Source organism: Roseobacter denitrificans OCh 114, from assembly GCF_000014045.1.
Taxonomy (GTDB): domain Bacteria; phylum Pseudomonadota; class Alphaproteobacteria; order Rhodobacterales; family Rhodobacteraceae; genus Roseobacter; species Roseobacter denitrificans.
The window spans coordinates 2,137,763-2,195,056 of the sequence record NC_008209.1 but is presented as its reverse complement, the minus strand read 5'-3'; the positions used below and the strand labels follow the sequence as shown (position 1 = coordinate 2,195,056).

Genomic DNA, 57,294 nt, shown 5'->3' with positions numbered 1-57,294 from the left:
GTCAGGCGTGAAGCCTTCAAGGTTCCTCGTGATCCGGATTTGCCCGATACCTTCGTTGATCGAGGACCCTTCACTCATCTCCAGCACACCGCGCGTGTAGTAATTGTACAGCGACGCGCCGTCCGGATCGACCAGACCGATCTTGACCCCTTTGGGCTTGAGCGCTTCGGACACGCCCGCAAGCGTTCCCCCTGAGCCCACGGCGCAGATGAAACCATCGACCTTGCCGCCTGTCTGTTCCCAGATTTCCGGCCCCGTCCCTTCGATATGCGCCTGCCTGTTGGCGGTATTGTCAAACTGGTTGGCCCAGATCACCCCTTCGTTTGTCGTGCGCGCCAGTTCCTGCGCTAGACGCTCCGAGTACCGCACAAAGTTGTTGGGGTTGCGATAAGGGGCTGCGGGCACCTGCACCAGTTCCGCACCGGCCAGCCGCAACATGTCCTTTTTTTCCTGACTTTGCGTTTCGGGAATGACGATCACGGTCTTGAAGCCCATCGACGCCCCCACAAGCGCAAGACCGATGCCGGTATTGCCCGCGGTCCCTTCGACAATTGTGCCGCCGGGTTTGAGCGTCCCCTTAGCGATGGCATCCTTGATGATGAACAGCGCGGCGCGGTCCTTGACCGATTGCCCCGGGTTCATGAATTCGGCCTTGCCGAGGATGTCACACCCTGTTGCCTCACTTGCGGCTTTCAGCCGGATCAGCGGGGTGTTTCCGATTGCCTGCTCAAGATCGCGCGCGACACGCATCAGCCTGTCCTCTTTTTAGCCGAATTTCACCTACCTCTATCGGGGCACCCGTCCGACCTCAAGGCTTAGCGGTATGCCAGTGCCACGCGGGCTGAACAAAAAGCCGCTGACTCACGCCGCCCGTATCCGTTCGCGGTGGCGGGCCAGCCAATAGGCGGCCATGACCAAAGGCGCATTTGCCACCAACAGGTCATCACACATCGTCATCAACTGCTCAAACGGCAGGATATGCGAGCGGATGTCTTCATCCTCCGCCTCTTCCCCACCCAGACCGGCCGCACGCTCCGGCAGATCGGCAAGCCCCACGTATACATAGTAAAACTCCGATGAATTGCCCGGCGAGCAATAGGTTTCCGCCACGGCAATCAAGTCGCCCATCTCAAGACCGGCCTCTTCCACCGCTTCGCGCCTTGCCGCCGCCTCGGGGGCCTCACCGGGGTCCAGACGGCCCGCAATGGGTTCAAGTTGCCACAGCGCCCGATCCCCCCGCGCAAGGGGGCCCATGCGCATCTGTTCCACCAGCATCACGCAATCCCGGACGGGATCATAAGGCAGCACCAATGCGGCATCGGGCGCACGAAACACCGCGCGTTCCACCTGCGGCGTCATGGTTCCGTCAAAGCGTTGGTGCCTGAGGTCATATTCCTCAAGCGCAAAGTAATGCGCATAAGGCCGCCGCACCGCGTCAACCGCCACATCCCCCATCAGCGTCAAGGCACCGTGCCGAGACTGCTTGGCATTCATCTGTGACCACGCCCGCGCGCGGATCATCGGGAACATGCCAGCAACCTCATCAGGCCGCTTCGAGTGCCGGTACTGCATCACTTCGCGGGCGGCACGCAGGCTGAGTTCGCCCCACGCACTGACCCAGGCATCGAGCGACCACGCACCTTGGAGAGTCCACATATCCGGCTGGGGGAAATATGCCTCGGCCAGAACGCCGTCTTCAAGGGTGACGGGCGCAAGCCCATAGCCGAATATCGCTTCATAAAACGCAAGCCGCGCGTGATCTTCTGAGGTCAGACCGCTGATCACCATCCCCTCGGCCCGCGCACCATCTTGCGCCGTGATCGTCGGGAAAGGGCCCTCAGCCACGGCCTGCACTGCAAACCCCGGCAGCACTGCAGCAGCCATCGCCACATCATTGTTGCGCCCCAATACTGCATCCAGCAGCGGTCGATATTGCAGTGTTCCGAACAGGAAAAGTGGTCTCATGCCCGACTGTTAACGGCTATCGCCACATGCGCCAAGCGTATTCCGTTGCAAGCCCCGCCAGAACCCCGCCCGCCATCAGGGAGAACATCACCAGCGGGTTCACCATCACCAGCGCGTATTCCGCCATGAACTGGAAGATCGCTGCCATCGCCGCGAAGAAACCGTTGTACCAATTGTCCATCGCGCGGTCGAACATCTGATAACTGGCGTGCAGCAGCAGGCCCCAGATGACCAGCACCAACGCGCCGCTCAAGCCGTTGTTGATCGCTGCTGCCACACCCCGGCCAGCGCGTTTGCCCATCACTGTCCAGCCGCAGACGATACCCAGTATCGCGTTGATATAGGCGAATGATCCAAAGGCCGTGCTTTCCGGCATCAGCGGCTTGATCTGCAGCGATACAACATAGGCAAGCGCGCCGATGCAGAGGGCGGCGATCAATCTGGCGGCGTCGGGCATTGCGAACCTCGGATACTGGCAAACGAACCTCTCCCCCGACTGTTCATGAAGCCGAGGGTGGTTCGGGTCTATCACTGAGGCGTGTAAAAACTAAGGCACAAGCGTGGCAACTTTTGCGCGCGGGGTCAGGCCGGACGTGTGATCGTGATCTGCGTCACATCGCAATTGGCGGTTTCGAAGGCCGCCGCACAGGACGTCAGATAATAGTTCCACATGCGCCGGAACCGTTCATCAAAGCCCATCGCGCTGACCTGATCCCATTTCTCATTGAATGTCTCATGCCAGCGCTTAAGCGTGATCGCATAGCTTTGACCGAATTCGACGGAGCGTTCGACCCCCATGCCCGCACGCACCACCTGATCCTTCAGCGCGGTTGGACTGGGCAGCATGCCGCCGGGAAAGATATATTTCTGGATGAAATCGACGTCGTTACGATAGGCTTCCCAGCGATCATCAGCGACCGTGATGATCTGCAGTGTGGCGGATTTGCCCGGTTTGAGCCTGTCGCGGACCTTGCTGAAATAGGTCGGCCAGTATTTTTCGCCCACCGCTTCGAACATCTCGATGCTCGCAATACCGTCATAGGACCCGCTTTCATCCCGATAGTCTTGCAACTTGAATTCCACCAGATCAGAAAGCCCAGCCTTTTCAATCCGTTCCTTGGCGTATTTAAACTGTTCTTCGCTGATCGTGAGGCAGGTCACCCGCAGGCCGCGCTCCTTTGCGGCGTATTCGGCAAAGCCGCCCCACCCGCAGCCAATCTCCAGGATATGGTCGCCGGGTTTTGCACCCATTTCGTCGACCATCAGCTTGTATTTCGCGGTTTGCGCCGCTTCGAGGCTCTCCTGCCCGGTTTCAAACAGGGCCGAGGAATAGGTCATGCTGTCATCCAGCCACAAACCGTAAAAATCATTGCCCAGATCATAGTGATAGCTGATGTTCTTGCGCGCCTGCGCCTTGTGATTGCGTTGCAGCCAGAACCGAAGCTTTTCGAACAGTTGCACCAGCTTCTGGCCGGGATACCCGTTGTACATGTCATCATTGTCGCTGTTCACAAGGTCCATGAAGGCTTGCAGATCGGGCGTCGACCACCAATCGTCCATATAGGCTTCGGAAAACCCGACATATCCATCGCGCACAAGACGCGCGAAAAGATCCGTGTTTTTGACTTCGAGCACGGCAATCGGGCCGGGCTCTGAGCCGCTGGCCGAGAAGGTCCGCCCGTCCGGCAAGATGATATCGAGACGCCCCGACTTGATCTTCTGGGCCACTTGAAAGCTCTGCGCAAAGTAGCGCGGCAAGTCGGTCTGCCCGTCTGTCGATGTCAGGATCATAAATGAAATGCTCGTTTCTTGCCGTTAGTTAACAGTTTATTAGGACAGAGTTAGGGCTGTGATCAAGCCTTTCAAAGTTTTAAAACCCTCTATTTTCATAGGCTTCCAAAGCACGCTTGCGCCCCTCATCCGCCGCCACAACCGGAGCGGGATAATCCTGATCCGCACTCAGGCCCCAGGCCCGCGGGATCGCGTCGAAATAGGACAGCGCGGTTTGCGTCGGCGCACGCCGCTCCTCGGCAACCCAGCGCTTTACATACTGGCGGTTCTTGTCGAACTTATCCAACTGGGTGACGGGGTTGAACACTCTGAAATACGGGGTGGCGTCGGGTCCGGACCCCGCCGACCACTGCCAGCCCATGGCGTTGCTGGCCGGGTCCCAGTCGATGAGACAGTCCTCAAACCACTTCAACCCGATCTTCCAATCGCTGAGAAGGTGTTTGGTCAGGTAACTCGCCACGATCATGCGGCCCCGGTTGTGCATCCGCCCCGTCACATACATCTCGCGCATGGCGGCATCGACAAACTGGATACCGGTGCGGCCCTGTTGCCAGCGCCGGACGGCCTGCGTCGTTTCATCCCGGTTCCACGGGAAGCTGTCCCAGTCTTCTTTCCAGTTGCCCGTCAGGATGCGCGGCGTGTGGTGCATCAGGTGATAGGCAAATTCGCGCCAGACCAGTTCCTTGAGGAACGTCTCGGCCCCCGGTTTCTCCTCCTCGCGCGCGCGCAGCCCGGCATACCAGCATTGATGCGGGCTGATCTCGCCAAGGGCGAGGTTTTCCGACAGCCCCGATGTGCCATCGATTGCGGGCTGATCGCGGGTGGTGTCATAACCTGCGACGATTTTGTCGATGAACGTGTTCAGGCGCGTCTGTGCGGCGGCCTCCCCCAAGCGAACGTAGGGTGCAACAACCGCAGCGCCACGATCCATCGCAGCGCCCATGTTCCAATCGCTGAGCGTATCGCTACCCGGCCATGCCGCAGGTGCGTCAATTCTGGACGGGGCCGAAAGGGGCGCGTCAACATCACGGTTTTTGACCATGTTCCAAAATGGCGTGTAGACTTTGTAGAACCCGCCCGTCTTGGTCTCCACGGTCCAGGGTTCAAACATCAGATGCCCCCCGAAAGAGCGCGCGTCGATGCCGTCCTGCTTGAGCGCCGCCTTCACCTCCGTGTCGCGTTCGACCGCCGCCGGATCATAGAGGCGCGACCAGAACACAGCCCCTGCCCCGGTTTCAAGGATGAGCGTGCGAAGCGTTTCAAGCGCCGGACCGCGCCGCAGGATCAAGCGGCTGTTGAGCCCCTCCAGCGTTTCTGACAGATGTCCGATCCCCAGACCCAGACGCCATCTGGGCGCCGCGCCCAGCGTCTCAACCTGATCATCGTGGATGAATACGGGAATGACGGGATTGCCGGATTTGACGGCAGCGTCCAATGCGGGGTGATCGCTCAGGCGCAGATCACGCCGGAACCAGACCAAAACGGGAGATGTGCTCAAACCGTAACCCTTCTGAATTTATTGCAGGTTTTACGCGCGGGCCTCAGAGTTAGATCAGTCGCGCCGCTCACAATACCTTGTCCAAAGCGTCAATCAACTGTGCGACATCCTCAGCGGTCGTGTAGTGCGTGAAACTCAAACGCAGCACGCCAAGCCTGTCATCGACCCCCATGGCCGACAGTGCGCGGCCCGCATAGAAATCACCACCGCCCGCCATGATCCCATGGCGCGACAGCTCCGCCGCTACTTCCTCGCCCGGACGCTCAAGAGCCAGCGCCACCGTGGGCGCGCGGCCAGCCGCCGTGCCAGGGCCGATCAGACGCACCGCGTTGCGCCCGCTGACCGCGTCAAGCAGGGGCGCAAGCAGCGCTTCCTCATGGTCGCGCATCAGGTCATGCACCGCACGCCCCCGCTCTGTCGGGCTGGCAGGTCCGCCAATGTGATGATCAAACAGTGCGTCAACGTAATCGGCCATGCCCGCGCAGGCAGCAACCTGTGCGTGATCTGGCCCGGCGGGTGTGAACCGCTTGTACAAAGCGTCACCGTTGAATTCATGGCCCTGATTGGGCAACAGCCCCCCAAGAACGCGACGGATCACCATCAGACCCTGATGGGGACCATAGGTTTTATAGGCCGAAAACAGATAGATGTCCGGCCCGAGCGAGCCGACATCCACAAACCCATGCGGCGCATAAGACACCCCATCGACACAGACAAAGGCCCCGGCGGCATGGGCCAGTGCCGTGATCTCGATCACCGGGTTGACCTCTCCCACCACGTTGGAACAATGGGGAAAACACACAAGGCGCACGTTTTCATCCAGCAGCGCTTCGAGGTCCTCCGGGTCAAGGTGGCCGGTGACCGGGTCCACACGCCATTCGCGGATCTCGATGCCGCGCTTGGCCAGACGCCGCCATGGCCCGGTGTTGGCCTCATGGTCCTGATTGGTGACGACAATCGCCTCGCCCGGTTGCAGGAATTCGGCAAAGGCCTGCGCCAGCACATAGGTGTTTTGTGTCGTCGAAGGCCCAAAGCTCAGCTCATCCGCATCCACACCAAGGAGTGCTGCCATGCGCGTGCGCGCCTCGTCCATCTCCGCGCCCGCCAGGGTGCTGGCGTCATAAGGCGCATAGGGTTGCACCTTGCGTTCGGTGTAAAACCGGGTCAGCCGGTCAATCACCTGTTTGCAGGTATAGGACCCGCCCGCGTTTTCGAAAAACGCCTGCCCCTGCAGGGCGGGCACCTGAAACGCAGGAAACTGCGCGCGTATAAAATCTGTATCCAGTCTCATGAGTGGCAAACTTGTCCGCCCCGGGCAAAGCGTCAAGCGCATTTACGGCTTTCATTGCGTCACATCCATAAAAAAGGGCCATGGGGTGAACCATGGCCCTTTCTTAAAATGACGTCAGCGCATTACTCAGCTGCGGTTGCGTCCGGCTCCATGGTCGCCGGAATGCCCGCAGCTTCACGGCGGCCATCGTTGTAAATCGCCTTGATCAGGGAAATACACATCAGCACCATCACGATCGAAAACGGCAGGGCACCGATGACCATGGCGGTTTGAATGGCGGATGTTCCGCCCGACAAGAGCAGCCCTGCAACCACGAGCCCCAAAGCGGCCCCCCAGAACAGGATATGCGGGCGTGCTTTCGGGCCCTCGTCCCCGGCAGCATTGATCGTGTTCACGATCAGCACCGCAGAGTCCGCAGATGTCACGAGGAACGTCATCAGCAGAACAACGATCAGAAAGGCCATGCCCCATGCCAGTATATCCGCAATCGGTGCCAGCATGAATTCGGTCATCGCAAAGATCTTGTCACCATTGGCGGCATCGAAGATTACACCATTCGCGCCCCCGTTCAATTCAAGATCAATCGCCGTACCACCAGCCCAGGCGAACCAGACAAAGCACATCAGCGATGGCACGATCATCGCACCCAGCACGAATTCACGGATGGAGCGACCGCGCGAGATCCGCGCAAGGAACAAGCCCACGAAAGGTGCAAATGCGATCCACCAGGCCCAGTAGAACACCGGCCACCACCCTTGCCACTGTGCCAGCAGGAAGGCTTCTGATCCCTCGACACCGTCAGATTTCCAGACGTTGAAGCTCATCTGCGGCAAGGCCAGCAGATAGTCGATCAGCCCAAGGAACATCGCAGATGCGCCAAACCAAGTCGCCCCGAAGAGGATGAAGAAGCCGAGAAGGAAAATCGACAGCACCATGTTGATGTTGGAGAGCCATTTGATGCCCTTGCCCACACCGGAAAGCGCCGAGAGCGTCGATGCTCCCATGATGACCAGCAGCGCGACGATGATACCGACGAAGGTGGCGCCGCCATCCTCATAGACCAGACCGCCGATGCCGATCCGGGTCAGACCCGCCACGAATTGTTCGACACCAAAGCCAAGCGTTTGCGCCACGCCCAGGATGGTTGCAACCACCGCGACGATGTCGATCACATGGCCCAGCTTACCCGACAAGGCCTTGCCAAAGAGTGGGGTCAGTGCCGAGCGGATCGTCAGCGGCAATCCGCGCCGATAGCTGAAAAACGCAAGTGACAGACCGCAGACCGCATAACAGGCCCACGCGCCAAGGCCCCAGTGCAGGAAGGACCACTTATAGGCCATACGCACGTTGTCCGCAGCGCCGCCCGTGGTAAGGCCCTGAATTGTCTCAGGGTTACTGCCGAAATGCGCAACCGGTTCGGCCACGGCCCAGGTCAGCATGCCAACGCCGATACCCGCACCAAACATCATCGAAAACCACGAAAAATTGGAGAATTCGGGCTTTTCACCTTCCACGCCAAGGTTCATTCGACCCGCTGTCGGCCATATCGCCAACCCGAGACATATGATGATAAAGAATGCGACGGTCCAGATGTACCAGCCTGCCGCATTGGCAAGGATCACGCTGTTGAGATCACTGAGGACCCGGCCGGACTGCGTCGGCCAGAAGATACACCAGACGACCAATACGCTGATGATGATTTTACTGGCCACCGTCACATCGACGCTGAAGCCGCGGTAAAATCCCGCATTTGCCGTTTTGATCGGCAGATCGGATAATGGGGGTTTTAGTGCCATTTTTTACTGTTCCCTGTTCGTTATTATTTCTTCAAGCTACTTGAACGGCACGAAAGACAATGCAGAGAAACGTCAGTTTTGCCCCTCAAAACGCCGCATTCCGCAGTGAACACACACAAACGGTGCCCCAGACTTTCGGGATCAGCGTCATGCGCCTGCCCACAGGTAGGGGGTCAGCGTTGCACAAACAGGAAGCGGATGTCACCCGTTTAAGTCCAAAAAACACGCATGGCGCGAAAAATGGACTCATTTATGCTAAACTCAGACTGAGATCAAAAAACGACGCGAAACGCGGTTTTCGAAAACAGGGAAACAAAAATGACAGTCAAACCTCCATTTACGGATCTTGAGATCAACACTCAGGACTCCGGCTTTTACGAAGGCTACAGCCTACCCATCGCGCTGGTCTCAAAGATCGGCATGGTGCTTCTGGTCCTCTGGGCCCTCGTCTTTCCTGCCGGTGCAGGGGCGATCTTGGCAGAGGTCAATGGCACCTTGCTGAACTCATTCAATACTTTCTACATCCTCTCGGTGGGTGCCTTTGCCTTTTTCCTCTTTTTAGTGGCCATCATCCCCGCAACCGGGAAACGTGTTCTCGGCATGTCCGGTCAAAAGCCCGAGTTTTCCAATTTCAGCTGGTTTTCCATGATGTTCGGCGCAGGTCTCGGCGTGGGGTTGATGACATTTGCCACCGCCGAACCGCTCGGCCTTTGGGGATCAAACCCGTCGGTGGTCTCGCGTGAGGTGGCCGGCAACACGCCCGAAGCGCTGCAATCCACGTTCCGCTATACCTTCCTGCATTACGGGTTTCATGCCTGGGCCATTTATGTGGTGACGGGGCTGAGCCTTGCCTATTACGCCTATACAAGGGGCATGCCGCTGACGATCCGTTCGGCCCTGACCCCGCTGATCGGGCGCTTTGCGAATGGTGCCTTTGGTCATTTGATCGACGTTCTGGGTGTTGTTGCGACCATCCTTGGCGTATCGGTCACAATCGGTTTTGGCGTCAGCCAGCTGGTGGATGGTGTGTTTTCCATCACCGGTGCCGAATGGATGATGGACACCACTGGCGATACGCCGGTTGCGACCAAGACGGGCCTGATCGCCGCCCTTGTGGTCATCATGGGCATGTCGATCATCTCGGCTGTGTCGGGTGTGGGGCGCGGTGTGAAATACCTGTCGAACCTCAACCTTGTCCTGTCGCTGATCCTGTTGATGACATTCGTGATTTTCGGGTCGTTCTTTTTCGCCATGACGACCTATGCGACCGCGCTGATCGACTATCTGCTGCATTTTGTGAACCTCAGCTTTGAGGCCTACGCACCGCTGGCGCAAGACGCTTTTGCGACCGCAGCGCCCGCGTCTGTGCAGGCCCTGCCCGCCGAAGAACTCGCCGCCGTTTATGCGGGTGCCACAAACCAGTGGGGCAGCTATGCAGGCTTTACTGCGGGGCTTGAAGGGGCCGCTGCCGCCCTGCCCGCCGCCGATCTGGACGCCGCCTATGCGGCTGGCGAACAGGGCCGTCTATTCGGGTGGCAGGCCGGATGGACGACATTCTACTGGGCGTGGTGGATTGCATTCTCGCCCTTTGTCGGATTGTTCCTTGCCCGTATCTCGCGGGGACGCACGGTGCGTGAATTTGTGCTGGGTGCGGTCTTTGCACCGGCACTGGTGTGTTTTGCGTGGATGACGATCCTCGGCGGTACGGCCATTGATCTTGAAATCAGCGGTGCTGCTGAGGGCGCAATCATTGCGGCGTCAAATTCGGCCAAGCTCTTCGTCACGCTGGAGCAGATGCTGTCGGGCGCGGTGCTTCAGGCGCTGATCATCATGTGCGTTGTGCTGATCATGACCTTTCTCGTGACCTCGGCGGATTCCGGTATTCTGGTCATGAATACGATCATGTCCGGCGGGGCCGAGGAAACCGGCGTCAAGCACCGGATCATCTGGGGTATCATCCTGACGCTGGTGATCGGCACCTTGCTTCTGGCGGGGGGTGGCGGGCTGTCCGCCCTGCAAAACGCCATGATCATCGGGGCGCTGCCCTTCACCATGATTATGGTGCTGATGGTCTTGTCGCTGATCAAGGCGCTGTTCAACGATGGTCGCCGTGAAAGAGCGGGCGTGCGCCCGGCAGCCGCGCAGCCAGCCGAATAGGTTCGGCCTGCACACGTAAAAAGCGCGCCACACCGTGACGCGCTTTTTCATCGGATGTGTACGCTTTGCCCGCGCGTAGGCCTTGTCCTTGGCTACCGGGCCATACGTTCACACTGGATTTCAGGCGTTGACGTCTACGACCACGCGGCCCTTGACCTGACCTTTGAGGATATCACTGCCGAGCTTGGGCAGATCGGCAAGTGTTGCGGGCTGCACCATCGCTTCGAGCTTGTCCATCGGCAGATCACGCGCGATCCGCTCCCAGGCGCGGACCCGGTTGTCATAGGGCTGCATGACGGAATCAATGCCCAGCAGGTTCACACCGCGCAACAGGAACGGGATCACCGTGGCAGGCAGCCCCGCCCCCCCGGCCAATCCGACCGCAGAGACCGACGCCCCGTATTTCATCTGCCCCAGCACCCGCGCAAGCATGGCACCGCCTACCGCATCGACGCAGCCAGCCCATGTTTCGGCCTCGAGCGGGCGTTTGACGGTTTCGTTGATCTCGTCACGCGCGACGATCTGCGCCGCACCCAGCGATTTGATGTAATCTGCGGTTTCGGGCCGTCCGGTCACGCCAGCGACCTCGTAACCGAGGTTTGCGAGGATCGCGACCGCGACCGACCCGACGCCGCCCGCAGCACCGGTGACCAGCACCGGCCCGTTGCCCGGTGTCAGACCGTGATCTTCCAGCGCCATGACTGCCAACATCGAGGTAAACCCGGCGGTCCCTACCGCCATGGCTTGCCGCGTGTCCAGACCGGCGGGCAATGGCACCAGCCAATCGGCCTTGACGCGCGCCTTTTGGCCGTAGCCGCCCCAATGCGCCTCTCCCACGCGCCAGCCTGTCAGCACGACCTTGTCGCCGGGCGCATAACGGGCATCCTCGGACGTCTCGACAGTGCCGGCGAAATCGATCCCCGGCACATGCGGATAGTTGCGCACAAGCCCGCCACCGGGCCCGATGCACAGCCCGTCCTTATAGTTCACTGTCGAGTATTCGACCGCAACCGTGACATCGCCCGCGGGCAGTTGGTCGAGGGTCATCTCTTCGACCGCAGCGGAGGTCTTGCCGCTCTCTTCGTCCTTGTTGACCACAAGCGCCTTAAACATGTCTCTCTCCTATCCGGGGACTTGCCCCTGTCGTTGGTGTTGAACGCCCCTGCCGGAAAGCCCGGCAAAAGCAAAAACCATCAGTGCCAGAAACCGGCCTGCACGGTCGCATCGCGCGCGCCATCCGGCGTTTCAACGCGCAGCCTTGTGCCGGTATCCCAATGCGTCATGCGCACCATGCCGATGGCGACATTGGTGTGGTGATCCGGGCTCCAGGCAGCGGAAGTGACCTGCCCAACGCGCGTATCCCCGGCGTAAAGCCCCCAGGCCCGGTCACAGAGCGGCAGCCGGTCGCCCTCGATCGCAATCGCCCTGATCTGTTGCACCGGTCCTTCCTTGGCCACGCGCAGCAAGGCATCCCGACCGATGCAGCCAATAGCGGTCTGCGTATCACAAAACCGCCCAAGCCCGCATTCATGCGGCGTGTTGTCGTCAGTCATGTCGTTGCCATAAGACAGCAGACCGCCCTCGATCCGCTCAATGCCATTGGGGCACCCTGCGCGCACGTTCAGGTCCTCGCCCGCCTTGAACAGCGCATCCCAGAGCGGCATCGCGATATCCGACCCCTCGACATAGACCTCAAAACCGCCTTGTTTGGAATACCCCGACCGCGCCACGACCATCTCACGCCCCTCGAATTCAAAGAGACCAAAGCGGAAAAACTTGATGTCGCGGATGCTGTCGCCAAAGATACGGGCGGCCAGTTCGTCCGCCTTTGGCCCCTGAATGGCCAGCGGGCTGACATCCGGTTCATCAATCAGCACATCCAGTCGATAGCCATTGGAAATCCCCTTGACCCACAACAGCAGATCACTGTCCGCAATGGAAATCCACCAGCGGTCTTCGGCCAGCTTGACCGCCACGGGGTCGTTCAGCATGCCACCCGTCTCATCCACGATGGGCACGTAAAAGCACCGCCCCGGCAGCATGCCGCGCAGATCGCGCGGGGTCAGCATCTGCATCAGGCGGGCGGCATCCGGGCCACGCAGTTCGACCTGACGCTCGACCGAAACATCCCAGACCTGCACATGTTCCTTGAGGTGACGGTAGTCAGCCTCCACACTTTCAAAGACGGTGGGCAGCAACATGCGGTTGTAGACCGTGTAGGCCTTGACCCCTGCGGCCTCCACACCATCGGAAAAAGGGGTGCGGCGCAGCCTGCGCGACGGAGAGATAAGCGCCATATCAAGCATCCTGTGGCATGAAGACCAGATCACTTACCGGAGCTTTGCGCCCCGAAGCGGTCAGCATCGCATGGATCTGACCACGGTGATGGGTCTGGTGGTTGAAAAAATGAACAATGGCTGTTGCAAGCGGCGTAGTTATGTCGCGCTCCTGACTGCCCGAGTACCACGTTATGTCGCCGATCAGATCGACAGCGCGCAAGCCATCGGCCCAGAACCGGATCTTGCCATCCATACGGAAGCGATCCGCCGCCCATGACATGATCTTGGGATGCAGTTTCGTGCTGTCCGCCCCGCCCACCTGCGGTGGCTGCACGGACGGGTCAAAACGGCTCATCCACAGGATGTCGCCCCACAGCAGATGGTTCGCGGTCGCCATAAGGCTGCCAAAGAACGCCCCGCGATCCTTGGTCAGCTCTGCATGCGACATGGCCTCCAACACCGGCATCAGTTGGTTGTTCTGCCAGCTGTTGTAGCGCGCCATGGTTTGCACATAGCGCGAGTCGATCACGGCTTGGGGCCTTTCCAGTCGATCGGACAGATTTCCGCCGATTTACCGCCAAAGTCCCAGACGCGGCCATAATCCCGCACCCGGCTTTTGAGCCCCGTGGCCGCGATGATATCCGGACCCATCCAGTATTTGGAATTGCTGACCATCACCGGATGCTCCGGATCCTTGCCCGCCAGCATCTCGATCTCGCCCTGTATCTTGCGCCCGATCATGATGGAGCGGCGGTTGCCCTCGCGCACGATCTCAACCGGCGCACGTTCCGCGCCGATGATCTCGCTGACCAGCATGGTGAACAGCCCCGTGGTGCCGCCCGCAGCACCCGAAAAGATCTGCAGGATACCGTTATAGGCCTTGCCACTGGCGCGTTCATCCACATAGGCGGCAACCTTCCAGTTGCCCTCCCCCATGCGACCGGGGATGTCCACGAGCAGACCGATATTGAGGCCGGCGAGGTCTTCGCCCTCAAAGTGCCCTTCGTCGATGGCGATGGCCATCCACGCATGACAATGCCCCTCGGTGGGCGGGTGTGCGCCAAGGCTGACGACACAGGGACAAAATACCGTGCAGGAGCAGTTGAGAAACAACTCGCCCTTGATCGCCCATTCGGTCGGGCTGCTTTGCCGACGCTTCGGGTTCGGCATTCGTTGATCAATGCGCTGACTGATCGGCAACCGATCCGCATCCGCCCTTCTGTTCTTCGCCATGCCTTATCCTCCCGAAAAGACGGGCCAGCCCAACACCGCGATCCCCGCGATGATCAGGACAAACCCCATTGGTTTTGTGACGTAATGCCCGATCTGGGGCAGTTTTTCGATGACCATGAACAGTGTCGCAAGACCCATCCATGCAAGGTTCATCACGCCGCCGACAAAGCCAAGCGCCATGAACCCCCAACAACATCCCACGCAAAAGGCACCAAGTCCCAGCCCCATGCGCAAGCCCCCCGCGAAACCCGTCCGCCAATGGCCCAGAAAATACATCATCGGGGAATGACATACGCCATGGCAAACCTCCTTGGTGCGGGTGAACTGGAAAGCTCCCACAAGGATCAGCAAGCCCCCTGCCACCCAAGGGCTTTTCGCGATGCCCAGCATGTCAATCACGCCGCCAAACAGCAGCGCCAGCTGCACCCCCGTGATCAGCGCGGCAAAGGCAACCCAGACGATGAAATATCCCAGCAGCACGCCGGACCACCCGGCCCGCGTGCCCGTGGCACTGGTCATCAGGTCCTCATAGGCGCGCAGCGTCGGCACCAGCGTCGGCAGCATCATCGCCGCCATCATCACGGCCCACATCCAGAACAGCGGCCCGAAGTTCGCCATCGGCATATACATCGGCATGCGCGGATCCATCGCGGCCATACGCGCGCCCATTTCACCCGGACGCCCCAGCATATCCACATCCATGTCAATCGCCATCGCATACATCACCCACCACGCCGCCAGAATGGCACCGAAAAAACCAAGCCAGAGGGTGGAGCGCATAATACCGTGCACGGGGGATTCCTTTTCCTTGCACTTCAAATGCCAGACAATTAGAAAACGGGCAAACACTAAATGTAAGACATATGAAAATTGATCCTGAAAACCCAGCCGATCTATCCGCCCAGATTGCAGCCGCGATCCGGGATGCCATCGTGGCTGGCACCTTGCTGGTGGATGCACGCCTGCCGTCGGAGGCGGAACTGGCGGAACACTTCGACGTCTCGCGCCCGACCGTGCGCGAGGCACTCAAACGACTGGCGGCGCAATCGCTGATCCGCACGCAGCGCGGTGCCACCGGCGGGGCCTTTGTGAACCGGATTTCGTTTCAGGACGCCTATCCGCAGCAAATCACCACCTCGACCCTATTGTTGTCGATGAATGCCGTCAGCTTCAGCACCGCCTGCGAGGCGCGCTATGCGCTGGAACGCGCCTGTTCGCCCCTATCGGCAGAGCGGCGCACGGCGGATCACCTCGCGACCATGCGGGCCGAAATTCACCGCCAGAATCAACCGGGGCTTACAGACGAAGCCTTTTGCGCCTCCGATGTCGCGTTCCACCGCGCGCTTGTCGATGGCGCAGGCAACCCGGTGCTAAGCTATCAACTCGCCGGGGCGGTTGAGGCCATGCAGCCCTTGATGAACATGATCACCTTCACCGCCCGTGACCGCGCGCGTATCGTGGCACTGCATACGGCAATTGCCGATGCCATCGACGCGAGGGATGCGGCGGCCACCTTCGACGGGCTGACTGCGTTGGAAAACGAAACGCAAACCCTCGCGCGCAGCGTTCTTGCCGCGCGTGCTGCAGCCTCCGGGCGGTCCGCGAGCGCAACCTCCGCTTGATCGGTGCGCGATTGTTGGTAGGCTTTCCGTCATGGGAGCTTCGCGCGCCCGCGAAGGAGGCCAGATGCACGCCAACCGCAGCCCAAAGCCCCGCAGCACCGGCAGGTCACTGCGCACCAACCCCAAAAGCCCGTTGCAAAAACGCGCCGATCACAGCCCCGTGGTTGCGCACCTCGCCCGAATACAACAGATGGCCCTTGCAGGCGCCACAGACGTTGCGCAGCTTTATGCAACGGAGACCGTCAAAGGTCAGGATGGCTTTTTCGTACCTCGCATGAAAGCCGCGATTCATTGTCATGTGGGCAACAAGATGCGCAATCCGCACATCAAAATTCGCGGTGACGTGTATAATTTTGGCAACCCTCAGAAGGAGTCGCGCATACAGGACGCCTATGAAGCCCTCGTCGGGGATCAGCGAAACGCAGCACTGGAGGGCTATGAAGACTGCCGCGAATATCTTTGTGAATTGCTCGACATAAAATATGAACCACACGAAACGGCGGATGCCGGTGCCGGAGCTGCCGCCGCGGGAGGCGGCAGCAAAAGCAAGGGTGGCGGGAAGAAAAGGAAGTGACACGCACAGCAACCGTCACTGGCTGCTTGTCAAAGCGCGACATGCACCTAGCTGTCTCCCATGATTGACACTCTCAACATAATCGGCGCGCTTTTGACCATTGGCTTTGGCCTGTTTGGCTTTCTTGCGCCGCGCTACACCGCCAGCGTGCTGGACCTTGCGCCAACGGAGTCGACCATGGGGCTGTCGGAAATGCGGGCCTCGGTCGGCGGGCTGTTCGTCGCGGCGGGGCTGGCAGCCCTGTTGCTTGGCGACCCGCTGGCCTATGCGATGATCGGCTTTGCCTTCGCGGGGGCGGCGTCGGGTCGGGTGCTGTCGCTGATTTTTGACAAACCACCCGTCAAGAAGGTGCTGCTCTTCGGCGGGATCGAAGCCGTGCTCGCTGCATGGTTTCTGGCGGGGAACCTCGGCTGAGGCACGGGGTCGTCCTGTTGGTACAGGCTGCGCCCCCTTTTCCACCTGCCGCGCGCCCCCCAACTGCGCGCCCTGTCACCATGATAAACCAGCGCGACAAACCGTTCGGACCCCTTGAGGTTCGGGCGCGATTGGCCTATATTCATAGCGTCCTTCGGGACTATGAACATAAACGCGCTCGTAATAAGCGGATCGGACCCGGGGGCGGTACCCGGCGACTCCACCAAACATCCTTCATTTGGGGATCATGGGGTCGAAACAGGATCGACGAACGTCTAAAGGGGTTTGCTTTGTTTCGGCTGTCTGCCACCGTTATCGGCGAAACTTGTACAATTGCAAATGACAATCGTGCTCCAGTTGCGATGGCCGCGTAAGCGGTTTCAGCGACTGAAACTTAACTCCTTGGGTTTAGCGACCTAAGGCGGGGTTCGCAGGCACCTGGCAACAGAAGCCTGCACTTTACCTCTCCAAAACAAATCTGAACAAAACAACCATAAGTTGCTTTTGTTTACCCTTTCTACGCCACTGAATGGTATCCTGCGTGGAAAGGCGGGGAGAACCTATGTTGCGCAAAACTGAAATCATCCAACGCTGGTATGAAGAGGTCTGGGTCAAGGGAAACTCGGATATGATCGACGAGATCTACCGCCCCGCACCTGAAAATGAATCGCTGATACCCGGTGGGCTCATCAACACGACCGAAGCACGCGAATTGGCCACTGTTTTCAACAGCCTGATCACGGATCAGAAAATCCGGGTGGTTCATTGCGTGGAACAGGGTGAGTGGCTCTCTGCGCTGGTTGAGATGTATGGGTTCAAGGCCGGCACGGATAAACCCGTCAACATGCGGTGGTTGACGATGGTGCGCCTTGACGGGGATGTCATCGTTGAAAGCTATCCAGCCGTTGATTTCCTGTCCCTTTTCGAACAACTGGACCAACTGCCGCCTGACAGCTTCGAACTGATGCTCAGTGGCACGGTTTTTAAGTAAACCTTCGCAATTGACCCGGTGTGGGGCGATGTGCCACTTCTTGCACCAGGGACAAAGCGGTTAGCGATACAACCCGTCGCATGACATCTCGCACGCCCCCGGCAGGCCGCGAAAGGTACGGAAATGACCGCGCCAACACTCATCGAATTGTGCCGGGTCTTTGCCCGCATCGGTGTTTTGTCCTTTGGCGGACCGGCCGCGCAGATCGCCCTGATGCATCAAACGCTGGTGGAAGAGAAAAAATGGCTGTCCGAAGACAGTTTTCTGCGCGCGCTGTCATTGTGCATGTTGCTGCCCGGACCCGAAGCGATGCAACTGGCGACTTATGCCGGCTGGCGTCTGGACGGTGTGCGCGGCGGGCTGGTCGCGGGGTTGTTGTTTGTCCTGCCCGGTGCGGCTGTGATCCTTGCCCTTGCCCTGATCTATGCCCATTTTGGACAGGTGCCGTTGGTTCAGGCAGCCTTTACCGGGATCAAGGCCGCCGTGATCATCATCGTCCTGCAGGCGCTGCTGAAACTGTCGCGCAAGACGCTCACCGGCAAAGGCGCATGGGCCCTCGCCGCTGGCGCGTTTATGTCCCTGTATTTCCTGAATATTCCCTATCCGCTCATCATCGCCACGGCCGCTGCCGTCGGTGCATTGACCATGGCGCCCGCCACACCGGCGGCTTCGGCGTCGCATGAGACAGCCACAAACCCGGTTTTGACGCTCACCCTCTGGGGCACGCTATGGGGCTGCCCGATTGTTGTGCTCGCCCTGATGGACCACATGTTTTTGATGCAAATCGCGTTGTTCTTTTCGAAACTGGCCGTGGTGAGCTTTGGCGGGGCCTATGCCGTGCTGGCCTATATGACGCAGACCGTGGTGGCAGAGCATGGCTGGATCACCACCGGGCAAATGATGGATGCTTTGGGCCTTGCGGAAACGACGCCCGGACCGCTCATTCTGGTCACGCAATTCGTCGCCATGATCGCCGGGTTCAATGAAAGCGGCCCGCTTTTGGCGCTGGCTGCGGGGGCGGTTGCGCTTTGGGTGACATTTACACCCTGTTTTTTATGGATTTTCCTCGCCGGTCCCTATCTGGATGCGATCGCGACACGCCCGCGCCTCTCCGGCGCGCTCAGCGGTATTACCGCGGCAGTTGTGGGGGTGATCCTCAATCTTGCGGTGTGGTTTTCAATCCATGTGCTGTTTGGGCAGGTGACCACCCTACCCGGTTTGCCCGCCCCGGCCCCTGTCCCGACGTCGCTTGACATCAATGCGCTCGCTCTGACGCTGCTGGCCGCTGTCGTTGTGCTGCTGCTTAAACGTGGTATCGCGGAAACACTGGGTATTCTGGCGGTCGCGGGCCTTGCGCTGACGCTTCTGTAAAACGACGCCGGTTAAGACGCAGAGACCTCTTTTATCCCCAGAGGAATCGGCTATGCTCGCGTTAGACGAACTCTTTGCACCCAGGTATGAGATGACCCGCACTATTGACTACGGCAACTTGATGCACGAGGCCATGCGCGGCCTGATCCGCAAGGTGCTGCTGGATGTATGCGATCACGGCCTTCCGGGGGAGCACCATTTTTTCATCACATTCGACACCGGCCACCCCGATGCGGAGCTGGCCGATTGGCTGTTTGACCGCTACCCCGGTGAAATGACGGTGGTGATGCAACACTGGTACGACAACCTGGAAGTGACCGACGAAGGGTTCTCCGTCACGCTGAACTTTGGCGATGCGCCTGAGCCGCTTTATATCCCCTATGACGCGATCAAGACATTCGTTGATCCGTCCGTGGAATTCGGGCTGCGCTTTGAAACCCAGCATGACGAGGACGAAGAGGCAGCGCCCGCGCAGTTGCCCCCCCACAACGCAGGTTGAAAAACCCAAAGCGGAGGCAGCACCGGCAAAAGACGGTGCAAAGGACGCCGAGATCGTCTCACTGGACAGTTTCCGCAAGTAAACGCGCGTTATTCCCGTTTCAACAGCGTTGACACCGTCCGCTGGATTTCACCGTCCCTAATGGTTTGGAAGTCGAGCATCAGGCCGCGTGATGCCAGTGAACGGTCAAACTGCTGGATTTCATAGCCGCCATCTTCGGTGACATACATCGAATAAACGCTCAGCGTCTCCCCGTCGATGCGCCCCCAGACGTAGGGTTCGCCCTTCATCGGATCAAGCTGTGCGGCATGACCGAAAACGTTGCGCTTCATCGCGGAAGCGTAAACACCCGGGCGCGCGCTTGGCACGAAATCAATGGTATAGGCCTTTTCCTTGGCGGTGCCATCCTTGCGGTAGGTCGTCGATTTCCAATAGACGCGAAACCCCTCCTTGGTTTGCGATATCTTGACGCTCATGTCGCGGGGGCGGCTGGTTCCATCCGCAGACTGCACGTCCGCTGCACCAACGTAGCTGCCGACAAAACGGGAAATATCGGCATGCACGGCAGTGGCCGTCAGCAACAGGCCCATGATCAATGCACCACAGGCCAACACCAAGTGACGTGGCAAGAACTGACGGTTCATTCAAAATCCTCCGAGGCTTTGGCGTTTTGACCGCACGACCACAAGCCGGACGGTTTCACAACCCTATCAGATAATTCCTTTGGTTTGGCAAACAATGCCCGTGACGCGCCGTCGCCCTGTTGCACGAGCCCCCCCGCAGCGCTAAACCGCTGTACAAAGCCAGTGTAACGGAGCGCAGAATGACCCAGACCCGCACAGAAACCGACAGTTTTGGCCCCCTCGAGGTCCCTGCCGATAAATACTGGGGTGCACAGACGCAGCGCTCGATCATGAATTTTCCCATAGGTTGGGAAAAACAACCCGTTGCGATTGTCCGTGCCTTGGGGGTGATCAAACAGGCTTGTGCCCAGGCAAATGTTGAACTGGGAAAACTTGACGCTGCGCGCGGGGAGGCGATCATTCAGGCCGCCAGCGAGGTGGTCGCAGGCAAGTTTGACGACAATTTCCCACTGGTTGTGTGGCAGACAGGGTCCGGGACCCAGTCGAACATGAACGCCAATGAGGTCATCGCCAACCGCGCGATTGAGATCATGGGTGGGGTGATCGGCACCAAGGATCCGGTGCATCCGAATGATCACTGCAACATGGGGCAATCGTCCAACGATACCTTTCCCACGGCGATGCACATTTCGACCGCCATGACGGCCCGCGATGTGCTGTTGCCGGGGTTGGAAAAACTGCATGCCGCGCTTGAGGTCAAGATCGCCCAGTTCGACGGTATCATCAAAATCGGACGCACCCATACGCAGGACGCGACCCCTCTGACCCTCAGTCAGGAATTCTCCGGCTATGCGCATCAGGTGGCCATGGGCATCCAGCGCGTCAAGGACGCCTTGGGTCGGATTTACGAGCTGGCACAGGGCGGCACCGCCGTGGGCACCGGTCTCAATACGCCTGTCGGCTGGGACGTGATGGTTGCAAAAAACATGGCTGATATCACCGGCCTGCCCTTTGTCACCGCGCCCAACAAGTTCGAGGCCCTCGCCGCGCATGACGCCATGGTTGAGATGTCCGGCGCGCTGAAGGTCGTTGCCGCCAGCCTGTTCAAGATCGCCAATGACATTCGCCTGCTCGGCTCCGGGCCGCGCTGCGGCTTGGGCGAGTTGGTGCTGCCTGAAAACGAACCCGGATCGTCGATCATGCCGGGCAAGGTCAATCCGACACAATGCGAAGCGCTGACACAGGTGTGTGCGCATGTCTTCGGCAATGACGCTGCGGTCGGTTTCGCCGGGTCGCAAGGGCATTTCGAACTGAACGTGTACAAACCGATGATGTCGTACAACGTATTGCAATCCATGCAGCTTTTGGGCGATGCGGCATCGACCTTTACGGATAATCTCGTGGACGGGCTGACGGCGGATGCGGATCGCATCGAACGCCTGATGCGCGAGAGCCTGATGCTGGTCACAGCGCTGGCCCCGGAAATCGGCTATGACAACGCCACCAAAGTCGCCAAGACGGCGCATAAAAACGGCACGACCCTCAAGGAAGAGGCGATCGCGCTGGGGTTTGTCGATGCCGAGACGTTTGAACGGGTCGTGCGCCCCGAAAACATGATCGGGCCCAAATGAGCACGCCCATCAACCTCAACAAGGTCCGCAAAGAGCGGGCCCGGGCGTCACGCAAGGCGCAGGCTGATGAAAACGCCGCGCGATTTGGCCAGAGCAAATCGCAAAAAGACGCGTCAAAGGCAAAGGCCGACAGGATCGCGCGCCATCTGGACGCCCATAAGCGCGAGACATGAGTGCCCGGCCCGTCAAACATTCGGTGACCCTGAAAGGTCACCGCACATCCATATCGCTTGAGGATGAGTTCTGGCAAGAACTCCGGCGCATCTCACAGGAAAACGGCAAGCCGATCAACGGGTTGGTCGCCGACATTGATGTGAAACGCGGGACCAGCACAGGGCTGGCCTCCGCGATCCGGGTCTTTGTGCTGGAAGACCTGAAAGCGCAGCTTGCGCGCGCTCAGATGGATGCCTGATAGATCTTGTCGATGTTGCTGCCCAGGGCGGCACCGAATTCGGCATCCGTCATCTTCACGTTCAAACCTTCGGTCAGCGCACGGCTGAAGCTTGCGATCATATGCGCGTTCTGCGCCAGTTTGGCAGAGGCAACATCCGTCGAATAGCCGCCCGACAAGGCAACGACCCGCAGCACGCGCGGGTGTTGCGCAAGCCCGTCATAAAGGCCCGGTTGATCCGGCAAGGTCAGTTTCAGCATCACATCAACGCCCTCGTCCAGCGTGTCGAGATGCTTTGCGATCTCCGCCTCCAACAGCGTTTCGGCTTCAGCCTTGGTTTCCGAGTGGATGTTCACTTCCGGCTCAAGGATCGGCACAAGGCCCGCCGCCAGAACGGTTCTTGCCACATCAAACTGCTGGGCGACGATCGCCGCAATTCCTTCGGGGTTTGCGTGGTTGATGACAGAGCGTTCCTTGGTCCCGAACACGCCTTTGCCCTTGGCCGTGGCCAAGACATCCTCAAGACCCGGCATGGGCTTGAGCATCTGAACGCCGTTTGCCTCATCCTCCAGCCCTTTGTCGATCTTCAGAAACGGCACAACACCCCGACGGTTCCAAAGCAGTTCAGCGACCGGTGTGCCGTCAATCTCATCATGCATCGTACGTTCGAACAGGATGGCGCCGATGATTTTGGCATTGGTGAAGTCATCCGCCAGAATGATCCGTGCGCGCATGTCATGCATCGCTTTGAACATCGCCTCTTCGCCCTCGTAATCCGTTGGCTCAACGCCATAAAGGCTAAGCGCTTTTGGCGTGGACCCGCCAGACTGATCCAGCGCGGCAACAAAGCCCGCACCTGATTTCATTTGTTCACGCATCTTACTGTAGTCTGACATTCTTACCTCTTCTCATGATTCCGAACGATCACCCGTCCTTAAATCAAGCTGTCAAAAGATGATATATGTTAGCGCCGGACATCCAGCGTGGCCCCGCAGATGATACGGCGGGCAATCACCCCAGAGTGGCCAAGGCCGGGAAGCGTTCAAGAAGCCACCAGGAAAACGTCGTGAACGCACCGGTGACCATTGCAACACCGACCACAAGGAGCAGCCCGCCCATCACGCGTTCTATGGTTTTCATATGCCGCTTGAGCCGATCCATGACCCCCATCGCGCGCGTGATGAACATCGCCGCCAGCAGAAAGGGGATGCCCAGACCCGCCGCATAAACGCCCAACAGGACAGTGCCGCGCGTCACAGAGGCCTCGGAAGCCGCCAGCGACAGGATCGCGCCCAGTTGCGGACCAATGCAGGGCGTCCAGCCAAAGGCGAAGGCCAACCCCAGCACATAGGCCCCAAAGCTCGACCCACCCTTGTCACCCGCGTCCATGCGCGCCTCGCGATCAAGAAAGGGAATGCGCAGGATACCCAGAAAATGCAATCCGAAGACAATGATGACAACACCTGAAATACGCGCGAAAAGAATCTGATTTTGCAGGAAAAAAGCACCGAATGCCGAGGCCGTGAAACCAAGGATCAGAAACACCGTGCTCAGCCCCATCACAAAGAACAAGGCGGCGATAATGGCACGGCGCCGTGCCGCCCCCTCACTGCTCATTTCATTCAGGCTGACACCGCTCATATACGCCAGATAGGGCGGGACGATCGGCAAGACGCAGGGGCTGAGAAAGCTGATGATTCCCGCAAAAAGCGCCACCGTCATGGCAGGCAACAGACCCGCATCAATGATTTCAATTCCGAACATAAACCTCCCTTAGCCTATCCGCGCCACAGCGTCACCCCGCCAAGGGTCACAAGATTGTGGACAGGACGAAACATCGCGCCTATCTGAACGGTATGACAAAAGAAATACACCTGCTGGACGCCACTGGTCTGCTGTGCCCCCTGCCTGTTCTGAAGGCGCGCAAACGACTGCAATCCCTTGCTTCGGGTGAGGTGCTGACGATGCACGCGGATGATCCCGCGGCGATTGTCGATGTCCCGCACTTTTGCAGCGAGACAGGGCACCACCTTGTGTCAAGCGAACTGGATGGGCCGGTGCAGGTCTATGTCATCCGCAAAAAATGAGGTGACATGAAAAAGCGCGCCCGATTTGGACGCGCTTTTTGGGTTTTTGGTGTTGGAAAGCCCTTAGCCTCCGATGGACCACCACCCGCGCCGCTTTGGTTTGGCTGGCTCTGGCGCGGCCTCAGCGACCACCGGTTCGGGCTCGGCACCTGCAGGTTCCGGTTCAGGCGCTGCTGGCGCTGGCTCTTCTGCCACCGGTGCCGCCGCAGCTTCCTGTGATGAAGGTGCCGGCTCGGCGTCCTGCGCCACGGGGGCTGGTTCGGCGTCTGGTGCCGCCTCAACCGGAGCGGCCTTCTTGGCCCGGCTGGCCCGTTTACGCTTTGGTTTTGCAGGGGTTTCTTCGGTCGCTTCGGCGGGTGCGGTTTCTTCCACTGGCGCGGCGGTTTCGGCTTTCGCCTCTGCTTCTGGCGCATCCTGTGTGTCGGCTTCCACTTTCGGTTTGCGCGTGCGCGACCGTGTCCGTTTGGGTTTTGCCGGTGCCTCTTCCTGCTCTGCCGCAGGGGCTGGCGCATCATCGGTTTGCGCAGCAGGCGCCTCTACCGGGCTGTCGGCTGCAGGCTCCGCTTTCTTCGGAGTCTTAGCGCCCTGGGCCTCGGATGCCTCGGCATTTGTCTCATCGGATGCGGTCTGCGTCTCGCCATTGCCGTTCTTGTTGCGACGCCGACGACGCCGGCGACGGCGCTTGGGCCGATCCTCGCCATCATTCTCGACGTTGTTTTCCTTGTTTGCCGTCTCTGCGCCGTTATCGGCCGTTTCCGCTGGCGCCTCATCGTCGTCCGCATCCACCTGATCCATCAATGAGGTATCAACAGAAACAACATGTTGTGCTGCAACCGACACGACCCGTGTGGCCGTCTTGAACTTCTCAAGACTGAAATCGGGGCTGACCAGCATGGGGTCGCCTTCGATCCGCACAGACAGCCCGTAGCGCGCTTCGATATGCGCAATATGTTCGCGCTTCTGGTTCATGAGGAAATTGGCAATACCAACCGGCGCCTTGATCAACACCTCTCGGGACCGCTTGCGCGTGCCCTCTTCCTCGATCTGGCGCAGGATGGACAATGCGAGGCTATCATCGGACCGGATCAGGCCCGTACCATGGCAGGCCTGACACGGCTGTGTCGTTGCCTCGATCATGCCGGGGCGCAGGCGCTGGCGCGACATTTCCATGAGACCAAAGCCGGAGATACGCCCCACTTGAATGCGCGCGCGGTCCGTCTTGAGCTTGTCTTTCATGCGCTTTTCGACGGAGGTGTTGTTCTTGCGCTCATCCATGTCGATGAAGTCGATCACGATCAGGCCCGCGAGGTCCCGCAGGCGCAACTGCCGCGCCACTTCGTCGGCGGCCTCAAGGTTGGTCTTGAGCGCGGTCTGCTCGATCGAGCCCTCCTTGGTGGCCCGCCCGGAGTTCACATCAATCGCCACCAGAGCCTCGGTCACGCCGATCACGATATACCCCCCCGACGGAAGCTGCACAGTCGGGTTGAACATCGACGCAAGATAGCTTTCGACCTGGTAGCGGGCGAAAAGCGGCAGACCTTCGGTATAGAGTTTCACGTTTTTTGCATGGGACGGCATGATCATCTTCATGAAGTCCTTGGCGATGCGGTAGCCCCGTTCACCTTCGACAAACACCTCGTCAATCTCGCGGTTGTAGAGATCGCGGATCGAGCGTTTGATCAGGTCTCCCTCTTCGTAGATCTTGGCGGGCGCGACGGATTTCAGCGTCAACTCGCGGATCTGCTCCCACAGGCGTTGCAGATATTCGTAGTCGCGTTTGATCTCGGCCTTGGTGCGTTTGGCCCCGGCGGTGCGCACGATGAGACCCGCGCCTTGCGGCACTTCGATCTCATTTGCGATCTCCTTGAGCTTCTTGCGGTCCGCAGCATTCGTGATCTTGCGCGAAATACCACCGCCGCGCGCCGTGTTGGGCATCAGGACGCAATAGCGCCCTGCAAGGCTGAGGTATGTGGTCAGCGCCGCGCCCTTGTTGCCCCGCTCTTCCTTGACGACCTGCACGAGCAGAATCTGGCGGACCTTGATGACTTCCTGAATTTTATAGCGCCGTGGCCGGGGTTTGCGCACGGGGCGGATATCGTCTTGATCATCGTCATCCGCGACGGATTCGATGGTGTCATCCTTGGAGGATGCATCAGATTTGCGCGGCGCATCATCGTCGTCGTCGTCATCATCGTCGCCATCTTCAGTCGCGGTATCGTCTTCCGAGGCATCCTCAGACGCTGCTTGCGCGTCCTGATCATCGGACGCGTCAGCCGTCTGCGCAGCCTCCGCGCTTGCATCATCGCCCTCGGGCTCTTCGACAGGTGTCTCGGCGACCCGCTCCATCGGAGAGGACCCCTCTTCGCTGTCATCCAGATCAATGGTTTCCATGCCGTCGATCTGGTCGGACTCCACATCCTTCGTCGCGACCACATCCTCTGACGTGGTGTCTTCGCCCTTGGCCTTTGTGCGGCTGCGCGATCTGCGACGTTTGGGCTTTTCGTCCTCGTCTTCCTTGGCCTTTTGCGCTTCGGCATAGGCGCGCTCTTCTTCCATCAGGGCCTGACGGTCCGCGACGGGAATCTGGTAATAATCCGGATGAATTTCTGAAAAGGCGAGGAAACCATGACGGTTCCCCCCGTACTCCACAAAGGCCGCCTGCAAGGACGGCTCAACCCGTGTTACTTTTGCAAGATAGATGTTGCCAGCAAGCTGGCGTTTGTTTTCGGATTCAAAATCGAACTCTTCAACCTTGTTTCCATCCACCACCACAACGCGGGTTTCTTCCGCGTGGGTGGCATCGATAAGCATTTTCTTAGCCATATTTCCAAATTGCATAGCCGCGACCGCACAGCCCCCGGGGGAGCGTTGCAGTGGGGGGTATGTCTTGTCAGGGCGATCTGAGACGCACTGCATGGCCGGGCCGCTGAGGCCCTCGCCGATCTGCTCAATGCATTTGCGCGCGTCATCGCGTTTCTTCTCCGACACGGGCACGTCTTGCGGCCTCGCATCCATTTTTAACTGCGCGATCCGGATCATAGAGCCGGTATCACATCAGCGGTTCCTTAACCGTTTCCGGTCCAATCGGTCTGCCGTGGGGTGCATGAGCCATGCCACACCGCGCCCGCGACAGCGAATCTCTCTGCAGATGGCGTGCGCGTCAGGCGCGCCTCTCTACACTGCTAGATAATGCTACATGCCTGAAAAACACAATGGTCAATCGACATTTACCTGCCTCAACCCTGAATTGAATCCACTAAACCGTCGGATTTACTGATCAAATTCCCGGTTTCAGAGGTAATCTGAGCGTTGCAGGCCATATTTCGCCATTTTTTCGTTCAGCGTGCGTCTGGGCAGGCATAGTTCATCCATCACACTCGCGATAGAGCCGCGATGTCGGCGCATGGTATTGTCGATCAGCATCCGCTCGAAGGCTTCGACGTATTCTTTCAGCGGTTTGCCTTCGGTCGTCATCACAGGCTGCATGTCCTCATGATCGTTCATCAGCAGCGATGATATGGTCCCTGCCCCGCGCCGTGACTGCAGCACCGCGCGTTCCGCGAGGTTGATCAGCTGGCGCACATTGCCCGGCCAGGGCGCCTGCAACAGCTGCGCAGCCTCCTGTGCCGTCACCTGCGGTGTGTCGCAGCCGTATTCTTCGGCGAACTGTTCGCTCAGACGGGTGAAGAGGGTGAGGATATCTTCGCCCCGCATGCGCAGAGGTGGCACCGTGATGCGCAATGCCGCGATGCGGTAGAACAGATCAGAGCGCAACGCATCCTCGGAGGTGCGCCCCGCTTCCTGCAGGTTCGAGATCGCGACCAGCCGCGTCTCTGCCGGGGTACCCTGCTCGTTTATCACACTGAGCAGGCGGGCTTGCATCGTTTCTGACAGCGCCTCAATGTCTTCCAGCACCAAGGTGCCGCCGCGCGCCTCTTCCATGGCGGGCAGTTGCGCATCCTCCGGCATCATCGGCCCGAACAGGCGTTTGGCCAGCGCGTCCTCTTCAAAGGCGCTGCAACTGACCAGCACGAACTTCTTGCCCGCCCGGCTGCCCACCGCATGCAAGGCATGGGCCACCAGCGTTTTACCGGTTCCGGTTTCACCATCGATCAGCACATGGCCATCCGCCTGCCCCAGATCGAGGATATCTTCGCGCAGCCGCTCCATGACCGGGCTTTGCCCGATGAGCTTGCTCATCAACTGGGTGCCGTCGGAAAGTTCCCGCCGCAATGCGCGGTTGTCCATCACCAGACGTCTCGCACCTGTCGCCTTTTTGGCAAGGTCCGACATGCGGTCCGGGTTGAACGGTTTTTCCAGAAAATCAAAGGCGCCGACGCGCATGGCCTCAACCGCCATCGGCACATCGCCATGCCCCGTAATCATGATCACCGGCAGGGCAGAATCATTGCCCATCAGCTTCTTGAGGAACTGCATCCCATCCATGCCCGGCATTCGGATATCGGAAATGACGATCCCCGGATACTCCGGCCCGAGCACTTTCAACGCATCCTCGGCACTGCCGAAGGTTTCCGTGTCATACCCCGAAAGGGCCAGCCACTGGCTGATGGATTGGCGCATGTCCTGTTCGTCATCGACAATCGCGATTTTCATGGCTTGTGTCATTGTCTACTCCGCCGCTTGTTTCGCTGGTTCGCCGCTTAGGATCGGCAATTGCATTTCAAAAACCGCGCCGCCCTGCTGGCCATTGCGCGCTGTAAGCCTTCCACCAAGGTCTGTCACGATCTGGGACGAGATAGCAAGCCCAAGCCCGACACCATCCCCTGGCTGTTTGGTCGTGTAAAATGGCTCAAAAAGGGCATCGAGGTCTTCAATACCCGGCCCATTGTCACGTACTGTGAGTGTTGCCGTTTCCCCCGCAGAAAGGATGATTTCGACCTTGGGTGCAGCGGCTGATTTGGTTGCATCAATCGCGTTGCGCAAGAGGTTCACCATCACCTGTTCAATGCGCAGCCGGTCGCCCATGACCTCAACCGGATCATCGGGCAGGATGCGGGTGATCTGCACCTGCCGTTGACGCAATTGCGGCTCCATCATCGCGAGGCTTGAGGCCAGCGCATCGCCCATGGGGACTGGCGCAAAGGCCTCCTGTCCTTTGCGGGCGTAAGACTTCAATTGGCGCGTGATGCCCCCCATCCGCTCAATCAGATCGTCAATGCGCCCAAAGGAGGACAGCGCCTCTTCATGGCGGTTGCGCCGCAGCAACAAACGCGCCCCGGCAAGATATGTTTTCATCGCGGCAAGGGGTTGATTCAACTCGTGACTGACGGCGGCTGACATTTCGCCCAGAGCGGCCAGTTTACTTGATTGTTCAAGGGTCTGTTCAGCAACGGCAAGCGTTTCCTGCACCCGTTTGCGCTCGGCAATTTCCCGCTGCAACGCAGCGTTGAGCGATCTCAATTCGGCAGATTCCCGCTGGAAAAGCGCCATGCGCAAGGCCGTGCGCCGGCTGAGCGCATAGAAGGTCAGCGCGAGCAGAATCGCAAAGCCCATGATCTCAAGCGCGAGTACACCATTCACACGTTCACGCACCGAGGCATAGGTGGTGTAGCTGGTCATGCGCCAACCGCGGAACGGGATCCGCGTTTCCAGACGCATCACGGCCTCGCCCTGCAGATAGGCATCGGGCGGCAAGGCGGTCCAGTCTGCGGTGGCCTGAATGGCGCGCTGGATGGCGTTCTGGGGTGTTTGACGGGCCAGCGCTTCTTCTTCGGTGCGGCCACGCCAGCGCGGTTCCGTGGTCAGGATGATTGTGCCGGTGCTGTCCGTCACGATCACCGCATCCGAAATCCCGGCCCAGGCCCGGCCGAATTTTTGCAAATCGACCTCGACAAGGATCACGCCCGACACATCCGAGCCCGACTGCACCCTGCGCGAATAGAAAAACCCGTAACCGCCCTCTTCGCGCTCCGCCACGGTGAAAACGGTGCCGCTGGCACGGATCGCATCGACGAAATAGGCCTCTGACCGGTGGTTTGACCCCAACCTGTTACGGTCGGTCGCCGCAACCGTCCGCCCGTCAATATCCAGCAACATCAAGGATGCCGCGCCGATCTCTTCCACAAAGGAGATCAGCCGCCGTGTTGATGCGGTGTAATCAGCCGAGTTCAGCGCGCCGATCAACTCCGGGTCGCGCGCCAGCAGTTGCGGCACGATGGCGTTCTGGCGCAGCTCGGACAGCAGGTTCCCGCTATAAAGCGCAAGCCTCAGTTCGGCACGGTCGCGGGTTGTATCCGTGAAACGGTCGGTCAGCAGCTTGTTGGTGACAGAAACGACCGTCACCGCCAGCGCGAGCAGAATGCCCACAGCCATGCGCACCCGCCATGAGCTGATCGGGTTCGGCTCTTTTGATTGAAGCTCGGCTTCCATGAAAGCAGCTTACGCCAAAGGCGCGTATCGGCTCAAGTCACACCGCCGCCAGCGCGCCCGTCAATGCGCGGAAGAGCGCCTGCCCATCCGTCCCGCCATGCCCGGCATCCGCCGCGCGTTCCGGGTGCGGCATCATGCCAAGAACCCGGCGGTTTGACGACAGGATGCCCGCGATATCCGCTTTGGCACCGTTGGGCGTGTCCTCATAGGTAAAAGCGACGCGGTCTTCGCCCTGAAGACGCGCGATCGTCTCATCATCGGCAAAGTAATTGCCGTCGTGATGGGCGATTGGAATACTGATGGTATCCCCGGCGGTGTACCCTTCGGTAAAGGCGGATGCAGATGTCTCAACCTTGAGCGCGACGGTTTTGCAGATGTATTTCAACCCGGCATTGCGCAGCAACGCGCCCGGCAACAACCCGGTTTCGGTGAGCACCTGAAACCCGTTGCAGATGCCGATGACGTAGCCCCCCCGCTCCGCATGTGCTGCGACGGATCGGCAAATCGGCGAGTTTGCGGCGATGGCCCCGCAACGCAGGTAATCGCCAAAGGAAAATCCGCCCGGAATACCGATGATATCGACGCCTTCGGGCAGGTCGGTATCCTTGTGCCAGACCTTGGTGACCTGTGCGCCAGCCGCCTCAAAGGCGACGGCAAGATCGCGATCACAGTTGGACCCGGGAAAGACAACGACCGCCGCGTGCATCAGGAAATCTCCACCGAGTAGGATTCGATCACCGTATTGGCCAGCAGCTTTTCACACATCGCGCTCACGTCCGCTTCGGTCGTGCCTTCGGCCAGATCAAGCTCGATGACCTTGCCCTGTCGCACGCCATTGATACCTTCAAATCCCATGGCCCCCAAGGCGTGGCGCACTGCTTCGCCCTGCGGGTCCAGCACACCGTTTTTCAGCATAACATGTACTCGTGCTTTCATGTCTCGTCCTTCTGTGCGCCCCGGACGCACTGTTTCCCGGGGTTAGTTGATCAGGGTCGGTTTTGTGATCGGCGTGGCGTTCTTGGGCATCACGCCCAGACGCTGCGCCACTTCGGTATAGGCATCGGCCAGATCGCCGAGATCGCGCCGGAACACGTCCTTGTCCAGCTTGCGACCGGATTCGATGTCCCACAAGCGGCAACTGTCCGGGCTGATCTCATCGGCGACAACAAGACGCTGGAAATCCCCGTCATAGACGCGGCCCACTTCGATCTTGAAATCCACCAGACGAATGCCCACGCCGAACATCAGCCCCGACAGGAAATCATTTACCCGCAGCGCGAGGCTGAGCATGTCATCCATATCCTGCTGGCTGGCCCAGCCAAAGGCCGCGATGTGCTCTTCTGTGACCAGCGGATCGCCCAGCTTGTCATCCTTATAGCAATATTCAACGATGGGGCGCGGCAGTTGCGTGCCCTCTTCCAACCCCAGTCGCTTTGACATGGTGCCAGCGGCGTAGTTGCGCACGATGATCTCGAGCGGGATGATGTCCACGCTGCGCACAAGCTGTTCACGCATGTTGAGCCGTTTGATGAAATGCGTCGGCACGCCGATATGGCCAAGTCCGGTCATGAAGAATTCGGACAAACGGTTGTTCAACACCCCCTTGCCTTCGATCACGGCCTTCTTTTCGGCATTGAACGCGGTGGCATCGTCCTTGAAGTACTGCACGATGGTGCCCGGTTCGGGTCCTTCATACAGGATTTTCGCTTTGCCTTCGTAGATTTTCTTGCGCCGGGCCATGGGCGTCCTTTCAAGACTGAGCCCTGAGGATCAGGGACTTATCTGCGCCTCTCTTAGTGGAAGGGTTGCGTCGCTGCAAGCCGAGGCATCTTGCGCAATGGCTTGCAAACTCGCATATCTAGAACGCAAACAGCCACGCCACCAGGAGACAGGCCCATGACAACATTCGATGATCGCGAAAATGCGTTTGAAAACAAATACGCCCATGATGCCGAGATGCAATTCAAGGCAGAGGCGCGCCGCAACAAGCTGCTGGGTCTGTGGGCGGCGGAGCTTCTGGGCAAAAGCGGGTCCGAGGCGGATGACTACGCCAAAGAGGTAGTGAAATCGGATTTCGAAGAAGCAGGCGACGAGGATGTCTATCGCAAGGTGTCCGGTGATCTGGGCGACAAGGCGGATGAGGCCACGATTCGCGCGCAGATGGCGTCGCTGATGGTCGAGGCCAAACGCCAACTGATGGCAAACGAGTAAGACACCCCCCGGCTCAGCCTTCATGTGTCGCCTGAAGGGCGGCACATTGACCCAACGGCGGACGCGCGTGCGCACCGGGGTCTTCGTCATTTCATGTAAATGATGAGAATTATGAATTTGCGACGGCACGCAACCTGTGACATGACGCACGCAAGGACAGCGGAGCGTGATCATGCCCAACCCTTTCAGCGATCTTCTTGAAACGCGCGGCGTATTGTTGGCCGATGGCGCGACCGGCACGAATCTCTTCAACATGGGATTGATGTCCGGCGATGCACCCGAATTGTGGAACACGCAGGAGCCGCAAAAGATCAAGGCGCTGTACAAAGGCGCGGTCGATGCGGGCAGTGATCTGTTTCTGACCAATTCCTTCGGAGCCAACGCCGCGCGCCTGAAACTGCACAGCGCCGAGAAACGCGTTCATGAGTTGAGCCGCGTCGCTGCCGAGATCGGACGCGAGGTCGCGGATACCGCCGGACGGGCGGTGATTGTCGCAGGCTCCGTCGGGCCGACCGGTGAGATCATGGAGCCTGTTGGCACGCTCAGCCATGCGCTGGCGGTTGAGATGTTTCACGAAACCGCAGACGGTCTGAAAGCGGGCGGTGCGGATATCGGATGGCTCGAAACGATCAGCGCACCTGAGGAATACCGCGCCGCAGCCGAGGGCTTCGCGCTCGCCGGGCTGGATTGGTGCGGCACGATGAGCTTTGACACCGCCGGGCGCACCATGATGGGGCTGACCAGCGCCGATATGGTCAAAATGGTCGATGATCTGGGTGATCTTGCGCCGCTGGCTTTTGGGGCGAATTGCGGCACCGGCGCGTCTGACCTGTTGCGCACGATCCTCGGGTTTGCCGCGCAGGGCGCCGAACGCCCGATCATTGCCAAGGGCAACGCCGGCATTCCCAAATACGTGGACGGTCACATTCATTACGACGGCACCCCCGAACTGATGGCGGATTACGCCGTGATGGCGCGGGCGAGCGGTGCGCGGATCATTGGCGGATGTTGTGGCACCATGCCGGAGCATCTGCGCCATATGCGCGAGGCGCTGGATACGCGCAGGATGGACCACCCCCCGGCGTTGGAGGAAATCGTGGACCGGCTCGGTGCCTTTTCCTCCGTTGCGGACGGGACCGACAAGGAAAACACGCCGGCGCGCCGCGCAACGCGAAGAAGCAGACGCGCCGGCTAATTCCCGTATTCCGACCCTATTGCCGCCGCACCCGATGCATGCACCGCGTGACACTTTCGCCCGCGCGCGTCGCACTCCGCTTTCACCGTGTCGCAATCCGGACAGTGCGCAAGCCCGGTTCAAGCGAAAGATGGTTCAAAGTGACGCACATATAGTGCCTGCGGTAAAGGAACGATCATGTCGGATGAAGACGAAATCATTCTGTCGGAACTGGACGATGAAGAGCTTGTTCAGCAAATGTTTGACGACCTCTATGATGGCCTCAAGGAGGAGATCGAGGAAGGCGTCACGATCCTGCTGGATCGCGGTTGGCAACCCTATGACATCCTGACCAAGGCTTTGGTCGGCGGCATGACAATCGTGGGCGCGGATTTCCGCGACGGCATCCTCTTTGTGCCAGAGGTCCTTCTGGCCGCCAATGCGATGAAGGGCGGCATGGCGATCCTGAAACCGCTGCTGGCCGAAACAGGCGCCCCGCGCGTGGGCAAGATGGTTATCGGCACGGTCAAGGGCGACATCCATGACATTGGCAAGAACCTTGTCGGCATGATGATGGAAGGCGCGGGTTTCGAGGTCGTGGACCTTGGCATCAACAACCCCGTCGAATCCTACATGGATGCTCTGGAAAAAGAGAAGCCGGAGATACTTGGCATGTCCGCCCTCCTCACCACGACGATGCCTTACATGAAAGTGGTCATCGACACGATGGTCGAGAAAGGCGTGCGTGATGACTACATCGTGCTGGTGGGTGGTGCGCCGCTGAACGAAGAATTCGGCAGGGCCATCGGCGCAGACGCCTATTGCCGTGATGCCGCCGTGGCCGTGGAAACGGCAAAGGAATGGGTCGGGCGCAAACACAATCAGAAATCGGCCTGAAACACGCCGCGCCCGGTCGGGCATCTGTGTGAGGCATGGACATGACGGACCTGAATGATCGGCAACTGACCGAAGACGGCTTGGACATGGCCCATCAGACCGGGCGCGTTCTGCTGATTGCCTGCGGTGCTCTGGCGCGCGAAATTCTGGACCTCAGGGCGGCAAACGGGTGGAGCCATCTGGACCTGACATGCCTGCCCGCGAAGCTGCACCTTTACCCTGACAAGATAACGGCGGCGGTGTGCGACGCTGTCGCCAAGCATCGGCAGGATTACAGCGAGATTTTCGTCGTCTATGCCGATTGCGGCACTGGCGGGCAGTTGCAATCGGCCTGCGACGCGCTGGGTATCAAAATGATCTCAGGCCCGCATTGCTACAGCTTCTTTGAGGGCAACGCGCGCTTTGCCGAAACGGCAGAGCATGAGATCACAACCTTTTATCTGACCGATTTTCTGGTCCGTCAGTTCGACGCTTTCGTGATCCGGCCGATGGGCCTCGACCGCCATCCAGAACTGCGGGGTATGTATTTCGCGCATTACGAAAAACTGGTCTATCAGGCGCAAACCGATGATCCCGCATTGACCGAAAAGGCAAAACACTGCGCCGCACGGCTTGGACTGGCTTTTGAGCGGCGGTTCACCGGCTATGGGGATTTGTCGACCGCATTGGCACGATTGTAGCGGGCGTTACAGGGATTTGGCGGCGACATCCCTGATCCGCTCGATCATGGCGCGCAACCCGTTTGAGCGCTGCGCGGACAGGTGGTCATTCAACCCGAGACGCGCCATCTCAGCGCGCGCGTCGATGGCCACCACCTCGCTCAGCGCGGCCCCGCAATAGAGCTTGCGCAAAACGGCAATCAGACCGTTCACGATCATCGCATCGCTCTCGCCCTCAAACTGCATCACACCGTCCTCGGGGGTCACGTGCAGCCAGACCTGACTGGCGCAACCCTCAACTTTTGTGGCAGGCACCTTGAGCGCGGCATCAAGCGGCGCCATCGCTTTACCCTCTTCGATGACGAGACGATAGCGATCTTCCCAATCGTCGAGGAATTCAAAATCTTCGACCAATTCTTCGAATGCAGCCTGTGCCATGACGGGTCTCCTGTCTTTTGATGTCACAGGTAAGTCGGCATCGCACAAAGGTAAAGGTCCCCGCCTCTGATGGACACTTTTCATCAGCCTGCAGATAGTCTAGGTCAGGGGAAACAGAAAACGTAATTGGCGAACGCATGCGTATAACGATCCCCGCTTTGTTGGTAAGCATTGTCCTTGTCGCCGGATGCGGCAGTTCGGCCAACCCCATGAATTGGTTTGGAAATGACGCGCCGGATGAAAGCGTGCTGGAACCGATCGACGCGGCAAACCCGCTGATCCCGGAAAGTGACGGCATTTTCCAGAACAGGCGCAATCAGATTGCGATCTATCCGGGGACAACGATCGACGCGATTTCGGACCTGACACTGGAACCTGTGCCCGGCGGGTTGCTGATACGGGCCACAGGGCGCGCGGCGACCCAGGGTCCCTTCAATGCGCGGCTGACGCCCAGCAACGAAGACGAATTGCCCGAAGATGGCGTTCTGACCTACCAGCTGCAGGCGCAGTATACGCAGATCACAGGCGGCGCGCCGGAAACGCGCGAAGTCATCGTTGCGCGCACGCTCACCGATCAGGAACTGTCAGGGACGCGCACGATCCGGGTTGAAGGTCTGCAAAACGCATTGGAGCGGCGGCGCTGAGCGCATGGTCATGCGTCAAGGTTGACGATACGCACATTTGCCCCTTCCGCAGCAAGGGCAATCTTTCCCTCACAGAGCCGCAGCGCATCCTCGCCAAACACCTCGCGCCGCCATCCGTTGAGTGCCGGCACATCGCGCAGGCCGGCGGCGATCGCATCAAGGTCCGCTGCAGGAGCGATCAGCTTGGCCGCAACACCCGCGCTTTCCGTCTTGGCCTTGAGCAGGACGCGCAACAGATCCGCCAGCGCAGGGTTCACCTGCAGCTTGTCGCGTGATCTATCCGGTTTGGGCATGTCCTGTTGCGGGCATTCCACACCGCGCTTGACCGCCTGTAAGATACCATCCGCCACATCGCCGCGCCGCCCCTCGCGCAGCAGCAGCCGCGAGCGCCCCAGTTCTTCCTGCGTCTTTGGCTTGTTGGAGGCCAGTTCGATCAGCGCATCATCCTTGAACACACGGTTACGGGGGACGTTGCGCTCCTGCGCATAGGTCTCGCGGAAAGCTGCCAACTCCCGCACCACGGCGAGAAACTTGGGCGAATTGGTGCGCGTTTTCACCCGCCGCCACGCGTCCATCGGTGCAATGATATAGGTTTCCGGGCTGGTCAGAACGGTCAACTCCTCACGCACCCAGCGGCTGCGCCCGGTTTCTTCGAGCTTTTCTGCCAGAAACTCATAGACCTCCCGCAGATGGGTGACATCGGCCAAGGCATATTTCATCTGCGCATCCGTCAACGGGCGGCGCGACCAATCGGTAAAGCGTGAGGTCTTGTCCAGCGGCTTTTTGGCAATCCGGCGCACCAGCGTTTCATAGCCCACCTGCTCGCCAAAGCCGCAGACCATGGCTGCGACCTGCGTGTCAAACAACGGCTCGGGAAAGACTTCGGCATCGACGTAAAAGATTTCGAGATCCTGCCGAGCGGCGTGAAACACCTTGACCACGGATGTGTCGCGAAACAGCGCATAGAGCGGTTCAAGCGACAACCCCGGCGCGAGCGGGTCCACGATACAGCCGGTGCTGTCATCCTCCCCCGGCATGGCAAGCTGGATAAGGCACAGCTTGGAATAATACGTGCGCTCTCTGAGGAATTCCGTGTCGACCGTCACATAATCGAACTGGGCTGCCTGCGTGCAGAACTCGGCCAGCGCTTGTGTCGTTGTGATGGTTTTCATTCGGGCAATTCTTTGTTTTTGATGTTTGCGTCCACCCCGTAACGGGACGTTACACGAGCCGGGTGGCATTGACCAGCAGCACCACCCATCACCCGTCGAGAAACACGGGAGCCGTGTCACCACCGACAAATCGGCGCAGCACCATAGGGTACAATATATGCTCCTGCACCAGAACTCTGGCGGCCAGCGTTTCTGCGGTATCCCCTGCCAATACAGGCACCCGCGCCTGACCCAATATCGGGCCATCATCGAGGGCCGGTGTCACTTCGTGAACCGTGCAGCCATGGACGGTATCTCCCGCAGCAAGGGCGCGCGCATGGGTATGCAGCCCTTTGTACTTTGGCAGCAATGAGGGATGGATATTGAGCATCTTGCCGCGCCATCTGTTTACAAACTCGGCTGTCAGGATCCGCATGAACCCCGCGAGGCAAATGATATCGGGCTTATGCTCCGCCAGCGCACCCAGAATCGCATGCTCAAAGCCGGAGGTATCGGCCCCGAAAGGTTGATGCCGCACGATTTCGGTTGGCACGCCGCGTTCTTCGGCCCGCTCCAGCCCACCAGCCTTGGGGTTGTTGGACAAGACAACGCAGACGCGCGCGGGATGATCCCCGGTCATGCTGTCCAGCAGGCGGATCATGTTCGACCCCCCGCCGGAAATGAAAATAGCGACCCGTTTTGTCACAAAAGCGTGCCGGAATAGCGCACACCCTCTCGCGCGCTGACATGTCCGATGCGCGCGACATCCTCGCCCAGACTGGCCAGCAACTGTGTCAGCTTGTCGGCCTCTTCTTGCGCCACGACGAGGATCATGCCGATCCCGCAGTTGAATGTCTTGAGCATTTCAGCTTCCTGCATGCCGCCCGTCTGCGCCATCCAGCCGAAAACCGCAGGCAGCGACCACGTGCTCAGATCAATATCCGCCCCCAGCCCCTCGGGCAAAACGCGCGGCAGGTTTTCCGTCAAGCCACCCCCGGTGATATGCGCCAGCGCATGCACGCCCCCTGCATCAATCGCCGCCAGCGCCTGTTTTACATACAACCGCGTCGGGGTCAGCAGTTCCGCCCCCAGGGACTGTTCGGCCCACGGGCATGGCGCATCCCACGACAACCCGGAGACTTCGACCAGTTTGCGCACAAGGCTGTAGCCGTTGGAATGCACACCATCAGAGGCAAGGCCCAGCAACACGTCGCCCTGCGCCACATGCGCCGGAAGTGCGGCGCCCCGCTCCATCGCGCCGACAGAAAACCCCGCCAGATCAAAATCACCGGCAGGATACATGCCCGGCATCTCTGCTGTCTCGCCGCCGATCAGGGCGCAACCGGCACGCTCACATCCCAACGCGATGCCTTCGATAATGCGCGCAGCCTTGTCGGTTTCCAATGCACCCGTTGCAAAGTAATCAAGAAAAAATAACGGCTCCGCCCCCTGGCAGACGAGGTCGTTCACACACATCGCCACAAGGTCAATTCCCACACCGTCCACATGGCCGGTATCAATGGCGATCCGCAGTTTCGTGCCGACACCGTCCGTGGCAGCCACAAGAATAGGGTCCGTGTACCCTGCATCCTTCAGATCAAACAGCGCACCAAAACCGCCCAAGCCCGCCATGACGCCGGATCTGTTGGTGCGCTTGGCTGCCGGTTTGATCCGGTCCACAAGCGCATTTCCAGCGTCTATATCCACACCGGCATCGGCGTAAGTCATCCCGTTTTTCGGCAAATTCATGGCGCTCTCTCCTGCGTGAGCATGGTTAAAGGCGGGGTAAATCATATCTGAGCGAACTGCAATCCAAAGCAGATCACGCAGCCCCTTGACGCCGTGCACACAGGCCATTACCCAACAGCCATGGCGGGCCTGTAGCTCAACTGGTTAGAGCAGAGCGCTCATAACGCTTTGGTTGCGGGTTCAAGTCCTGCCGGGCCTACCATGACCGCCATGAATTCCAAACCCTGCACATGGGCCAAACCAACTGACACTGTTTTCGCGTGACGCTTTAGCGCGCGATGACGATGTCGGCACTGAGGCCGCCCAGACGTTCAGATTTGCCAAGCCTCAGCATACCGCCGTGCGCGCGCGCGATGTCACTGGTGATCGCGAGGCCCAGACCAACGCCACTGCCCTGATCCTGATTGCGCGCTGCATCCAGACGGGTAAAGGGGCGCGTCGCCTCTGCCCGCCGCTTTTCCGGAATGCCCGGTCCATCGTCTTCAACCCGCAGCCGCAGGGTTTTATCCGTGAGCAAGACGGACACCTGCGCGCGCGTTCCATAGCGCACCGCATTGGAAATCAGGTTGTCCAGCGCGCGCCTTATGGCCAGCACATTCAGTTGGACAGTGCCCGTCCCCTCGCCCTCCTGCGCCACCAGCGTGACATCGCGCCCTGCCCTTTTTGCGTCCTCAACCACAGCACTGACCAATGCGCGTGGATCGACAGCTTCGGGCTCGCCCTCTCCTTCGCCCTTGGCAAAGCTGAGAAAGGCATCAAGCATCTCCTGCATGTCGTTGACATCCTGCTCAAGCGGTATTCTCTCGGCATCCTCCAGCATGGACAGGCTGAGCCGCATGCGCGTGAGCGGGGTGCGCAAATCATGACTTACCCCCGACAGCATCAAGGTGCGTTGTTCGATCTGGCGTTCGATCCGGTTGCGCATATCCAGAAACGCATTGCCCGCCGCCCTGACTTCGGACGCACCGGCCGGGGTGTAGGGCTCATGCCTTCCCCGTCCAAACGCCTCTGCCGCGCGCGCCAACCGCTTGATCGGCCGCAACTGATTGCGCAAGTAGAGGATGGCGATAACGGTCACCAGCCCACCGAAGAAGATCATGTTCACAAAAAGCTGATGCGGATTCTTGGCCGAGACGCGATCGCGGTCAAAACTTATGCGGACCGGGCCATGGCGGGTTTGCGCATAAACATGGACCCGCTGGTCGTTCAACAGATCTATGGTTTCGATTTGCGCAACGCGCGACGGCAAACGCGCCACGATCACGCGCCCGGAAAAGTCATACCAGTGGCGCAACATCTGGCTCGGCACAGCGTCGGGCGATACAGGCGTGGCCGTCAACGCCAGTTGACTGGCCTGAGCCACCACTTGCGTTGGCACGGAGCCTGCATCCGGCGCGGTATCAACAATATCGAGAACCAGCAGAATCTCGCGGGAAACGGCCGTTACCATTTGCTGCGTGACGTCTTCGAAATGTCGGGTCAGAAACAGCACCGTCACCACCAGTTGCAGGAAAACCACCGGCAACAGCAGGATCAGAACCGCCCGCACATACAGGCTGCGCGGCATATATTGTTTGAGCCACCCAAAGAACATGCGGTAGACCCTAACGGTGCCCCCCAGCATTAGAAAGACTGAATGACCATGGCAGATGATTTCGACCCGCCCATCGGCGTCCCGCAATCAATAGAGCCGGATATCCGCCGCATCCTCGCGCCAAACCCATCCCCCATGACATATAGGGGAACCAATACGTATCTGCTTGGCAGTCGCGACATCGCGGTGATTGATCCCGGCCCCGCCGATGACAGGCATCTCGACGCGATCCTGTCCTGCCTTTGCACGGGCCAACGCATCACCCATATCGTGGTCACGCATAGTCACCTCGATCATTCGCCTCTGGCGGCGCGATTGTCCGACCTGACCGCGGCACCCGTCTATGCGTTTGGCGGCTCTTTTGCGGGTCGTTCCGCAATCATGCAAGACATGGCGGATTCCGGGCTGTCAGGCGGGGGTGAAGGCATGGATCTGGCCTTTTCACCCCATATCTCGGTGGCAGATGGCGCGGTGATAGAGGGATCGGACTGGGTGTTGAATGTCATCCATACACCGGGTCACTTGGGAAATCACATCGCATTGGGGTTCGGGGACATCTGCTTTACGGGCGATCATGTCATGGGATGGGCCAGTTCGCTCGTGTCTCCGCCTGACGGCGACCTGACCGACTTCATGGCCTCCTGTGCGCGCCTCAAACGCTATCCCTGGCGTCGCTTTTTACCGGGTCATGGCGATGTTATCGATGCCCCTCACGACCGGTTGGAATGGCTGATCACGCACAGAAATGCGAGGGAAGCTGCGATCCTTGATTTTCTGGACGATGGTCCGGCAGATGTGGAGAAGATCACGGATCACGTTTATCAGGACACGCCCGCCGCTCTCATCCCGGCGGCACGGCGCAATGTGATAGCGCACCTCATTGATCTGAAAGGTAAATTCAAGGTCACCTTTACCGGTTCGCTTGATTTCAAAACCCCGTTCAAACGGATCGACCGCCATCGACGATAAATTCCACATTTTCACAAAAAAGGCACTGGACGCATAATAAGAGCGCTGCTATATCGCCCAGACCGTTCCGGCGTAGCTCAGCGGTAGAGCAGTTGACTGTTAATCAATTGGTCGTAGGTTCGATCCCTACCGCCGGAGCCATTTCTTCTACGTAAGCCCGTTATTTCCTTGATTTTAAGGGGTATCGGTGCTCTTCACGACACACATGAAGACACACGTGGAGACACACAGAGATGGCCATAGCCCCCAAGATCAAACATGTTGATCCAAGACCGAATGGTGTCCTGAGATTCCGCCGCAGGTTTCCTAAGGATGTCGCGAAGACCCTCGGGCAGCAGTTCTTTCAGGTCCACATCAGGAATACTTCGGGGGTTGCCTTCGCCCGGGAATACGACGCGATCTTGAGAGAGTTCGACAGAATGGTCACGCACGCTCGCGATGACATGAAGCGACAAGGCACGGACAACAGGACCGCCCAACAGAAGTGGCATGACGCCTTGATGAAAGCGGAAGGACTGCGTGAGGGCGTCACTGGTGACCTGCCCCCCGAAACTTCCCTCATTCTGATGTAGAGTTTGCTCAACCTTTTGAAGGAGCAAGCGAATGCGAAAGAGCCGTTTTACTGAGGCACAAATTATCGGGATGATCAAAGAGCAAGAGGCTGGCATGCCGACGGCGGAGGTGTGCCGTAAGCACGGTCTCAGTCAGGGCACGTTCTACAAATTTAAATCCAGATATGGCGGCATGCATTGCCCGGCAACACATGCAGAGCATGTGTGAGAGGGAGGTTTCTGACACCGCAAGGCTGAAGGCGCTTGAGGACGAGAATGCCAAGCTTAAACGCCTTCTTGCAGATCAGATGTTGGACAACGTGGTGCTGAAGGATTTGCTGGGAAAGAACTGACGACATCAGCTGAACGGCGGGACGCCGCGCTCCGGGCGATGCGGGATCATGAAATCTCGCAGCGTCGGGCGTGCAGGCTCGTTGGTGTCGACCCTAAGACTGTCAGACGCGACCGTCCGCCTGACAATCCCAAGATACGCAAAGAAATGAAGAAGATCGCCAATAAGCGGCGCAGGTTTGGCTATCGCCGGATCGGCATCATGCTTGAGCGCGAAGGATATGTGATGAACCACAAGAAGCTTTATCGCCTCTACACAGAAGAAAAACTGGGGGTCAGGCGACGGCGGGGCCGCAAGCGGGCGCGTGGATCGCGAACACCGATGCCAGAAGCCCTGAGGCCGGGCGAAGGTTGGTCTTTGGACTTTCTGTCTGACACGTTCGGTGCATCCCGTAGGTTCCGCATTCTGGCCATGAACGATGACTGCTGCCGCGAAAACCTATGCCTTGTTGCAGACACGTCGATCTCTGGTGCCCGGGTGGCGCGCGAGTTGGATGCTTGGTTGCGTGTCTATGGAAAGCCAAAGAGCATTGTCTCGGACAATGGCACCGAGTTCACCAGTCGGGCGATCCTAAAGTGGGCAAACGACAACAAGGTGGATTGGCACTACATCGATCCGAGCAAACCCCAACAGAACGCGTTCATCGAAAGCTTCAACGGCAGCCTACGGGACGAACTGCTGAACGAGGAGATGTTCGACAGCCTGGACGATGCCCGGCGCAAGCTGGCCCTCTGGCGTTACGATTACAATAACATCAGGCCACACTCATCGCTCGGGAACAAAACGCCTACAGAAGCGCGCCGGACGCTTGAGCAATTTGAGGGCTCCGCACCCGACGCGCTTGCCCATACGGACAACGAAGAATATGAAAATCAGACCCGCAAACTCTCGTTATGAATGAGGGAGCCTTGGGGGGCAGGTCAAAAACAAAGATGTATTTGCTGAACACCCGCGTCAGTTTTCTTTTGCCGCTCCCTTTCGATATCCGCTTAGCCCCGCCTACGGGCAAACTGCTACTGACCTTCATCTCCGCGCTGTCGCATTTTTCGCGGTCAATCAGAACAACAAGTTGATCTAAACCCACCGGATAAGCGCATTATGGCAGTTCAGTGTCAATTTCGCACGACACACAAAACGTGGCTCTTACGACACACTACGACCAAAATGCCATCTGAATATCTAGCCGCAAATGTATGTTTTTTATATATTTTTTCTTATTACCTTTCATTCTGAGCTTCCTACCGCCGGAGCCATTTCACCTAAAAAAGCAGTAAATTGGAAAAGGCCTCGCAATTCGTGAGGCCTCTATATTTTGGCAGGGTAACACTCGACTGCTATGACATATCCGCTTGGCACGCCTCGATCTCAGTCTTCACGCCCTGCATCACATCGTCAATGCCAGCACCGGTTTAGCTGGTCTCAGAAATATAGTGGCGGAAACTTACTCCGCCAAATCCCGTACACCTGACCACTCCCATGGTCCAACTCATCCCGGTGATACACAAATTCAGCTATCAAAACTGTCGCTAAGCTACTGTAATATCTGAATAGCTCTGTTTGGCAGCTGCCTAACATGCCAAACGGCGGGCCCAGTAGTGATTTGGTGCTAATCTCAGACACCTACTTGATCTTGCGTCAAATCTTATCGTCTTTACCCTTGGATATCACAAATGGATATACTGGCAAGCGGCAGTGATTTCACCATTCCGTCCCTTCGGCACTCTCCGTCTTATCGCGACCGGTAACATGCGCAACCGTGTTCAGGCAAAGAGCGCCAACCGTTGAAAGCACATTATCAAAACAGTTCCAAATCGTTTCCACTTGGCTGGGACGGTACGGGTACTTCTTTGGGTAGCACTTCGTCCGCTCTTACTTTTTGCATGACACGGCCTGATGTGGGCCAGAACATGATGTGTCGCGCCGAGTCTCCGCCGAGTGAATGTCCTTCACAGTCAATCCCTTCTTTTCGAAGAAAATCCAGTGTGAACTGACTGTTCAGCAAGCCGATATCACTCAGACCGGCAACCATACGCGCACCGCCAAAGGCCTTTGCACGCAGGCGACGCCGTTCGCCGCCAAGTTTCAGAATATCGTTGATCAACAATTCCATCGCGTTGATACCCGCCAGATTGCAAACACCCGAGCTTCTGGTGCTGACGGTCAAAAGCATGTGGTTCATACCACCTACCTTGGCCACCGGGTCCCACAGACAGCATGAAACGCAAGACCCTAGAATTGTGGAGATTGCCCGATCAGGATCAGCGGAAACCGCACGTTCACCCTGAGTTATATGTTGACGGTTTTTTGTCATTGCAAAGGTACCTTGGTCGTTCTGCGCGCTGTTCGTGCCGATGCGTTCTTGCTCTCTCGCAGCGCTTCACCGATTTTGTGGATTGGCAGTTGATGCTGGACAGCGCCCAGACCGAAAGCGACGCGCGGCATGCCGTAAACCACGGATGTTTCCTCATCCTGGCCGAATGTGGTGGCACCAGCCTCTGCCAATTTCAACATGCCTTGCGCACCATCCTTCCCCAGACCTGTCAGGATCGCAACGGACACTTTTTTAGCTTCGGAAACAGCGGATAAAAACAGGGTATCAACCGATGGGCAGTGCAAGGCGGCGGGATCATTCGCAACAAACCGACACTGCCAGCCATCCATGCGCCTTACGACTTCCGTGTGTTTTCCGATCCCGGGCGCTAGGATCACATCACCCCGACGCAGCGGCACGCCTTCTTCGGCGAGTTTCACGTTCTGCGGCAGTTGTCTGTCCAGCCTTTGGGAAAAGCTTTCAAGAAAGTTACCGGGCATGTGCTGAACGATGACGACGGGTGCACCGTCAGGGTCAAGCTTTGGCAACACGGCTTCCAAGGCTGACACGCCGCCTGTTGATGCGCCAATCAAGATCAGCGACCCCCTGCGACAAGGCTGACCCAGCGCGGAAGCGCGCTGCATCATGGGCGCATCTGCTGGTTTTTCTGTCGCCTCGCCCCTTTTCAGGGAAGCCGGACGCGTGCAGGCCGCCTGATAGACCCGCTCACAAATGTCGCGCGAAAGATCAAGGTCATACCCATCTGTCGGTTTCAAAATACAGTCGATCGCACCGCGTGAAAGCGCCTGAACAGCCGCATCGCTGCCTTTGCTTGTCAGGCTGGACAGCATGACAACCGGCATAGGGCGCGCGCGCATCAGGCGCGTCAAAAACTCCAGACCGCTCATCCCCGGCATTTCGATGTCCAGCGTTATGACGTCGGCCGGATTGGCGCGGATGTAATCGCGCGCTTCAACGGCATCGCTTGCCTCCCCGACAACTTCTAGGCGTCTGTCCGAGGCCAATACTGTGCGCAGCCACATCCGGATCACACGCGAATCGTCAACAATCAAGACCTTCTTGGCCGGTACGTGAGATTGATGCTCGTTCGTATCGCTGTGCAAAACCATGCTCTTTTCCGTTTGGGGTCCCAAAGCATGCCTGATGTGACACGCACTTGTCCAAACATGCCGCACAGATGTAAATTGAGCCTTAATGGTCGTGCATCGCAGTCCCTAAAAAGCGGTGAAACGCCCGTCAGGCCCCGTGTTCAGCGATCATCTGGCGCGAAATAATGACACGCATGACTTCGTTTGTGCCTTCCAGAATCTGGTGCACGCGCAAATCCCGCACGATTTTTTCGATCCCGTAGTCTGCAAGATAGCCGTATCCGCCGTGCAGTTGCAGCGCCTGATTGGCCACATCAAATGCAACATCTGTCACGTAAAGCTTTGCCATTGCACAATATTTTGTGGCATCCGCAGCTTTAGCATCCAGTTTGGACGCGGCCTGACGCAGGAATATCCGCGCGGTCTGCAACTTGACTTCCATATCCGCCAGTTTGAATTGCAGCGCCTGAAACTGATCCAGCCGTTGCCCGAATGCCTTGCGCTCCGCGGTATAGGACAGGGCAGCGTTCAGCGCCGCCTGCGCGCCACCAAGGGCGGATGCGGCGATGTTCAATCGCCCCCCGTCAAGGCCCGCCATCGCGTAGGCAAACCCCTGCCCTTCCTGCCCGACCAGATTGTCCGCCGGGATCGCGCAGTCATCAAACTGCACCTGTGCCGTGGGTTGCGCGCGCCATCCCATCTTGTTTTCGAGGGCGCCAAAAGACAGACCTTCGCGCCCGTTTTCAATCAGTACGGCGGAAATACCCTTGGGGCCTGCATCCCCCGTGCGCACCATCGTGAGGTAGACATCGGAATATCCGCCACCCGAAATGAACGCCTTGGTGCCGTTCAACACATAGCCTGAGTTGCTGCGCTGCGCCCGCGTGCGCAGGGCAGCGGCATCAGATCCTGACCCGGGTTCGGTCAGGCAATAAGAGAATACGGTTTCCATGGTACACAGCTTGGGCAACCAGTGTGTTTTCATGGCGTCAGAACCATAGGTGTCGATCATGCCGCCGCACATGTTGTGGATCGACAGAAAGGACCCGACCGACGGGCAAGCCATTGCCAGTGCTTCAAAAACCAGCGTCGCATCAAGCCGGGAAAGCCCTGAGCCGCCGTGTTCTTCGGACACATAAATCCCGGCAAGGCCAAGTTCAGCGACCTTGGGCCACAGCGCCTTTGGGATGGTCCCGGCGGCTTCCCACTCCTGGGCAAAGGGTGCGATGTTTTCCTGGCCAAAAGCATAGGCCATGTCGAAAATCGCTTGCTGTTCCTCGGTGAGCGAAAAATCCATCGGCATCCTCAAATGATCGTGCGGCCCAAGCAGCCCGGCCCAAGGCATATCATCCCGGTCGGACGCTGCAAGGGGTCGCTCAGTAGCCCGTCATCTCAAGATAGCCGCGCCCGCTGTGCGATCCCGTGATCTGAACCGGGCCTTCCCAGTAAGGAATGGACGTGGTCATCCAGGCCGCGCCATTCAAAGCCTCCACCGTGACATCGACGCCTTTTTGCGGCAGTTGCGCGCGCCATTTGGTCGGCACCGCCCGGCCCGCCACATCCGTGGTGGCCAACGCGGTTGCCGAAAACGCGCCATCGGGAAAAGCGGTGGTGGTGCCATCCGGTTCGATCCAGGTTGCTTGCGTATAATCGCTGCCATCCTCGTCATGCAGCGTGAACCCCATCAGGCGCACCCCGTCGTCAAAGACCATCGAGAACCAGTCCCAGCTGACCTGCGTGGCCGCCAAGGGCTGCGAGGCCCATTCGCGGTCCAGCCATGCAGTGCCTGTCACCTCGACCGGACCTTCGGGCAGAAACAGCGTCCCTGCGACGGTATAAAAGGGCTGCGAATAGTAGTAACTGGCCCGCCCGCTGGCGGATTTCTGTGAATAGCCCGCCTCGCCGTGAAAGATCAGCGGGCCTTGCGCGCTCAACGTGACCTCATAGCCGAAATCAGGGCCGGAGGCGCGCATTGCAACCTCGTCGAGCGTATCGCCAGACATGTGCCAGTCATCAATCCATGCGCTGAAGGGTGCGGCGGTCACACCCGCCTGCCCGACCCCGCCGCGCGCGATCCGTTCTGTTACGAAATGCGCATCCTCCGTGGTGACAGCCGCGTGGCCCATCCACAGTTGCGGGCTGGCCCAGCCGGGTTTTTCTTCGGGCGCAATGGCGGATCGGAACAATGTCCACTGCAGCCCCATCTGGCGCCCGGTGGCATCGGTGAGGTTCGCCGTGACATACCACCACTCAATCTGGAAATCCGGGTGCGCGCCGTGATCTTCAGGGAAGGAAAACGCATATCCACGCTCGGGTTGGCTAAAGGTGCTCGCGTCCCGCCCCAGACCGGCAAAACCCTGTGCTGCGGCCTGCGCGGCCACCAAGATGCTGATGCAGAAGATCGACAACCAAAGTCTAACGCTCATTGCTGAATACCTTCAAAAGAGATTGCGGATCGGTGCGCGCCAGCCGGATCGCGGGCCAAAGCGCAGCCAGCAGCGCCGCAACTACCGTCAGCAGGCCGAGGCGCAGATAATCCAGCGGAAAGACATACATCGGCAACCGCCAGCCAAAGGCTTCGACATTGACGACGGCCAGCAAAACCCAAGCCAGCATCAAGCCGACGGGCAACGCCAGCACGCCGGTCAGGGTCGCAAGACACACCGCGCGCACGACCTCAAGCCGCGACAGCGCGCTGCGCGTAAGCCCCAAGGCCCAGACAGGCGCCAGTTGAGGCAAGCGCATCGTCGCCAGTGTCAGCAGGCTGATCAGGATGGCAAGCCCCGCCACCGACAGCGTCAGCACGTTTAGCGCCGCCGTCACGGAGAACGTGCGCTCAAAGACCTGCATGGAAAACTGTTTGAGATCGGCCTGATTGATCAACGCATCCTCCCCCAGCCCAAAGCGGTCGCGCAAATCGTCGGCCAGCACCTCGGGCGTATCCGTGCGCACCCCGAACCGCAGGCGTGGCACATCCGGATACCGCATCGAGAACAGATCCTCGCCCAGCACCAGTTGGCCCACCGCATTCCCGTAATCGCTGTAGATACCGATCAAACGATCCCCGGTGGGCAATGTATCCCCCACCTGCCAGTCCTGCCGCCGGGCCAGTTGTTCATTGACCAACGCGCCCTGCCCCGCGGCGAGCAAATCCCACACCTCTGGCTGCGCACTCAGCAGCGGCCAGTTTTCACGGTAGGTCGCATGATCACGGATGCCAAAGACTTCAGCCGGAAGCCCTCCGAGCCGCGTGTCAATCGACACAATTGGCAGGACCGCCTCCGCCTTGTCCTCCAGATAGGCGACCAGTTCCCCCGCCTCGGCCGTGTCGCTGGCGTTTATGTACAACTCGGAGGCCAACCGCTGATCTAGATAATCCACGAAGGTCAGCCGAAAACTCGACACCATGGTGGAAACCCCGATATTGGCCGCCATCGCCAACAGCAAAGCCATCAGAGCCATCGACAGCCCCGGCAATTGCTGGCGACTGTCCGCCCAGAACCACTGCACCAAGGCGCCTTTGCTGTGACGTTCGGCGAAACTCAGGCACTGGGCCAAAAGGAACGGCAAAAAAAGCGCCGATCCAATCAGCAAACAGGCCAGCAAGGCAAAGCCAGCAACCAGACCCTGCCCGAAAGTGGCAATCGCAACGCCCGCGATGAACAGCCCAGCCGCGATCAGCGCCAGCCACTGTCCGGCGGCAAGGGCCCCAATGCTCATCGCGCGCGGGTGGTTGAACGACAGCAACGGCATATAGGCCAGCTTTGTCAGAGCCGCCGCCGCCGCAACCGCCGTGCCCCCCAGCGCCATGGCCAGCCCCGACAGCCACCAAGCTGCGCGCAGTTGTAGCTGGCCCGCGACTTCGGCCCCGTAAAGCCCTCGCAAGGTCGCCGCCACATCCGGCAACAGGGCCGCCGCGATCACATAACCCAAAGCGACACCTGCGCCACCAGCCAAGAGCGCAAACACGCCCAGTTCCAGAATAAGCAGCAACATCAACCGTCTGAGTGGCAATCCCAAAGCACGCAGGGTCCGAAATACCGCCCGGCGCTGTTCGAAGGCCAGCCCGACCGCGCCGTAGACGATGAAGATCCCTACAGCAAAGGACAACAGACCGAAGGCCGTGAGGTTGAGATGAAAGCTCTGCGTCAGGCGCGCCACATCCGCCTGCACCGAAACTTCGGCAATGCGATAGGCGTCCGGCAAGGCCCCAAGGCCCCAAGGCCGCTGGTTGCTGACCAACAGTCGCCTGATCTCCCCCTGATCGCCCAGCAGTCGGTCCGCCTGCGCGATGTCCATCAGGATGTTGCCGCGTGGTCGGTTTTCATCCACCCGCAGGGTTATTCCCGGCAGCGTCAGCCCCATGTCATCCGGGTGTGCGAAACCGACCGGATCATCGCCGATCATGTCGGGAAAACCGCCATCTTCCGAAATACTTGCGGGCAAGGCCACAGGAAAGCTCAGCGGGTCGATGCCGACGATGCGCAGTTCAGCACCGGCAATATCAACCGAGCCTTCCAGCACCGGGCTGACCGGCCAACCAAGCCTGCGCAGGGTTACATATTCCTCGACCGTAAAGCTGCTGCCATCCTGTTTGAGGATGCGGTTGGTATCGCCCGCCCCCAGGACATCGGAGGCAGAGGCGTAACTCGCGCGCGCTTCGGCGTTGATCGCCTGCACACCGGACCACAGCGCAGTGGACAGGGCCAACCCGGCCAGCAAGGTCAGCAACTGCCACGGATTGCGCCGCCAGTGGGACCAAAGTGCAAGGAACCCTTGCCGCGTCATGGCACCGCCACGGGTCGCATCGGCGCGTCCGCATCCTGCACAACGCCGTGCGACAGACGAATACGCCGCCCCATCCGGGCCGCCTGACGGGGGGAATGCGTGACCATCAGCACGGCAGCACCCGCCTCTGCCGCGCTTTGCAGCATGAGGTTCAACACCGTATCTGCCGTGTCCTCATCCAGATTGCCTGTCGGTTCATCCGCAAGGATCAGGCCGGGGCGCGCCGCGAGGGTGCGGGCAATGGCCACGCGCTGTTGCTGCCCGCCCGAGAGCGCCTCGGGGTATTTCGCCATGTGATCCCCCAGCCCGATCTGCTCGGTCACATGCTGTGCCCAATCCGGGTCGTAGCGTTCGCCAAGTCGGGCATGAAACGTGATGTTTGCGGCGACGCTCAGGCTCGGGATCAGGTTGAACTGCTGGAAGATTATCCCGACCGTTGTGCGGCGCAGGTGCGCGGTTTTCGCATCAGGCAAACCGGCCACCTCCTGCCCGTTCAGCATGATACTGCCGCCCGTTGGGACATCCAGCCCGGCGATCAGGTGCAACACCGTACTTTTGCCACTGCCGGATTCGCCTTCCAACGCCAGCGTGCCCGCACGCGGCACCTCAAAACTCACATCCCGCAAAACCGGCACTGAGATGCCGCCAGTCTCATATTCCTTTGCAAGGTGGCTGACCTTCAAAACCATCTGCGTGTCCCATCAAGGCTGCGTACAGACCAAGAGATGTAGCACCAAGCGCGTATCGCAAGGGCGTGTTGGCAAACCATCTGCGAAAATGGAACCTAGCGATCGGAAAATCAGTCCAGGTCACGCAATCGGTCTTTATGTTATAGGTTAAGAACGGTGATCATCATACTGTTTTTAAATGGTTAAATTATCAAAGCTCTTGCAAGTTCCGTTGCACTGTCAAATCCGGCCTCGACGCGCCCCGCTCCGCACCAGTCGCCGAATGCCCCCAGTTTGTTGTCTGCATCCAACAGGAACGGCCGCTGCGTTGGGCGGTCGACTTTGGCAAAGCGCCATTTGTGCAAACTGACATATTGCGCCGCGTCGACATCCAGACCCGTGACCTCCCGCACGACCTGAGCCAGCGTGCTGCGCACGTGATCGGCATCTGCCTCCAGATGTGCCTCGGCCCAGTCATTGCTGGATTGGCACAAGACGCTGAAACCAGCGCTGCGCCCCGGTTTTGTGCTGTTGACCGCAAGCCACGCCAAGGGGCTATTCAGGACGGCTGCCGCATCCCAAGCCAGATCCGGCGCGGCATCAAAACCGAGCATCAGACTGTAACACCCGAGCATTCGGGCCTGTCCCAGCGCGAATGACCCCGAAAAACAGGCGGGCAGCAGCGCGGCGGACTGTTCCGCCGGGGCAGAGGAAAAAACCCAGTCAAAAGGGCCGAAACCCTCGCCATCTGCAGTCCCAATGTGCCAGCGGCCGTCTTTGCGTTCAAGCTCCAGAACACGGGTTTCGTGCCGCACTTCGACATCGCCCGCCATCGCCTTGCATAGCGCGTTCATCCCCGGCACGCCCACATAACGTGGTGCTGTCCACTGCGGGGGCTGCCCTCCGAAACACGCCAGTCTGGGACACCACATCGCCACAGTCCCCTGTTCAATATGGGCTGCAAGAAAGCGTTGAAAATCGTCGCCCCGCGCCGTGAAATACTGCGCGCCGTGATCAAACTGGAACACGTCCGCACGCCGTGTCGACATCCGCCCGCCAGTCCCGCGTGATTTCTCGAAAACGGTTACGTCAGCTTTGGAAGACAGCAGTTGCGCAAGACGCAGCCCTGAAATACCCGCCCCGATGATCGCAATGCGTGCACGTCCTGTCATCATTCTCGCCTTATCGCCCTTATAGTGGACGATCTAGAACATCCGATGATCGTTGCCACCACGCGACGCCATCATCGCCCCAGTTTCACCAGTTCCGACATGGTCAATGACCGCAGCGGCTGGCGAAAGGTCGGCGAAACGGGAACAGCGAATTGGACCGGTTCCGAAGGCATTTGGCTGTGAAGTACGAACACGACCGCTTTGCGATCAAGCCTTGCAAAAGCAAAGAGAACCGACTGTTTCTCAGCAACTCACGACACCCTCTGACACCCGCGAAACGCGAGATGTACTTCGGGCAGACTACAAAATAAAAATTAACGATGCTCCCAATCAACCCTTCATGGCAGAGTTGACAAAGGTCCAGATGACTTGCTGTGCAGACCGACCATGACATCCACAAAGAAGAGCGGGACGTTTGGCCAACCAAAAGTGATGAAGGTGTTATGGCGTAGTGACCAGCCCGCCGAAAACCCGGACAGATTCACGCTCCCACGCTCTGTTGAACCACGTGACGTGATGGCTGACTTGCTGTCTGATTTCAGGACAACCCAAGATGTCTGATGCTTTGTAGGCGTAGCGCAGGAAGTTGCGCCTCTTTCCGAGGTGGGTGTATCGCGCGAGGCTCTCGCGCTTGAATACTTCCATGGACGGAATGCTTTTCGCTTTCGCGGCAACCATTTTCGCATGAATACCGCGGCGCATCTTGCCACGGTAGGCATCAAGCGACGACGCTCGGATCAGCGTTTGTTGCCCATCGAAGGTAAAACCAAGATATTGGATCGGCTTCTCGGATATCAGCTGACCATTAGCGAAGTCTGCTGTCTCGGTTTTCTCGACCGACATTGCGAGGCCGAAGTCCGAAAGCATCTTTTCGACAATAGCAACCACATGGCGGACCTTGGCACCAAGCGGAAGAACGACTGCAATGTCGTCCGAATAGCGACGATAGGAGCCACCATACTTCGCGCACATAGCAATCATCTCACGGTCGAAAGAGCGAAGGTAGATGTTCGCGTAAAGGCCAGAGACAGGTGTCCCTTGCGGGATGCCATAGTCGCGGTCATGACGGCGGATCAAACCGCTCTTGCGTCCTTGCACATGGGCCTTGAAGTCTTGTGGCGAGCAAACGCGTCCGTGACCGTTTCGTTTCCGTCCGAGCAGCTTGTCCAGGTCGTCCGTCTCGACCCATGCGTATTTCGTGATGTTCGCCCAGACCCGACCATGGTGAGACTGAAGTCGGCTAACGCCGAGCAAACCAGCAATCTCATCGCGGAGTAGCTTATGGTCGAGGCAATCGAAGAAACCAGAAATGTCCATCGCGAAAACGGAGCAGTTTTGGCGTTTTACAATCTCATCGAAAAGTGACTTTGCGTGGTGAATATTAGTGCCACCACCTTTCCTGTAGGCAAGGACGGAACCTGAACTGCCGTCAGCAGAGAGCGCATATTCGTAGAACCCGTTCAAGTGCGCTGCGTAACCTTGCAGGTAAGCTGCGTCCTCGTGTCCGGCAAAGCGGATAGGTCTTGGTTTGGCCTTCTCTTTTCTGACGAACTTGCCTTTGTCGTCACGGAGCCAGTTGCCGTCAGCATCTTTGACGCGAACATATCGCCGCGTCAGATCAGTGAAACCCAGCAAGGGCCAGAAGCGATGCGGTTTAATTTCCGAACCAAAATCAATTGTCCGCTCTCGCCTGTTTTCGGGTAGAGGCAGGTCGAAGTGTTTGTAACTGCGCGCCTTCGACATTGACTTGAGGATAAAGTCGTCGGTGGATGGGTCAAATTCGTATTCGGTGGGTAGGTAAAACCCGGGCATCAATGAACTCCGTTCTTCAAATGCCCGGGCTATTTGACCTAGCTCCCATCATCGAGCGCCAAAGCACTCTCCGGTACGAGAAAACCTAGCGTGGTATGTTGTAACCACGATGTGCCTGGAAGGATGCGACATGATCGAGATCAAGCCGACCCGGAACCCGCTGACGCAGATAGCGCTTGCGGTCCTGAACACCGGTCATCCGGGTCCTTAGCCCCGGGGCACTCTATGAAGTGGGTATTGGTTCCCAAGATACAAGACTTGGTGCGTCTTTTTTTGATCGCTGCCGGATTCGAGGCATTTTCACACCTGGCAGGACATCCAAAGCTAAACACGCGTATCAAAAATGTATCAAAAACTGGACGCTGCGAGTATCGCCTGAGCAGTCCTTATCATTTAATGTCAGTAGTTTGAAATGGTGCCCACACGTCTCCGCATTTAACGATTAAATCATTGTTATAAATATGAGAAAAACTAATGAGATTTGACAATACCCCCAATCATACCCCCAGACATACAAAAAAATAGCATTTCTAAGGTCTAACTGGAGTAGATATGGGCCTGAATTTCTGTGAACGCGCGCCTGATTTTCGGTATGTCGCCAAGTACGCGCTTTGCTCCGTTCGTGCCACCATACTTCACCTTCAGGAAATCACTGATCTTTGGCAAGGCAAGCTCTTCGACCCCGTGAACTTCATAGGCGTTAAGCACCGCTTCAAGAAATGCCTTCATTTCACTTTCGAGGCCAGTCAAGCCATTCTCACGCGCCGCCGCTGCTCTTTCTGATCTCAACTTTGGCGAAAGAGTGAAACGGACATAGGCCAGAACGTCGAACACATCGCTGTTCGGAGCGTCAATGAGGCGCTTCATATCCTCAAGCCGCCCAGTGTCGTAGCCTCTGTCTGCCAACACCTTCAGAAACTGCACACGCTTTTCCGGATCGCTCCAGATTAACCGCAGTTCTTCTTCGCCGGTCACAAGATCGCCTAGATCCCCGAAAAGCTGTTCCATGAACTCTTCACCGGAGATCATCTTGCCGTCGTGTGAATAGTAACTCGTTGTCGCGATGTACTTGATCCGACGTTCCTTGCCGTCAGCAAGCTTGATCACGATTTTCTCTTCCGGTTCCGGCGGGGTCGGTGGTGGATCGCCAGGGGGCACAGGGTCGCCCGGTTTCGGCGGTTTCGGTGGCGTTCCCGGAGTGTCCGGCGGTTCGGGTGGGCCATCCCATTCCGGATCGTTGAAATGCTCATATGCTTTCACGAAGTCGTAGATGGTGAAGAAGTCTTTGCCTTCGAAGGTACGTGTTCCGCGCCCAACGATCTGCTTGAACTCCACCATCGACTTGATAGGCCGCATTAGGACGATGTTCCGGACGTTGCGCGCATCTACCCCGGTGGAAAGCTTCTGCGATGTCGTCAGAATTGTTGGAATGCTCCGCTCATTGTCCTGAAACTCGCGCAAGTGTTGCTCGCCCAGAGCGCCGTCATTCGCCGTTACGCGCTCGCAATAGTGCGGGTCTTCGATGTCCTTGATCTGGTTGATGTAGTCGCACACTGCCGCCGCGTGGTTCTGGGTTGCACAGAACACCAGCGTCTTCTGGCGTGGGTTGATCTGATCCATGAATTCATGAATGCGACTTTGCTCGCGCGCAGGAATGACGATTTTCGCGTTGATCTCATCTTCTGTGTATTCATGATCGGGGTCCACGTCGCCACCGACGACCTCATCCTCCGGGTCATAGACATAGGTATCAATCGTGCTGGCCATCTGGCGCACTTTGAAGGGCGTGAGGAAGCCGTCATCAATGCCTTCGCGCAGGGCGTATGTATACACCGGTTCGCCGAAATAGGTGTAGGTGTCGGCGTTCACCTTGCGCTTGGGCGTCGCTGTCAAACCAAGCTGCACAGCAGGTGCGAAATACTCTAGAATACCGCGCCAAGAGCTTTCGTCCTTCGCACCGCCCCGGTGACATTCGTCAATGATGATGAAGTCAAAGAAATCAGGCTCGTATTCGCGAAAGTTAAACTCTGCCTCACCAGATTTGTTTTCCGTCATGAAGGTCTGGAAGATCGTGAAGAAGACACTCGCATTGCGGGGCATCTTGCCCTTCTTGCTGATCTCTTTTGGATTGATCCGCGACAGTGCATCAGGCGCGAAAGCGGAGAATGAATTGTACGCCTGATCCGCGAGGATATTGCGGTCAGCAAGGAACAGGATGCGCGGGCGACGTGTGGGCGCGCCAGAAAGGTTCCACCGCGATTGAAACAACTTCCATGCGATTTGGAAGGCGATGGAAGTTTTGCCGGTGCCAGTGGCGAGGGTCAATAGGATGCGCTTTTCGTCTTGCGCCAACGCTTCCAGTACGGCATTCACAGCCGCCGCCTGATAGTAGCGGGGCTGCCATTTGCCGCCATCAGTCTCAAAAGGGATCTGACCGAAACGGTCGCGCCATGCGTTCCCGGTGGGATAGCACCGCTCCCA

51 protein-coding genes, 2 tRNA genes, 1 other RNA gene and 2 pseudogenes (2 of these 56 only partly in view) are annotated in these 57,294 nt (G+C 58.7%); 20 read left to right on the top strand and 36 right to left on the bottom strand.

The window, feature by feature from the left end; translation table 11 throughout:
• The 7 genes from RD1_RS10595 to RD1_RS10565 all read right to left on the bottom strand — a co-directional run.
• A protein-coding gene (locus RD1_RS10595) for a cysteine synthase A (RefSeq protein ID WP_011568497.1) crosses the window boundary here: on the bottom strand, positions 1 to 750 show its 5' portion. It extends 288 nt beyond the left edge of the window; the window shows 750 of its 1,038 coding nt (coding positions 1–750); it begins with the start codon at positions 748 to 750; its stop codon lies beyond the left edge, outside the window.
• 111 nt (positions 751 to 861) lie between these two features.
• Complete coding sequence (locus RD1_RS10590; protein ID WP_011568496.1) at positions 862 to 1,965, bottom strand: NUDIX domain-containing protein; 1,104 nt, start codon at positions 1,963 to 1,965, stop codon at positions 862 to 864.
• A gap of 16 nt (positions 1,966 to 1,981) precedes the next feature.
• Positions 1,982 to 2,422, bottom strand: a complete 441-nt coding sequence (locus RD1_RS10585) for a TrgA family protein (protein ID WP_011568495.1) — start codon at positions 2,420 to 2,422, stop codon at positions 1,982 to 1,984.
• 125 nt (positions 2,423 to 2,547) lie between these two features.
• The gene (locus RD1_RS10580; RefSeq protein ID WP_011568494.1) at positions 2,548 to 3,756 is read right to left on the bottom strand and encodes an SAM-dependent methyltransferase; all 1,209 of its coding nucleotides are present in this window, start codon (positions 3,754 to 3,756) and stop codon (positions 2,548 to 2,550) included.
• 79 nt (positions 3,757 to 3,835) lie between these two features.
• Positions 3,836 to 5,254 (bottom strand): cryptochrome/photolyase family protein, encoded by a 1,419-nt coding sequence (locus RD1_RS10575; protein WP_011568493.1) that lies wholly within the window; start codon positions 5,252 to 5,254, stop codon positions 3,836 to 3,838.
• A 67-nt stretch (positions 5,255 to 5,321) separates the two neighbouring features.
• Complete coding sequence (locus tag RD1_RS10570; RefSeq protein WP_011568492.1) at positions 5,322 to 6,545, bottom strand: aminotransferase class V-fold PLP-dependent enzyme; 1,224 nt, start codon at positions 6,543 to 6,545, stop codon at positions 5,322 to 5,324.
• A 122-nt stretch (positions 6,546 to 6,667) separates the two neighbouring features.
• Positions 6,668 to 8,341, bottom strand: a complete 1,674-nt coding sequence (locus tag RD1_RS10565) for a BCCT family transporter (protein ID WP_011568491.1) — start codon at positions 8,339 to 8,341, stop codon at positions 6,668 to 6,670.
• Positions 8,342 to 8,659: 318 nt separating this feature from the next.
• On the opposite strand from RD1_RS10565, the gene RD1_RS10560 reads away from it, so the two are divergent.
• On the top strand, positions 8,660 to 10,498 hold the full coding sequence (locus tag RD1_RS10560; protein WP_011568490.1) for a BCCT family transporter: 1,839 nt from the start codon (positions 8,660 to 8,662) through the stop codon (positions 10,496 to 10,498).
• Positions 10,499 to 10,618: 120 nt separating this feature from the next.
• Here RD1_RS10560 and acuI read toward each other — a convergent pair whose 3' ends face one another.
• The 5 genes from acuI to RD1_RS10535 all read right to left on the bottom strand — a co-directional run bounded on the left by acuI (position 10,619) and on the right by RD1_RS10535 (position 14,802).
• Positions 10,619 to 11,611, bottom strand: coding sequence for an acryloyl-CoA reductase (acuI, locus tag RD1_RS10555; RefSeq protein WP_011568489.1), 993 nt, complete (start codon positions 11,609 to 11,611; stop codon positions 10,619 to 10,621).
• 80 nt (positions 11,612 to 11,691) lie between these two features.
• Positions 11,692 to 12,795 carry a dimethylsulfoniopropionate demethylase gene (locus RD1_RS10550; protein ID WP_011568488.1) on the bottom strand — a complete coding sequence of 368 codons (1,104 nt, stop codon included), beginning with the start codon at positions 12,793 to 12,795 and terminating at the stop codon, positions 11,692 to 11,694.
• Between the two features lies 1 nt (position 12,796).
• Entirely contained in the window at positions 12,797 to 13,306 is a 510-nt protein-coding gene (locus RD1_RS10545) for a DinB family protein (RefSeq protein WP_011568487.1), read from the bottom strand.
• Entirely contained in the window at positions 13,303 to 14,010 is a 708-nt protein-coding gene (locus tag RD1_RS10540; protein WP_011568486.1) for a DUF1326 domain-containing protein, read from the bottom strand. Before RD1_RS10540 ends, RD1_RS10545 begins: the two co-directional genes overlap by 4 nt.
• 3 nt (positions 14,011 to 14,013) lie before the next feature.
• Entirely contained in the window at positions 14,014 to 14,802 is a 789-nt protein-coding gene (locus RD1_RS10535; protein ID WP_011568485.1) for a DUF2182 domain-containing protein, read from the bottom strand.
• 71 nt (positions 14,803 to 14,873) lie between these two features.
• Here RD1_RS10535 and RD1_RS10530 point away from each other — a divergent pair, with 71 nt between their 5' ends.
• Positions 14,874 to 15,632, top strand: coding sequence for a FadR/GntR family transcriptional regulator (locus RD1_RS10530; protein ID WP_011568484.1), 759 nt, complete (start codon positions 14,874 to 14,876; stop codon positions 15,630 to 15,632).
• 106 nt (positions 15,633 to 15,738) lie between these two features.
• On the opposite strand, the gene RD1_RS20955 is transcribed toward RD1_RS10530, so the two are convergent.
• Positions 15,739 to 16,209 carry a hypothetical protein gene (locus RD1_RS20955; protein WP_143090279.1) on the bottom strand — a complete coding sequence of 157 codons (471 nt, stop codon included), beginning with the start codon at positions 16,207 to 16,209 and terminating at the stop codon, positions 15,739 to 15,741.
• Between the two features lie 57 nt (positions 16,210 to 16,266).
• Here RD1_RS20955 and RD1_RS10520 point away from each other — a divergent pair, with 57 nt between their 5' ends.
• From RD1_RS10520 to RD1_RS10505, 5 genes and pseudogenes are all read left to right on the top strand, one after another.
• Positions 16,267 to 16,620 (top strand): DUF4345 family protein, encoded by a 354-nt coding sequence (locus RD1_RS10520; protein ID WP_011568482.1) that lies wholly within the window; start codon positions 16,267 to 16,269, stop codon positions 16,618 to 16,620.
• A gap of 110 nt (positions 16,621 to 16,730) precedes the next feature.
• Positions 16,731 to 17,079, top strand: a transfer-messenger RNA (tmRNA) gene (gene ssrA, locus RD1_RS20510).
• Between the two features lie 103 nt (positions 17,080 to 17,182).
• Positions 17,183 to 17,611 (top strand): ester cyclase, encoded by a 429-nt coding sequence (locus tag RD1_RS10515; RefSeq protein WP_011568481.1) that lies wholly within the window; start codon positions 17,183 to 17,185, stop codon positions 17,609 to 17,611.
• 123 nt (positions 17,612 to 17,734) lie between these two features.
• Positions 17,735 to 18,982, top strand: a complete 1,248-nt coding sequence (gene chrA, locus RD1_RS10510; RefSeq protein WP_011568480.1) for a chromate efflux transporter — start codon at positions 17,735 to 17,737, stop codon at positions 18,980 to 18,982.
• Between the two features lie 91 nt (positions 18,983 to 19,073).
• Positions 19,074 to 19,563: pseudogene (locus tag RD1_RS10505) on the top strand (SspB family protein).
• A gap of 7 nt (positions 19,564 to 19,570) precedes the next feature.
• On the opposite strand, the gene RD1_RS10500 reads toward RD1_RS10505, so the two are convergent.
• The gene (locus RD1_RS10500) at positions 19,571 to 20,125 is read right to left on the bottom strand and encodes a hypothetical protein (RefSeq protein ID WP_011568478.1); all 555 of its coding nucleotides are present in this window, start codon (positions 20,123 to 20,125) and stop codon (positions 19,571 to 19,573) included.
• A 179-nt stretch (positions 20,126 to 20,304) separates the two neighbouring features.
• Between RD1_RS10500 and fumC the strand changes: the two genes are divergently transcribed.
• The 3 genes from fumC to RD1_RS10485 are packed head-to-tail and all read left to right on the top strand — an operon-like array spanning position 20,305 to position 22,108.
• Positions 20,305 to 21,696, top strand: coding sequence for a class II fumarate hydratase (fumC, locus tag RD1_RS10495; RefSeq protein WP_011568476.1), 1,392 nt, complete (start codon positions 20,305 to 20,307; stop codon positions 21,694 to 21,696).
• Positions 21,693 to 21,869 carry a DUF4169 family protein gene (locus RD1_RS10490; protein WP_011568475.1) on the top strand — a complete coding sequence of 59 codons (177 nt, stop codon included), beginning with the start codon at positions 21,693 to 21,695 and terminating at the stop codon, positions 21,867 to 21,869. Before fumC ends, RD1_RS10490 begins: the two co-directional genes overlap by 4 nt.
• On the top strand, positions 21,866 to 22,108 hold the full coding sequence (locus RD1_RS10485; protein ID WP_011568474.1) for a ribbon-helix-helix domain-containing protein: 243 nt from the start codon (positions 21,866 to 21,868) through the stop codon (positions 22,106 to 22,108). The genes RD1_RS10490 and RD1_RS10485 overlap by 4 nt, the downstream gene beginning before the upstream one ends.
• On the opposite strand, the gene RD1_RS10480 is transcribed toward RD1_RS10485, so the two are convergent.
• Positions 22,093 to 22,983, bottom strand: a complete 891-nt coding sequence (locus RD1_RS10480; protein ID WP_044033078.1) for a fructose bisphosphate aldolase — start codon at positions 22,981 to 22,983, stop codon at positions 22,093 to 22,095. The two genes, RD1_RS10485 and RD1_RS10480, sit on opposite strands and share 16 nt — an antisense overlap.
• 115 nt (positions 22,984 to 23,098) lie before the next feature.
• Positions 23,099 to 23,851, bottom strand: coding sequence for a cytochrome c biogenesis CcdA family protein (locus RD1_RS10475; RefSeq protein ID WP_011568472.1), 753 nt, complete (start codon positions 23,849 to 23,851; stop codon positions 23,099 to 23,101).
• A 92-nt stretch (positions 23,852 to 23,943) separates the two neighbouring features.
• Here RD1_RS10475 and RD1_RS10470 point away from each other — a divergent pair, with 92 nt between their 5' ends.
• Positions 23,944 to 24,174, top strand: coding sequence for a sulfurtransferase TusA family protein (locus RD1_RS10470; protein WP_011568471.1), 231 nt, complete (start codon positions 23,944 to 23,946; stop codon positions 24,172 to 24,174).
• A gap of 63 nt (positions 24,175 to 24,237) precedes the next feature.
• On the opposite strand, the gene RD1_RS10465 is transcribed toward RD1_RS10470, so the two are convergent.
• The 6 genes from RD1_RS10465 to purC all read right to left on the bottom strand — a co-directional run bounded on the left by RD1_RS10465 (position 24,238) and on the right by purC (position 32,304).
• Positions 24,238 to 26,985, bottom strand: coding sequence for an Rne/Rng family ribonuclease (locus tag RD1_RS10465; protein WP_281259775.1), 2,748 nt, complete (start codon positions 26,983 to 26,985; stop codon positions 24,238 to 24,240).
• Between the two features lie 480 nt (positions 26,986 to 27,465).
• Positions 27,466 to 28,800, bottom strand: coding sequence for a sigma-54-dependent transcriptional regulator (locus RD1_RS10460; protein WP_011568469.1), 1,335 nt, complete (start codon positions 28,798 to 28,800; stop codon positions 27,466 to 27,468).
• A 3-nt stretch (positions 28,801 to 28,803) separates the two neighbouring features.
• Complete coding sequence (locus RD1_RS10455) at positions 28,804 to 30,564, bottom strand: sensor histidine kinase (RefSeq protein WP_044033077.1); 1,761 nt, start codon at positions 30,562 to 30,564, stop codon at positions 28,804 to 28,806.
• Positions 30,565 to 30,601: 37 nt separating this feature from the next.
• The gene (purQ, locus tag RD1_RS10450) at positions 30,602 to 31,270 is read right to left on the bottom strand and encodes a phosphoribosylformylglycinamidine synthase subunit PurQ (RefSeq protein ID WP_011568467.1); all 669 of its coding nucleotides are present in this window, start codon (positions 31,268 to 31,270) and stop codon (positions 30,602 to 30,604) included.
• On the bottom strand, positions 31,270 to 31,500 hold the full coding sequence (gene purS, locus RD1_RS10445) for a phosphoribosylformylglycinamidine synthase subunit PurS (RefSeq protein ID WP_044033076.1): 231 nt from the start codon (positions 31,498 to 31,500) through the stop codon (positions 31,270 to 31,272). The genes purQ and purS overlap by 1 nt, the downstream gene beginning before the upstream one ends.
• Before the next feature lie 42 nt (positions 31,501 to 31,542).
• Positions 31,543 to 32,304 (bottom strand): phosphoribosylaminoimidazolesuccinocarboxamide synthase, encoded by a 762-nt coding sequence (purC, locus tag RD1_RS10440; RefSeq protein WP_011568465.1) that lies wholly within the window; start codon positions 32,302 to 32,304, stop codon positions 31,543 to 31,545.
• Positions 32,305 to 32,460: 156 nt separating this feature from the next.
• Here purC and RD1_RS10435 point away from each other — a divergent pair, with 156 nt between their 5' ends.
• The 4 genes from RD1_RS10435 (at position 32,461) to RD1_RS10420 (ending at position 35,526) form a co-directional block, all read left to right on the top strand.
• Positions 32,461 to 32,775: a DUF1476 domain-containing protein gene (locus RD1_RS10435; protein ID WP_011568464.1), complete on the top strand. Its 315-nt coding sequence runs from the start codon at positions 32,461 to 32,463 to the stop codon at positions 32,773 to 32,775.
• A gap of 172 nt (positions 32,776 to 32,947) precedes the next feature.
• Complete coding sequence (bmt, locus tag RD1_RS10430; RefSeq protein ID WP_011568463.1) at positions 32,948 to 33,970, top strand: betaine--homocysteine S-methyltransferase; 1,023 nt, start codon at positions 32,948 to 32,950, stop codon at positions 33,968 to 33,970.
• A gap of 177 nt (positions 33,971 to 34,147) precedes the next feature.
• Positions 34,148 to 34,846, top strand: coding sequence for a corrinoid protein (locus tag RD1_RS10425; protein WP_011568462.1), 699 nt, complete (start codon positions 34,148 to 34,150; stop codon positions 34,844 to 34,846).
• Between the two features lie 41 nt (positions 34,847 to 34,887).
• The gene (locus RD1_RS10420; RefSeq protein WP_011568461.1) at positions 34,888 to 35,526 is read left to right on the top strand and encodes a DUF1638 domain-containing protein; all 639 of its coding nucleotides are present in this window, start codon (positions 34,888 to 34,890) and stop codon (positions 35,524 to 35,526) included.
• A 6-nt stretch (positions 35,527 to 35,532) separates the two neighbouring features.
• Here the strand turns inward: RD1_RS10420 and RD1_RS10415 are convergent, their stop codons facing one another.
• Positions 35,533 to 35,943, bottom strand: coding sequence for a SufE family protein (locus RD1_RS10415; protein WP_011568460.1), 411 nt, complete (start codon positions 35,941 to 35,943; stop codon positions 35,533 to 35,535).
• Between the two features lie 209 nt (positions 35,944 to 36,152).
• On the opposite strand from RD1_RS10415, the gene RD1_RS10410 reads away from it, so the two are divergent.
• A complete protein-coding gene (locus RD1_RS10410; RefSeq protein WP_245897257.1) occupies positions 36,153 to 36,587 on the top strand; it encodes a hypothetical protein in 435 nt (144 codons plus the stop codon).
• Positions 36,588 to 36,595: 8 nt separating this feature from the next.
• Here the strand turns inward: RD1_RS10410 and rnd are convergent, their stop codons facing one another.
• The 3 genes from rnd to purM form a co-directional block, all read right to left on the bottom strand.
• The gene (gene rnd, locus RD1_RS10405) at positions 36,596 to 37,759 is read right to left on the bottom strand and encodes a ribonuclease D (RefSeq protein WP_011568458.1); all 1,164 of its coding nucleotides are present in this window, start codon (positions 37,757 to 37,759) and stop codon (positions 36,596 to 36,598) included.
• A gap of 88 nt (positions 37,760 to 37,847) precedes the next feature.
• Entirely contained in the window at positions 37,848 to 38,399 is a 552-nt protein-coding gene (gene purN, locus RD1_RS10400; protein WP_245897255.1) for a phosphoribosylglycinamide formyltransferase, read from the bottom strand.
• 41 nt (positions 38,400 to 38,440) lie between these two features.
• Positions 38,441 to 39,487 (bottom strand): phosphoribosylformylglycinamidine cyclo-ligase, encoded by a 1,047-nt coding sequence (gene purM / locus RD1_RS10395; RefSeq protein WP_011568456.1) that lies wholly within the window; start codon positions 39,485 to 39,487, stop codon positions 38,441 to 38,443.
• Between the two features lie 125 nt (positions 39,488 to 39,612).
• Between purM and RD1_RS10390 the strand changes: the two genes are divergently transcribed.
• Positions 39,613 to 39,689: transfer RNA gene (locus RD1_RS10390), tRNA-Ile, on the top strand.
• Positions 39,690 to 39,755: 66 nt separating this feature from the next.
• On the opposite strand, the gene RD1_RS10385 is transcribed toward RD1_RS10390, so the two are convergent.
• On the bottom strand, positions 39,756 to 41,081 hold the full coding sequence (locus tag RD1_RS10385) for an ATP-binding protein (RefSeq protein ID WP_011568455.1): 1,326 nt from the start codon (positions 41,079 to 41,081) through the stop codon (positions 39,756 to 39,758).
• A gap of 42 nt (positions 41,082 to 41,123) precedes the next feature.
• Between RD1_RS10385 and RD1_RS10380 the strand changes: the two genes are divergently transcribed.
• From RD1_RS10380 to RD1_RS10360, 3 genes and pseudogenes are all read left to right on the top strand, one after another.
• Positions 41,124 to 42,050 carry an MBL fold metallo-hydrolase gene (locus RD1_RS10380; protein WP_011568454.1) on the top strand — a complete coding sequence of 309 codons (927 nt, stop codon included), beginning with the start codon at positions 41,124 to 41,126 and terminating at the stop codon, positions 42,048 to 42,050.
• Positions 42,051 to 42,116: 66 nt separating this feature from the next.
• A tRNA-Asn gene (locus tag RD1_RS10375) sits at positions 42,117 to 42,191 on the top strand.
• A 462-nt stretch (positions 42,192 to 42,653) separates the two neighbouring features.
• A pseudogene (locus tag RD1_RS10360) lies at positions 42,654 to 43,850 on the top strand (IS3 family transposase).
• A gap of 898 nt (positions 43,851 to 44,748) precedes the next feature.
• On the opposite strand, the gene RD1_RS10355 reads toward RD1_RS10360, so the two are convergent.
• The 9 genes from RD1_RS10355 to hsdR all read right to left on the bottom strand — a co-directional run.
• Positions 44,749 to 45,132, bottom strand: a complete 384-nt coding sequence (locus RD1_RS10355; RefSeq protein WP_245897253.1) for a chemotaxis protein CheD — start codon at positions 45,130 to 45,132, stop codon at positions 44,749 to 44,751.
• Positions 45,133 to 45,260: 128 nt separating this feature from the next.
• A complete protein-coding gene (gene cheB / locus RD1_RS10350; RefSeq protein WP_074958641.1) occupies positions 45,261 to 46,394 on the bottom strand; it encodes a chemotaxis-specific protein-glutamate methyltransferase CheB in 1,134 nt (377 codons plus the stop codon).
• Positions 46,395 to 46,521: 127 nt separating this feature from the next.
• On the bottom strand, positions 46,522 to 47,670 hold the full coding sequence (locus RD1_RS10345) for an acyl-CoA dehydrogenase family protein (RefSeq protein ID WP_011568450.1): 1,149 nt from the start codon (positions 47,668 to 47,670) through the stop codon (positions 46,522 to 46,524).
• Positions 47,671 to 47,749: 79 nt separating this feature from the next.
• Positions 47,750 to 48,799: a lipocalin-like domain-containing protein gene (locus RD1_RS10340; protein ID WP_011568449.1), complete on the bottom strand. Its 1,050-nt coding sequence runs from the start codon at positions 48,797 to 48,799 to the stop codon at positions 47,750 to 47,752.
• Positions 48,789 to 51,161, bottom strand: a complete 2,373-nt coding sequence (locus RD1_RS10335; protein ID WP_011568448.1) for an ABC transporter permease — start codon at positions 51,159 to 51,161, stop codon at positions 48,789 to 48,791. Before RD1_RS10335 ends, RD1_RS10340 begins: the two co-directional genes overlap by 11 nt.
• Positions 51,158 to 51,850, bottom strand: coding sequence for an ABC transporter ATP-binding protein (locus RD1_RS10330; protein ID WP_011568447.1), 693 nt, complete (start codon positions 51,848 to 51,850; stop codon positions 51,158 to 51,160). Before RD1_RS10330 ends, RD1_RS10335 begins: the two co-directional genes overlap by 4 nt.
• A gap of 182 nt (positions 51,851 to 52,032) precedes the next feature.
• The gene (locus tag RD1_RS10325) at positions 52,033 to 53,004 is read right to left on the bottom strand and encodes an NAD(P)/FAD-dependent oxidoreductase (RefSeq protein ID WP_245897251.1); all 972 of its coding nucleotides are present in this window, start codon (positions 53,002 to 53,004) and stop codon (positions 52,033 to 52,035) included.
• A gap of 438 nt (positions 53,005 to 53,442) precedes the next feature.
• The gene (gene drt2, locus RD1_RS10320; protein WP_011568444.1) at positions 53,443 to 54,813 is read right to left on the bottom strand and encodes an antiviral reverse transcriptase Drt2; all 1,371 of its coding nucleotides are present in this window, start codon (positions 54,811 to 54,813) and stop codon (positions 53,443 to 53,445) included.
• Between the two features lie 537 nt (positions 54,814 to 55,350).
• Positions 55,351 to 57,294, bottom strand: the 3' portion of a protein-coding gene (gene hsdR / locus RD1_RS10315; RefSeq protein WP_011568442.1) for an EcoAI/FtnUII family type I restriction enzme subunit R. It continues 405 nt past the right edge of the window; the window shows 1,944 of its 2,349 coding nt (coding positions 406–2,349); its start codon lies off the right edge, out of view; the stop codon is at positions 55,351 to 55,353.

Bases quoted from the DNA above. Each gene is read 5' to 3' on its own strand.
- RD1_RS10475 (WP_011568472.1), bottom strand. From the start codon at position 23,851: ATGTTCGGAATTGAAATCATTGATGCGGGTCTGTTGCCTGCCATGACG.
- RD1_RS10530 (WP_011568484.1), top strand. From the start codon at position 14,874: ATGAAAATTGATCCTGAAAACCCAGCCGATCTATCCGCCCAGATTGCA.
- RD1_RS10460 (WP_011568469.1), bottom strand. From the start codon at position 28,800: ATGACACAAGCCATGAAAATCGCGATTGTCGATGACGAACAGGACATG.
- RD1_RS10470 (WP_011568471.1), top strand. From the start codon at position 23,944: ATGACAAAAGAAATACACCTGCTGGACGCCACTGGTCTGCTGTGCCCC.
- RD1_RS10345 (WP_011568450.1), bottom strand. From the start codon at position 47,670: ATGGATTTTTCGCTCACCGAGGAACAGCAAGCGATTTTCGACATGGCC.
- RD1_RS10550 (WP_011568488.1), bottom strand. From the start codon at position 12,795: ATGGCGCTTATCTCTCCGTCGCGCAGGCTGCGCCGCACCCCTTTTTCC.
- RD1_RS10520 (WP_011568482.1), top strand. From the start codon at position 16,267: ATGATTGACACTCTCAACATAATCGGCGCGCTTTTGACCATTGGCTTT.
- RD1_RS10490 (WP_011568475.1), top strand. From the start codon at position 21,693: ATGAGCACGCCCATCAACCTCAACAAGGTCCGCAAAGAGCGGGCCCGG.
- RD1_RS10335 (WP_011568448.1), bottom strand. From the start codon at position 51,161: ATGACGCGGCAAGGGTTCCTTGCACTTTGGTCCCACTGGCGGCGCAAT.
- RD1_RS10560 (WP_011568490.1), top strand. From the start codon at position 8,660: ATGACAGTCAAACCTCCATTTACGGATCTTGAGATCAACACTCAGGAC.
- RD1_RS10380 (WP_011568454.1), top strand. From the start codon at position 41,124: ATGACCATGGCAGATGATTTCGACCCGCCCATCGGCGTCCCGCAATCA.
- RD1_RS10585 (WP_011568495.1), bottom strand. From the start codon at position 2,422: ATGCCCGACGCCGCCAGATTGATCGCCGCCCTCTGCATCGGCGCGCTT.
- purN (WP_245897255.1), bottom strand. From the start codon at position 38,399: ATGATCCGCCTGCTGGACAGCATGACCGGGGATCATCCCGCGCGCGTC.
- acuI (WP_011568489.1), bottom strand. From the start codon at position 11,611: ATGTTTAAGGCGCTTGTGGTCAACAAGGACGAAGAGAGCGGCAAGACC.
- purC (WP_011568465.1), bottom strand. From the start codon at position 32,304: ATGGCCCGGCGCAAGAAAATCTACGAAGGCAAAGCGAAAATCCTGTAT.
- RD1_RS10500 (WP_011568478.1), bottom strand. From the start codon at position 20,125: ATGAACCGTCAGTTCTTGCCACGTCACTTGGTGTTGGCCTGTGGTGCA.
- cheB (WP_074958641.1), bottom strand. From the start codon at position 46,394: ATGGTTTTGCACAGCGATACGAACGAGCATCAATCTCACGTACCGGCC.
- RD1_RS10355 (WP_245897253.1), bottom strand. From the start codon at position 45,132: ATGAACCACATGCTTTTGACCGTCAGCACCAGAAGCTCGGGTGTTTGC.
- purQ (WP_011568467.1), bottom strand. From the start codon at position 31,270: ATGCACGCGGCGGTCGTTGTCTTTCCCGGGTCCAACTGTGATCGCGAT.
- RD1_RS10465 (WP_281259775.1), bottom strand. From the start codon at position 26,985: ATGCTTATCGATGCCACCCACGCGGAAGAAACCCGCGTTGTGGTGGTG.
- RD1_RS10415 (WP_011568460.1), bottom strand. From the start codon at position 35,943: ATGGCACAGGCTGCATTCGAAGAATTGGTCGAAGATTTTGAATTCCTC.
- RD1_RS10580 (WP_011568494.1), bottom strand. From the start codon at position 3,756: ATGATCCTGACATCGACAGACGGGCAGACCGACTTGCCGCGCTACTTT.
- chrA (WP_011568480.1), top strand. From the start codon at position 17,735: ATGACCGCGCCAACACTCATCGAATTGTGCCGGGTCTTTGCCCGCATC.
- RD1_RS10480 (WP_044033078.1), bottom strand. From the start codon at position 22,983: ATGTCAGACTACAGTAAGATGCGTGAACAAATGAAATCAGGTGCGGGC.
- RD1_RS10425 (WP_011568462.1), top strand. From the start codon at position 34,148: ATGTCGGATGAAGACGAAATCATTCTGTCGGAACTGGACGATGAAGAG.
- RD1_RS10485 (WP_011568474.1), top strand. From the start codon at position 21,866: ATGAGTGCCCGGCCCGTCAAACATTCGGTGACCCTGAAAGGTCACCGC.
- RD1_RS10590 (WP_011568496.1), bottom strand. From the start codon at position 1,965: ATGAGACCACTTTTCCTGTTCGGAACACTGCAATATCGACCGCTGCTG.
- RD1_RS10515 (WP_011568481.1), top strand. From the start codon at position 17,183: ATGTTGCGCAAAACTGAAATCATCCAACGCTGGTATGAAGAGGTCTGG.
- RD1_RS10340 (WP_011568449.1), bottom strand. From the start codon at position 48,799: ATGAGCGTTAGACTTTGGTTGTCGATCTTCTGCATCAGCATCTTGGTG.
- RD1_RS10385 (WP_011568455.1), bottom strand. From the start codon at position 41,081: ATGTTCTTTGGGTGGCTCAAACAATATATGCCGCGCAGCCTGTATGTG.
- RD1_RS10325 (WP_245897251.1), bottom strand. From the start codon at position 53,004: ATGATGACAGGACGTGCACGCATTGCGATCATCGGGGCGGGTATTTCA.
- RD1_RS10565 (WP_011568491.1), bottom strand. From the start codon at position 8,341: ATGGCACTAAAACCCCCATTATCCGATCTGCCGATCAAAACGGCAAAT.
- RD1_RS10435 (WP_011568464.1), top strand. From the start codon at position 32,461: ATGACAACATTCGATGATCGCGAAAATGCGTTTGAAAACAAATACGCC.
- purS (WP_044033076.1), bottom strand. From the start codon at position 31,500: ATGAAAGCACGAGTACATGTTATGCTGAAAAACGGTGTGCTGGACCCG.
- fumC (WP_011568476.1), top strand. From the start codon at position 20,305: ATGACCCAGACCCGCACAGAAACCGACAGTTTTGGCCCCCTCGAGGTC.
- RD1_RS10455 (WP_044033077.1), bottom strand. From the start codon at position 30,564: ATGGAAGCCGAGCTTCAATCAAAAGAGCCGAACCCGATCAGCTCATGG.
- bmt (WP_011568463.1), top strand. From the start codon at position 32,948: ATGCCCAACCCTTTCAGCGATCTTCTTGAAACGCGCGGCGTATTGTTG.
- RD1_RS10570 (WP_011568492.1), bottom strand. From the start codon at position 6,545: ATGAGACTGGATACAGATTTTATACGCGCGCAGTTTCCTGCGTTTCAG.
- purM (WP_011568456.1), bottom strand. From the start codon at position 39,487: ATGAATTTGCCGAAAAACGGGATGACTTACGCCGATGCCGGTGTGGAT.
- rnd (WP_011568458.1), bottom strand. From the start codon at position 37,759: ATGAAAACCATCACAACGACACAAGCGCTGGCCGAGTTCTGCACGCAG.
- RD1_RS10540 (WP_011568486.1), bottom strand. From the start codon at position 14,010: ATGGCGAAGAACAGAAGGGCGGATGCGGATCGGTTGCCGATCAGTCAG.
- RD1_RS10420 (WP_011568461.1), top strand. From the start codon at position 34,888: ATGACGGACCTGAATGATCGGCAACTGACCGAAGACGGCTTGGACATG.
- RD1_RS10410 (WP_245897257.1), top strand. From the start codon at position 36,153: ATGAATTGGTTTGGAAATGACGCGCCGGATGAAAGCGTGCTGGAACCG.
- drt2 (WP_011568444.1), bottom strand. From the start codon at position 54,813: ATGCCCGGGTTTTACCTACCCACCGAATACGAATTTGACCCATCCACC.
- RD1_RS10330 (WP_011568447.1), bottom strand. From the start codon at position 51,850: ATGGTTTTGAAGGTCAGCCACCTTGCAAAGGAATATGAGACTGGCGGC.